Below are 57,671 nucleotides of genomic sequence, written 5' to 3' on the forward strand. Positions count from 1 at the left end.
GACACCGGCGGCGTCGGTGGTGGTGACGATGTTCAGCACACCCTCGGGCAGGCCGGCTTCCTTCAAGATCGCGGCGAGGGCGAGGCTGGTCAGGGGCGTCTGCGGGGCGGGTTTGAGGACGATGGTGCAGCCGGCGGCGATGGCGGGGCCGATTTTGCGGGTGCCCATGGCCAGGGGGAAGTTCCACGGGGTGATCAGCAGGCAGGGGCCGACCGGCTGACGGGTGACCAGGAGACGGTTCCTGCCGTCCGGCGCGGTCATCAGGCCGCCGTCGACACGGACGGCCTCCTCGGAGAACCAGCGGAAGAACTCCGCTCCGTAGGCGACCTCGGCACGCGCCTCGGCCAGGGGCTTGCCCATCTCCAGCGTCATCAGCAGCGCGAGGTCCTCGGTGCGCGCGATGATCAGGTCGTAGGCGCGGCGCAGGATCTCGCTGCGCGCCCGGGGCGCGGTGGCGGCCCAGGCCGGCTGGGCGGCGACCGCGGCCTCGACGGCGCGCTGTCCGTCGGCCGGTGAGGCGTCGGCGACCCGGCAGAGCTCTTCGCCGGTGGCCGGGTTGTCGACCGGCAGGGTCCGGCCGGACTCCGCGTCCTGCCAGCCACCACCGATGAACAGCTGCTTGGGAACATCACGGACGACAGTCATGGTCATGGCTGACTTCTCCTCGGAATCTGAGAACAGACGGGTCCTGCGGACGTATGACCGCTGGTGGGTGACGATTGCGGGGAAAGCGAGCGGGGAGGGGAGCACCATCGCGGCACTGCCAGGGGGAAGCACGGGGCCCTCGGGGGAGGGGGGCAGGGCCCCGTGCTTCACGGACGGAGGTGCATCACGTCCGGTTGGTGGGCACCACACCTGCGACCGGGCGGCAGCAGGTGTGGGCCGTTGTGAAGGTGGAGGCGGGATGCGTCCGTCGATGGGTCCTTGCATCCACCTTGTCCGGGGGGCGGGGTCGGGCACCGGGGGAGGGATGCCCGCCCCCCCGCCGGCTCAGCAGCCCAGCCACTTGGGCAGCCTGAGACGGGAAGGGCTTTGCCGGTCAGGTGAGGGGTTCGACGGGCAGTACGCCGCCCTGCTGGTTGCGGTGGCCGCCGAGTTTGCGGACGAGGGCGACCAGGGCGAGGGCGAGGATCGCCAGGGCGATGAGGACGGCGCTGACGGCGGTGACGGTCGGGTCGACGTCGAACTGGAGGGCGTTGAAGACCAGGACCGGCAGGGTGCGTGTGTCGGGGGTGGACAGGAACTGGGCGATGAAGAACTCGTCGAAGCTGGTGATGAAGGAGAACACCGCCGCGGCGATGAGGCCGGGGGTGGCCAGGGGGAAGGTGATGCGCCGGGCGATGGTCATACGGCCGGCGCCCATGCTGGCGGCGGCGTCTTCGAGGCGCTCGTCGATGCCTTTGAGGGTGGAGATCATGATGAGGATGGCGATGGGTGCGGCGAGCACGGTGTGCCCGAGGGCGATCGCCAGGGGGCTGCCGAGCATGCCGGCGGGTTCGAAGAACAGGAACAGGCCGAGCGCGATGACCACTTGGGGGATGAGCATGGGGGCCAGGACGAGGCCGTAGACGGCTGCGTGCAGGGGCAGGCGGCCGCGGGCCAGGGCCGTCGCAGCAGTCACTCCCAGGACCAGGGAGAACACCGTGGTCAGGGAGGCGACCAGGCTGGACAGGGCGATGGAGGTGGCCCAGTTGCCGCCGGGTGCGGCCATCTGCTCGTACCAGCGGGTGCTGTAGTGCTCGGGCGGGAAGGTGCCGATGCCGTCGGTGCCGAAGGAGGTGACCAGGATGATGACGATGGGCATCGCCAGGAAGAGCAGGATCGCGGTGGCGCTCAGGGCGCGGCCGACGTGTCCGGCCCGGGTGGCGGGCAGTTCCATCATGAGCTGCTCCTTCGTGCGGCTGTCTTCTTGCGGCGCAGCTTGGCCAGGCCGAGCACGCCCAGGCCGGCGAAGGTGAGCAGGAGGAGGATGACGCCGAAGGCGGCGGCGGAGTTCCACTGGTCCTGTTTCATGACCTGCTGGTCGATCAACGCTGCGACGACGGTCTGCTTGTCACCGCCCATGAGGGCCGGGGTGATGTAGTAGCCCAGGCACAGGATGAAGCTGAGCAGCCCGGCCGTGCCGATCCCGGGAGCTACGAGCGGCAGGTAGATCCGGGTGAAGATCGTGAAGCGGGAGGCGCCGAACCCGGCGGCCGCTGCCAGCAGCCGGCCGTCGACACCGCGCATCACCCCCTGCAGCACGAGGACGGTGTAGGGGAGCATCACCGAGGTGGTGCCGATGACGACGCCGGTCTCGTTGTAGAGCAGCGAGTACGGGGCGCCGGGCAGGTGCACGGACGTGGCCAGGCTGTTGATCAGGCCGTGTTCGCCGAGCATGATGATCCACCCGTAGGTGCGCACCAGGGCGCTGATGAAGTGCGGTACGACCACGATCAGCATCGCCAGCGCGGCGAACACCGGCCGCATCCGGGCGATGGCGTGCGCCAGCACGAAACCCACCAGCAGACTCAGCACCGCCGTCTCCGCCGAGATGCGCAGGGTGGAGACCAGGACGGAGAGGTTCGCGCCGCTGAGGGCGTCGGCGTACCAGTGGAGCGTGAAGGCGCCGTTGTCGCCCTTCAGGCTCAGGGAGAGCACCCCGATGATCGGGTAGACGAACAACACCAGCAGGAACACCGTGACGGGGACGGCGTTGACCAGGGCGATGCGGGAACGGTGCCCGCGCATCGCGGACGTTGTCTTCACACGCACCTTGCCGGGTGCGAGAGCGGTGCCTGCCACAGGCTCACCCCCCGTCCGACTCGTCGAAGACACTGACGTCCTCACGATCAGCCGTCACACACACCCGCTCGCCTATCCGGGGCGGGGCTGCGGCGGTTTCGATGCGCAACGGCGCCGTGCCGGGAGCCGCACCGTCCAGACGGACGGTGATCCGGGTCAGTGAGCCGACATAGACGGCCGTCTCGACGGTGCCGGAACAGCAGCTCTCCTCGGCACTGACCAGGCGCAGCTTGCCCGGGCGGACCGCCGCCCGCACCCGCTGACCCGGGGCGCACGGGTGCGCGCGGGCTTTCAGCACACCGCCCGTGTCCAGGCGGACCGGGGTGGATCCGTCTGCGGTGGACTCCTCGACCTTGCCGGTGAGGAAGTTCGCGGCGCCGAGGAAGTCGGCGACGAACGGGGTGCGGGGGTGTTCGAACAGGCCGCGGGGGGTGTCGAACTGCTCGATGCGGCCGTCCTTCATGATGGCGATGCGGTCCGACAGGACCAGGGCTTCCTCCTGGTCGTGCGTCACATAGATGACGGTCAGGCCCAGTTCCCGCTGGATGGACTTGATCTCGGTCTGCATCTGGTCGCGCAGCTTCTTGTCCAGCGCGCCCAGCGGCTCGTCCATCAGCACGATCGGCGGGCGGTAGACCAGCACGCGGCACAGGGCGACGCGCTGCTGCTGGCCGCCGGACAGTTCACGGGGCTTGCGGCCGGCGAACTTCGACAGTCCGGCCGCCTCCAGGGTCTCCCCGACCCGGCGACGGATCTCCGCCTTCGGCACACCGCGCAGAGTGAGCGGGAACGCGACGTTTTCCTCGACCGTCATGTGCGGGAAGAGCAGGTACTGCTGGAAGACGAAACCGAAGTCGCGCTTGCCGGGGTTGAGTTCGGTGATGTCCCGGCCGTCGACGGCGATGGTTCCGGAGTCGGGCTCGGTGAAACCGGCCAGCATCATCAGCGTGGTCGTCTTGCCGGAACCGGAGGAGCCGAGGAAGGTGACGAACTCACCCGCCGCGATGTCCATGTCCACGCCGTCGACCACCGTCGTCCCGCTGTAGGACTTCCGCAGCCCCCTCACCGACAACGACTTGCCCGTCGGCGCGTTGGACTGCGGCGCCAGGACGGCGGCGAGTTCGTCAGCAGACAGCCTGCCGGTGTTGATCGTGTGGGTCCGCTCAGGCATCCGCCCACTCCTGCCAGCGCTTGGTGACGGCGTCACGGTTCTTGTCCCACCAGGCCACATCGGCGTCGAACCCGATCTTGAGGTTCTGAGGCGAGGTCGGCAGGGCGGCCAGGACGTCTTCGGAGAGCAGCTTGATGGCGCCGGGGACGACCGGGCCGCCGGGGTAGAGCTTGGCGAAGGCGGCCTGCACCTCGGGGCGCAGCGAGAAGTCGATCAGCTTGTAGGCCGCGTCGGTGTTGTCCGCGCCCTTGGGGATGCCCCAGCCGTTGGTCAGGCGGCGCGCGCCGTTCCACTGGTAGGCGACCGGCATGCCCTGCTTGATCAGCTCGTCCGCGCGACCGCCGTACAGGCTGGTGGCGACGACCTCCTTGCGGCCGAGCAGGACGGCGGGCAGAGCACCGGTGTTCCAGAACTTCTTCACCCCGCCACGGATCCGCGACATCGACTTGAAGGCGCGGTCCACGTCCAGCGGGTACAGCTTGTCCAGCGGGACACCGTCGGCGAGCAGCGCGAACTCCAGCTCCGGGATGTCGACCTCGGCGCTTTGCAGGGAGCGCGGACCGGTGAAGGAGTGCGTGTTCCAGAAGTCCCCCCAGCTCTTCGGGGCGCGCTTCAGGCTGTCCGTGCGGTAGGCCATCAGACTGCACCACACGTTCTTGCCGACCGCGTGCTCCGGCAGCTGGTGCTCCGGGATGCCGGCGCCCTTGACGCTCTTGAGGCGGTCGTGGTCCATCGCCTCCAGACACTCCAGGCGGGCCATTTTCTGGAAGACGAGCAGCGAGTTGTCCATCAGGTCGACCTGCGGACGACCCTGCTTGACCTGGGCGATGACCTGAGCCGACTGGTAGTTGACCGTGGTGACCGTGATACCGGTCTCCTTGGTGAACGGCTCGTAGATCGCCTTGGCCAGCGCGTCGTTGTACGCGCCACCGCTGTTGCTGACGACCAGCCGCTTCTTGCCACCGCCCGAGCCGCGGCTTTCGCTGCTGCCCATGAGGGTGCCGCAGCCGGTCACCGCGGTGGCGGCTGCCAGAGCGCCTGCGGTGCGGAGGATGGTTCTGCGTCCTATCCGGTTGCCTTCCATGGCGGTGCCTCCTGGAGATCGCTGGGGAGAAGGGAATCGAGATGCGGGGACGTACTGGATGGGGGCGTACGGCTGCCGCTGAGGGGGGATTTGGGCGCCGACAATCGGCGGCGGGAAACGCCGGGCTCTGAGGCCTACCGAGCGAGACCCGGGGGGAAGAGAAGAAGGAGAAATGTGCGGTGTGATGCCGCACCGTAGCAATGCCGAGGCAATCATCGCGACGTTCGTCTCTATCGATCTGATTACCGTCGTGTCCGCGGTGCTTCAAAAGCGATGAGCGGGGCATGCTGGGCTTTCATCCCGCACGGCAGTCAGAATCGTGAGGCGACACCCAATGCGGTGGTGCCGTGCGGGGCTGAAGCGAGCTGTGTGTCAGATGCCGAGCATGGTGTTGAGCTCGTCGAGGGACTTCACGGTCACGTAGTCGTAACCGTGGGTCACCGGGTCGTAGCCGCGGTCCAGGAGGATCAGGTTGCGGAAGCCCATGTCGTGCATCGGCATCAGGTCGTAGCGGGTGTGCGAGGAGACGTGCACGAAGTCCTCGGGGGATGCGTCGAGCTGGTCGAGCATGTACTCGAAGGCGGCGTAGCGGGGCTTGTAGTAGCCGGCCTGCTCCGCGGTGTAGACCGCGTGGAAGTCGGCGCCGAGCTTGGGCACGCTCCCCTCGAGGAAGGAGTTGTCCGCGTTGGAGAGGATGACGAGCTTGTACTTCTCGCCCATCTTCTTCAGCGGCTCGGGAACGTCGGCGTGCGGGCCCCAGCTGCGGACGCCGTCGGCGAAGCGCTTGCCGGCGTCCGGGGCGACCTTCAGGCCCCAGCGCTTGCAGACCCGCTCGAAGGAGTCGTGCAGCACCTGCTCGTAGGAGTAGTACTCGCCGCGGATCTGGTCGTAGCGGTAGCCGCGGAACTCCTTGACGAACTGGTCCCACTGCTCGGCGGGGATCTGGTCGCCGACGAGCTCACGCGTGATCGGTGTGATCTGGTAATTGATCAGCGTGCCGTAACAGTCGAACGACACGTACTTCGGCCGGAACTGCAGCGAGGGAATTTTGTTGCTCACGAGGGAGCTCCGATCTTTCTCTTGCCGATTCGATAGGGTGTTTGGCTTTTCAGGAATGCCCGATGTGGGACTCCCTGAGGCGCGTGATGACGTCGTCCTTGCTTGCGCCCAAGGCGAGATCGATGTTGGTCCAGTCGTCCTTGGCGTGGGCGAGGAGATAGTCGCGCCGTTCGGGGGCGCGCTCCGCCCGCCAGTTGGTGAGGAGGGCGCGCAGGGTGAGTCGTGCCAGCGCGGCGACCGGGAGCAGAGCGAGTTCCGAGGCCTTGACCGGCCGCTGCCGCTGGTAGCCGGCGGCGAAGGCGCACGCGTCCCGCCAGGGGTCGACCGGCGTCCTGCCGAGCAGGTTCGCCATGGGCACGGCGGGATCGAAGATCACGGCGCTGCGCACGGTGTCGCCGAAGTCGATGACGCCGGTGACGAAGTGATCGTCGCTCTTCGGATCCACCACGACGTTGTAGGGGCTGAAGTCGCCGTGGATCACCTGGGTCTCGAGATCACCCAGCCTGGGGACGACAGCGTCGTCGAAGCGTCTGAAGACGGCTTCGGCCATCCGGCGGTGCTCGGGGGTCGGTGTGTACTCGACCAGGCCGGTCAGCCGGTGGAAGTGCCGGATGTCCCAGACCAGGCCACGTCGGTCAGCGGGGTGTGTGAACGCCTTCAGCGCCTCGTCGACCCGCCCCAGCATCTCGCCCGCCTTGGCCAGCTGCTCGACGTCCGGACTCGTCTGCGCCATGACCGGACCCGCGACGAACTCGAACACCCGCAGGATCCGGATTCTGCCGTCGTTGAGCCGGATGGCCACGCTGTCGTCGCCGTCCACGGTCGGCTTCACCCGCTGGACCGGCAGCTGTGGGGCGGAGCGCTCGAGGAAGCGCATCACGGCGGTCTGGAGATCGACGACCGCTTCCGCCTCGTCGGGCGGGGAGACCTTCACGAGGTGGTCGCTCGTGTCGGTCCGGAGCCTGAACGTGTCGTCCTTCTCGGTCGCCAGTCGCCCGAGACGTCCGTTGAGGCCGAAGTGCTTCTCGAGGAAGATGCTCACCAGCACCACGTCGATGGGCTCGTGGGACGACGTCAGGCCGCTCTCCTCGAAGAGGCGTCGAGCAAAATCGGCAGCCGGTGAGGTGTTCACGGGCAATCCCTTCAGACAGCCTGCTACAGACGGTTTTTCGCGACCTCGGCGAAGGTCTCCAGGAAGCGGGTCACGTCGGCGGAGTCGAAGGCCAGCGGAGGGCGGATCTTCAGAGTGTTCGCCGACTTGCCCGTGCCGTTGATGAGAATCCGGCGATCGCGCATGTCGTTGATGACGTCTTCGGTCAGCAGGCGGTCCGGCTCAAGGGTGTCCCGGTCCTTCACGATCTCCACGCCGACGTACAGACCGGCGCCGCGGATCTCGGCGACGAAGGGAGAATCCTCGGTGATCTCCCGCAGCCCCGCGCGCAGTGCGTTGCCGCTCTCCAGGACGCGCTGCTGCACGTTCTCCCGCTCCAGCACGTCCAGCACCGCGGCGCCGGCGGCCAGCGGGATGGAGCTGCCACCGAAGGTGTTGAAGTAGCGGACGTTGCGTCCGAACTCCTCGCTGACCTCGGGGCGGAAGACCACGCCCGAGATCGGCATTCCGTTGCCCATCGGCTTGCCCATGGTGACGATGTCCGGCAGCACGCCGTGGCGGGTGAAGCCCCACATCGACTCCCCGAGCCGGGCGAATCCGGACTGGACCTCGTCCGCGATGTAGACTCCGCCGGCCGCGTGCACCTCCTCGACCACGCCCTGCATGTAGTCGACGGGGTCCGTGAAGATGCCGTCGCTGGTGTAGGCGCAGTCGGTGATCAGGGCCGCGAGCCGGTAGCCGTGGCGCTCGAGGTCGTCGATCGCGGCGCGTACCTGCTGCCGCATGTGCTCGGCGAGCGTGGTCCCCGGGGCGGCGAGACGCGGGTCCGGCGGGTCGATGAGCCGAACGTTCGGGCCGAGCGGTGAGCCCGCGCCCAGGTGCGGCGAGAAGCTCGCCACCTCGCGGGTGATGCCGTGGTAGGCCCAGCGGGTGACGATGATGCCCTCGCCGCCCGTGTGGAAGCGCGCCACCCGTACCGCGAGGTCGTTCGCCTCCGACCCGCTGCACGCGATGCTCAGCTTCGACAGTTCCTCGGGGAAGGTCGCCAGGAGCCGCTCCGCGTAGTCGACCAGGGCTTCCTGGACGTAGCGGGTGTTGGTGTTGACCCTTGTCATCTGGCGGGCGACGGCCTCGGCCACGTGCGGGTGGGCGTGCCCGACGCACGGGACGTTGTTGTAGGCGTCGAGGTAGTCGTTGCCGTCCCGGTCGATCAGGTGGGCCCCGTGACCGGAGACGAACTCGACCGGCTCCTTGTAGATCAGTGTGTAGCCAGGACCCAGAACCTTCTCGCGGCGCTGAATGGTCTCCCGGAGGTGTTCGGGGAGTTCGCTCAGTACCCCCGGATCGAACCGGTTGGGGTAGTTGGCGATCGCCCGACTAAGCGTCGAAGTCATCTGCAGGCACACCTTCAGTCGTGTTCTTCGAGGTTTGCTCGCTGCTGTGGCTGAGACCATACCATCGTTCGTTCCAGTTCCAACCTGAAACTAGAAACTTTTTGGGCCGGAATCCGGAGGGGTTTTCAAGGGCCTGTGCAGCGGTCGGCGCGGGGGCTTGTCAAGCCCGGTCTCGGGCTGCCCGAAGAACGCTGAGCCCCTGGCCAAGGCCCTGATGGGCCGTTGCCTGCGCCCGGTCAGGGGGGAGGGGGGAGCCGGGCGCGGGACGGTCCGCGCGGTGCGCATCCTGGCGATCACCGCCCCGTCCACGGCCACGTCCCGTCGACGTCGTCGGCCTCGCCCTCAAGGCCCGCCGCATGGCTGACTCGGGCAGCCCGAAGATTTTCGACAGCTCTCCGACGGTGACCTACCGGTGTTCGGCCACAGCCTCCGGGACGCGCAGCGACCCGGTCACGGTGTTGGGTCCCATCCGGGCGCTCCTGGCTGTTCAGGAGCGGGGTCGAGGAGTTCGGCGAGGTGCAGTGCGCGGATGTCCTGGTCGCCGGCGAGGTGGTCGATCTGGGTGGCGCAGCTGAAGCCGTCGGCGACGACGGGTTGTCCGTCGAGTCGGTCGAGGCGGGGCTTGAGGGCGAGGTCGGCGACGGCGATGGAGGTGTCGTAGTGCTCGGCTTCGAAGCCGAAGTTGCCGGCGAGTCCGCAGCAGCCCTCGGCCTCGTCCACCGTGCGCACGCCCAGGCGGCGCAGGAGGTCGGCGGGGCGGCGGTCCTTGAAGGTGGCGTACTCGTGGCAGTGGGTCTGGAGCACGACGGTCTCGGGCAGGGGCGGCGGAGTCCAGGTGTCTTCGGCGAGGTCGGTCAGCGCACCGGTGAAGGTATGGACGCGGTCCGCCACCCGTCGGGCTGCACGAGTGCCCAGCAGTTCGGGCATGTCGCGTTTGAGGGCGGCGGCGCAGCTGGGTTCGGCCACGATGACGGGGCGGGTGTCGCCGTTGTCCAGGGCGGTCACCGTGCGGGCCATGATCTGGCGGGCGACGGAGAGTTGGCCGGTGCTGACCCAGGTCAGTCCACAGCACAGGTCGTCCTGCGGCGTGCAGGGGATGCCGGCGTCGGCGAGCACGCGGCCGGCCGCCCCGGCGATCTGGGGGCGGAAGGCGCGGGTGAAGCTGTCGACGAAGAGGATCGCCTTCGCGGGCCCTGAAGGCTTCGCCCTGCGGAGGATTCTGCGTAGAGCGCGCCGGGAGGCGAAAGCGGGGATCCTGCGCTGGGTGGTCACACCGCCCAGGCGGGCCAGAAGCGTGCCGAGCGGTCCGCGCAGCAGGGCGTTGACGGGGCGGGCGGCGTATCCGGCCAGGGCCGAGGTGAGCGGCAGCCAGCCCAGGGAGTAGTGGGAGCGGGGGCGCAGGCGGCCCTTGTAGTGCTGGTGGAGGAACTCGGCCTTGTAGGTGGCCATGTCGACCCCGACCGGGCAGTCACTGGAGCACGCCTTGCACGACAGACACAAGTCCAGCGCGTCGCGTACTTCGGTCGAGCGCCAGCCGTCCGTGACGGCCTCGCCGCGGACCATCTCCTGGAGCATGCGGGCCCGGCCTCGGGTGGAGGCGTTCTCCTCGCCGGTGGCCCGGTAGCTGGGGCACATCACCCCGCCCGTATCGCTGCGACAGCGGCCGACCCCTACGCAGCGGCGCACGGCACCGGCGAAGCCGTCCTCGTCATGGGGGAAGCCGAACGTCGTGTCCACCAGGGGCAGTTCACGCAGCGCCAGGTCGGCGTCCAACGGTGCAGGGTCGATGATGACGCCGGGGTTGAGCAGCCCGTCCGGGTCGAAGACCTGCTTGAAGGCGGCGAACGCGGCGATCATCCGGTGGCTGTACATCACCTCCAGCAGCTCACTGCGGGCGCGCCCGTCACCGTGCTCGCCAGAGATGGTGCCGCCGTGCTCGACGACCAGGGCGGCGGCCTCGGTCAGGAAGCGGCGCATGACCTCTCGGCCGGTGTCACTCGCCATGTCGAAGTCGATGCGTACGTGCACACACCCCGCGCCGAAGTGCCCGTACAGCACACCGGTCAGCTGGTGGGAGGCGAGCAGCTTGCGGAACCCGCGCAGGTAGGCGGCCAGGTCCTCCGGTGCGACGGCCGCGTCCTCCCAACCGGGCCAGGACTCCCCGCCATCCACCAACCGGGCCGCGAGCCCGGCCCCGTCCTCACGTACCCGCCACAGCGAGCGCCGCTCGGCCGGGCTCTCCACCACCCGGCCACCGGTCAACCGTCCACGGGTCTTGAGCGTACGCAGCAGCTCTTCAGCCCGGGCGTTCACCGATGCGATGTCGTCGCCTTCGAGCTCGACATACAGCCAGGCCCGTCCCTCGGGCAGGCCGGTGACGGAATCGGCTCCGCGGCGGGCCCGCATCGTGGCGACGATCGCCTCGTCCATGCCCTCCACCGCACTCGGCGAGAAGCGCAGGATCTCCGGCACGTCCTCGGCCGCGGCGACCACATCGTCGTAGCCCAGCGTGAGCAGGGTGGAGGCCTGTGCGGTCGCCGCCAGGCGGACCGTCGCGGCGGTGACGACCGCACAGGTGCCTTCAGAACCCACCAGAGCACGCGCCATGTCGAAGCCGTTCTCCGGCAGCAGATGATGGAGCTGGTAACCCGAGACCTGCCGCGGGATACGCCCCAACTCGGTCCGGATCGGCGCCAGATTCTCCTCGACCAGACGCCTCAGGTCCGCCTCCAGGCGCGCGACCGGTCCGGCATCCCCCGGATCCAGCGGATGCAGCCCGCGGTGATCGGCGACGGCCCGCACACCGTCCGCCGTCACGACCTCCAGCGCCACCACATGCCCGCTGGTCCGCCCGTCGCGCACCGACCGGTTCCCGCACGCGTCGTTGCCGATCATCCCGCCCAGCGTGCACCGGCTGTGCGAGGAGGGATCCGGGCCGAAATCCAGACCATGCAGGGCGGTCGCGCTCCGCAGCACATCCAGTACCACCCCCGTCTCGACCCGCGCGGTGCGCGCCACGGGATCGATGTCCAGGATCCGGTTCATGTACCGGGAGAAATCCAGCACCACACCCGGCCCGACGGCGTTGCCCGCCATGCTCGTGCCGCCGCCCCGGGCGGTGACCGGCACCCCCGCCTCACGGCAGGCCCGCAACACGCCGACCACATCCTCGGCGGACCGCGGGAAAGCCACTGCCTGTGGCGGCACACGGTAGTTGGAGGCGTCGTAGGCGTAGGGGCCGGTGGCCCCCGGGCCGGTCTCCACCCGCAGGCCGGGTGCGAACTCGGCGACACGGGCCACAAGACCCGCCAGGTCGCGGGAGGCAGGCGTACTCAGCATCTCGGTGGCCCCACGCCTACTTGATGACGTCCATGAACTTGTAGAACCCGCCGGCGAACGGCAGGAACCAGGGAGGACCGAAGTGTCCCGGGATCCGCTTGAAGGGCAGGTCGCTCCAAGGGTTGGCGTCCGTGGTCCCGTTCATGTACTCGGCCATCACCTTGCCCATGTGCGTCGCCATCTGGACGCCGTGGCCTGAGTAGCCGAGCGAGTAGAACAGTCCGTCCTGTTCGCCGGCGTGCACCATCCGGTCCATGCTCATGTCGACCAGGCCGCCCCAGCAGTAGTCGACGCGTGTCTGCGAGAGCTGCGGGAAGACCTCGGTCATCCCCTTGTGCAGGATGCGCCCGCTCTTCGCGTCCGACTGCTGGTTGGACCCGGCGAACCGGGCGCGGCCACCGAACAGCAGCCGGTGGTCCGGGGTGATCCGGAAGTAGTTGAGGAGGTTCAGGGACGTCGACGCCATCCGCCGGTTCGGCAGGAGCTGGTTGCAGACGTCCTCGCCCAGCGGTTCCGTCACGATGATGAAGCTGCCGACGGGCGCGATCCTGACCTGGTGCCAGCGGAAGGGCCTGCTGGTGTAGCCACTGGTCGCCACGAGCACCTGGTCGGCCTCGACGGTGCCGCGTGGAGTGACCAGCCGGTGCTTCGTGCCACTCAGCCTGTCGACCGTCTGGACCGGTGCCTTCTCGTGGATGGTGACGCCGAGCCGTGCGGCCGCCTCGGCGAGGCCCTTGGTGAACTTGCCGACGTGCAGTCCCGCGCTTCGCGCGTCGACCATGCCGCCGTGGTAACAGTCGGCGCCGATCTCGGTGTGGAGCTCGCCCTTGGATATCAGCCGGGTCTCGATGCCGAGCTTGCCGGACATGATCTCGTGGGTCTTGCGCAGGCCGTCGTAGTGGGCCGGCTTGGACGCCAGGTTGAGCTTGCCGGTGCGGGCGAAGTCGCAGTCGATGTTCTCTTCCTTGACGAGGGTCTCGATGGTGTCGACCGCGTCGTGGTAGGCCAGAAGGTACGCCTTCGCCGTGTCGAACCCGTAGCGCGAGACCGCGGAGCGGAAGCCGATCGACATGCCCAGGGTGGCCATGCCGCCGTTGCGACCCGAGGCTCCGAAACCGACCGTGTCCTTCTCGAAGACGTGGACGTTCGCGCCCTTGCGAGCCAGGTGCAGTGCCGCCGAGAGGCCGGTCAGGCCGGCCCCGATGATCGCCACGTCGACCCGGCCGCCGATCTGGGTCCGGGACCGGTCCGGCCCCTGGGGCGCGGTGTCGAGCCAGTAAGGGGTGAACTTCATGTCGCTGCTCTCTCTCCTGCCGGTGCCTTCAGCCGCTCTGAACGCACGTGAGCCAGGCCCATTCGAGGTCCGCCGTAAGAGGAATGCTCGCTGCTGCGCTCAGACCATACCACCTTTCGTTCCAGTTCCAGCCTGAAACGAGGAACTTCCTGGTGGGCGCTGGGGGAGGGTGTGGAGAGCAGGCCGCGGGCGGAAAAACCGCTGATCGTGAGTGGTACGCTCGCCGAATGCGGTCAAGTCGCCCTGGGAGCAGGGCGATCGGTCGGGAGTCGTCGAGGACGCTCCGGCCGCTGACCGCCGAGGGGTCCACCGTCTGATCGATGCTCGCTGCAATCAGTCAGTTGGTCGTCGACCCCCGGGTCCGGGTCCGGAGCGCCCTGCGGCGATTTCCGGACCGGAGCGGCTCCGGGGACCCTTCGGAGTGCATGACAGATGAACCCAGAACCGTCCGGCAACGCGGAAGACGTGGGCGGGAGCTGCCAGGAGCGTGACCGGGCGACAGAACCGGGCACACGGGAGCAGCCTCGCGTCTCCGCATCGAAGCCCACGATCATCACGCCCAGGCCGGTCCCGGCAGGATCGGCGTACCGGGCTCGCTATGGTCATCATGTGACTTCTCATCCCACCCCCCGCGACTACAACAAGGCGTCGGTCCTCGACGTCGTCCTCTCCCACGCGCCCCTCACCCGGAACCAGCTCATCGAGTTGACGGGCCTGAGCAAGGCCACGGTGTCCCGGGCGGTGGAGGAACTCCGGGCCGACGGCTTCGTCGTCGACGGCGGGATGGACGAGGTCACCGGCCGCGGCCGCCGCTCCACCTATCTCGACCTGCCCGGCACGACCGGGCACGTCGTCGGTATCAGCTTCGGTGCGCAGACCACCGGTGTGCTGGTGACGGACCTGAGGGGCCGGGAAGTCCAGCAGCTGACGGTCCCCACCGCCGATCACCAGGAGGTCGGGGACGCCGCGCGCTGGCTGGTCGACCTGATCGCTCGGGCCGCGGAATCCGCGCAGGGCCCGTTGCGCCAGATCGTCGCCGCGGTGCCCGGCCGGGTCCGCAACGGCACGGAGGTCTTCGGCCCCGCGGAGTCGATGAAGATCTTCGCGGGCTCCGACCTCCACTCGGCCATCGAGAACCTGGTCGACGCCCCCGTGCTCCTCGACAGCGACGCCAACGCGTCCCTGCTCGGGATCCTGACGAACGACGCCAGCATCAGGAACGCCGCGCTGTTCAGCGTCAGCACGATACTGAACTTCGCCAGTTGCACGGATCACGAGCTCGCCCGGGGGAGTACACCCACCTTCGGAGACATCGGCGTGCTCTCGTCCGGCGTAGGCGACGAGATTCTCGACGAGTTGCTGAGCACCAGGGGTCTTCTCCGGTTCGCGCGCAAACGAGGGCTCGATGTGGAGCGCATCGAGGACCTCTGGCTGGAGCCGCACCCCGGGGCTCCCCGCGCCCAGGTGCTCGAAGCGTTCACCACGGCGATCGTGACCGCGGTCAGTGTCGTCGCCGTGACACTGGACCCCGAGTCCGTCTATCTCGTGGGCCGCTTGCGTCCTCTCGTCGACGAGGTGCTTCCCGAGGTGCGGAACCGGCTGGAGCACAGCCTTCCGGCGGTCCCGGAGATCAGGACGGTGCCCCACATGATCGGTCAGTCGACGGCACAGGGAGCGGTGTACGCCTGCCTGACGATGGCTCAGGAGCGGCTGCGGGACGCGGTACTCGGGGCACGGCGCCAGAACCAGCCCGCCGAGCAGTCGGCGCCTGCCTTCTGAGCCGGGCCGAAGGCGAGGCACACCACCGCGCCCCCGACCGATCGTCGGCCTCTACCGAAGCAGCTGTACGGAGAGGTGCGAGGACAGCGCACCGAGGAAGTCGGCCGCGTCGAAGATCTCGCCTGCGGAGACGACACCGACCGTCCTGGTCTGACCGGTGAGGATGCGGTGCACCGCCTCCACGGCGAGCGGCGCCGTGATGGCGTAGATGTCCTGGCCCCGTGCCACGGCGCGCCGTTCGGCGCCGCCGGAGCGCACGACGACGTCGACGAGGAAGGTCTGCGCGGACCGGCCGTGCTCGTCGACCGCGGCCGGCGTCGGCGTGCCCGGGGCCACCACGTCCCGGGCCGCGTCGGCCGTCATGTGGGTGCGCACGTCGGGGATGGACAGGTGGCTGGGGATGGTGACGACGTCGGCCATCGTGAACTCCCCGATGACCGCCCGGGATCCCAGCGGCTCCGGGAAGGGCCACTGGAAGATCGTCGCCTCGTCGTGGCGGTAGTCCAGCCTCCCGTTCCGGTACACGACCCGCGCACCGCCCCGCCGCTGCCGGGAGACCGTACCCGCGGCCCGCGTCCCGTCCGTGGGCTGCCAGTCGCTCAGCGCGTAGGCGACGTGCGCCTCGTCGGCCGAGGTCCAGTCGCCCATCGCCGCGGTGGCCAGCAGGTCGCCGAGGCCGCCGAAGAAGGCCATCGCCGGGACGATGACCGCTCCCGCGGCGCGGGCGCGGTCCGCGAAGTGCGCGAACGTGTCCGCGTTCGCCTCGATCTCGGCCGCCACGTCGACGTACGGGACGCCGGCGCGCAGGGCCGCCTCGATCACGGGCGCCGCGGTCGTGGCGAACGGCCCCGCGGAGTTGACCACCGCCTCCGCACCGGCCAGCGCACGGTCGAGCGACTCCGGATCGTCGACCGACGCGGGCCGCACCTCGAGACCCGGGTGCGACGCCGCCAGCGCCTTCAGCTTGACCTCGTCGCGGCCGGAGAGAACCGGCACGAACCCCCGCCGGAGCAGTTCCGCCACCACGAACCGCCCCGTGTGCCCGTACGCACCGAACACCGTCACAACCCGACCCGCTCCCATGAGCTCTCCCCTGTGCTCGAACGATCAACTGAGACCATCCTGGCGGAGCTGAGCATCCGATCGTGAGTGTCTGGAACGACACGCCCCATACAATTACGGACATGACCACTGTCGCGCTCGCCGCCACCGACGGGATGCTGCACTTCGAACTGTCCCTGGCACACGAGGTGTTCGCCGCCGCTCCGGCCGGGGTGACGGCCCCCTGGTACGACCTCACCGTCTGCGGACCCACCGCCGTACAGGTCGGCCGGTTCAGGCTGGAGCCCGATGCCGGGCTCGACCGGCTTCGGCAGGCCGACACCGTGATCGTCCCCGGCTGGGCTGACCTCGACGAGGAACCACCGGCGCAACTGGTCGACGCGGTGCGCGACGCCCATGAGGCGGGCGCACGCGTGGCCTCCCTGTGCACCGGCGCGTTCGTACTGGCAGCGGCAGGGCTTCTCGACGGGCGGCGCGCCACCACGCACTGGGCGCACACTGAGGCCCTGGCCGCCCGTCACCCGCGGGTGGAGGTCGATCCGGACGTGCTCTACGTGGACAACGGCAGCGTGCTCACCTCCGCCGGCAAGGCCGCCGCCCTGGACTTGTGCCTGCACCTCGTCCGTCTCGACCTCGGCTCGTCGGTCGCCAACGCCGTCGCCCGCCGCCTGGTCGTGCCACCACACCGGGCGGGCGGCCAGGCCCAGTTCGTCACCGCCCCGGTGCCCGAGCAGGACGACCACCCGCTCGCCGCCCTGTTCCCCTGGATCATCGAACGGCTCGACCAGCCACTGACCGTGGAGGACCTGGCCCGCCGGGCGGGGATGAGCTCCCGTCACCTGGGCCGCCACTTCAGGGCGGTGACCGGCACGACCCCCCTTCAGTGGCTGCTGACCCAGCGGATCCGGCACGCCCAGGAACTGCTGGAGAAGACCGACGACGGAGTCGACACCATCGCGGCGGCCACCGGCATGGGGACCGCCACGACACTGCGCCGCCACTTCAACCGCACGGTCGGCGTGCCCCCGGACGCCTACCGCAGGACGTTCCGCTCACGGGCGTTCTGATCGCGGAGGAAGCTACGCCCGGCCGGCGCCGTACAGGACGGCGAACACCCCCGCGGTGCGGGTGCCCTCCGGCGTCTCCCAGGTGCCGCTGACGTGGCCCACGGCTCCCCGCGGAGGGAGGATCCGGCCGTCCGAAGCCGGCTGAAGGACGCGGTGCAGACGAAGGGTCGTGCCCTGCGGCGTGGTCAGCGCGGTGCCCTCCTCGTCGTCGGTCGCGGTGAAGTCCTTGGAGAAGTGCCCTTCACCGGTGCAGGAGGCGATGACCTCGTGCGCGGGGGTGTCGCTGACGTTCTGGTCCTGGGCCTGCGCCCGCCCCTCGATCAGGGCCGCCAACCGGTCGGCCAGCACCGGGTCATGGCAACCGTCGTAGGCCCAGCGCTGCCCCAGCACACCGTGCTCCATCGTGCCGACCAGAGTGTGCTCCGCCCCTTCGAGCGGCGCGCCGCGATAGGTGAGGGGCACCAGGTACGCCACCGGCTGAGGACCGGAGGCGTCGGTGACCACCATGAACTCCATCCCCACCTCGCCCTGCGGATCGTCGAGCCGGAAGCCGCCCGCCTTCGTCAACGCCGGTTCGCCGGCGCCACCCCGGTACCACGGACGGGACGGCAGCCAGGACGTGAGCAGTTCCAGCTTGGTCGGCTTCAGGGTGGTGCGGTGGATGACGGCCATGCCGAAGGGTCCCTTCCCACGAGTCATACGGGCGATCACACTTTCGCATCCGCGTGGCGTCGGCACAGCTATGGCAGACGGCAGTCCGTGCGCGTAGGTTCCGGAACCTGCCGCCGAGTTTCCGATACCGAACGCCACGCGGAGGAGAAGACCATGACCACGCCGACGAGCAGGGTGATCTGCGACATCACGATCTCGGCCGACGGGTACTCGGCAGGGCTCGACCAGACCGAGGAGCGTCCGTTCGGAGACGACGGCGGTGACGGCTCGGGCGCCGGGCTGCACGCCTGGATGTTCGACACACCCGACGAGAACCGGGTCGAGATCGACCGGCTGAACACGGCCGGGGCGTTCATCATGGGGCGCAACATGTTCGGCCCGGTACGGGGCGCTTGGGATCGCCGCTGGAACGGCTGGTGGGGTGGCGATCCGCCGTTCCATGCGCCGGTGTTCGTACTGACCCACCACGCGCGCGAGCCGCAGCCGATGGACGGCGGCACCACGTACCACTTCGTCACCGACGGCATCGTGTCCGCCCTGGACATGGCGCGCACGGCCGCCGGCGGTGTCGATGTCACCGTCCTCGGCGGCGCGACCACGATCAACCAGTACCTCGCCGCCGGCCTGATCGACGAGCTGCGGCTGCACATCGCGCCCCTCACCCTCGGCGCCGGCACGCGGCTGTTCGAGGGCGTCCCGCCGCTGGAACTGGAGCAGTTGACGGCACGGGCAGCGAGCCGGGTGACGCACGTGACCTACCGCGTGTCGACCTGAGCGCTCGGGAGGCCGGAGAAGATCACCCCCGGGTGGGACGGCGCCTCGTTCAGCACCCACAGCCCGATCAGTGTGGCCAGTGCGAACACGACGGTGATGAGCACGGCAAGGACCAGCCGGCGGCGGCGTACGCGGCGCAGCCACTCACCGCGTGCCGTGCGGTAGGCGTCCGGCGCGGCTTGCACCCCGCCGGCCGGCGCGGCCAGGGCCTCGGCCAGCTCCCGTTCCGTGCGGTCCGGGTCGGTGTGGTTCATCGCCCGGGTCAGCGCGGCGAGGCCGCGCGCGGTGTGCGTCTTCACCGAACCGGAGGAGATGCCCATCGCGGCGGCGACCTCGCCCTCGTTCAGCCCGAGCCAGTGCCGCAGCACCAGCGCCTCGCACTGCCGGGCCGGCAGGTGTTGCAGCGCGTCGATCAGGACGCGCTGGTCGTCACGGAGCAGCGCGGCGCCCTCGGTGGAGACGACCGTCTCCTCGGGCGGGTTCTTCACGTGCTTGCGGGGGACCTGGAGGTGCCGGATGCGCATCCGGGTCAGATTGCACACCGTGGAGCGCAGATACGCCTCCGCCGCCTCGGTGTCCCTCGGCCGACGCCACTTCCGGTAGATCTGGTAGTACGCCTCGGCCACCACGTTCTCCGGGTCGTCCGCGCCCAGCAGCACGGCCAGGCGCAGCATCGAGGCGTGGTGCAGCTCGAAGAGCCCCGCGAGTCCGGCCTCGCGCTCCAGCTCCGCCGGGTCGGCCGGCGCGGGCGTCAGCGCCTCGACGTCGGGTTCCGGCACGGGGATCGGGTGTCTGGGTCTCACTGCTGGTTCGCTCCCGTCTCCGGACGCCGCCCGACGGTCAGGCGCGACGGCAGGTCGGTCAGGTCGGCGCCGCGCGGGACGCCGACACGTTCGAGTACGGCGGTGCCGGCCATCGCGACGATCAGGTTGAGCACGAGCGCGGCGAGGCCGGCGTAGATCTCCAGCGGCCCGGAACCGAGGCCCACGATGGAGGAGAACCCCTCGCGCACGACCAGGAAGGTCCCCGGCCGAGCCCGGGCGACCGCACCCCGAGCCGTCCCGGACCACCGGGTGAGACCCGGCGCGGCTCAACTGCCCACGACGCTGCGGAAGTCGCGCAGCGCGAGGGACAACAGCGGCCGATGCCGGCCGAGGGCGGACAGGGGATCTTCGGCCCCCGTCATGACGCGGCCGCGGCCGAGGGCGGGCCGTCCGCTGATCCGCATGGGGACGCGGCACTCCTCACCGTCGGACAACTGCTGGAACAGGTGGGCACGGGCCGGCAGTCGGCAGGGCAGCCGCAGCACATCGCGGTACGTCAGGCGGACGGTCGGAGTCCCGGGAACGGTCAGCTCGCCCCGGGCGCTCCGGCCCTCCGCGTGGAGTGTGATCGCGCCCCGCTCTTTCGGGATGCCCCACAAGGCGCGTCCCCCGGCGAGGGACCGTTCGTCGTCGACCCAGGCGGCCACGGTGCTGGCGGCGAGGCGGCGTCCGTGGCGCACGACCAGGGCGATGAGGAACTCGCGGTAGGTGAGGACGCCCCCGGGCCGGTAGTCCACCCAGAAGGTGACCAGGGTGGCGCGGCGCCGCACGATCCATGGGCGGGCCCCGGACGGCAGGGACCAGGGCGGCAGCTCGCCCACGGGGACGCGCCACAGCGAGACGATCATGTCGCCGGTCAGGTGCCACGGCGAGGGGGGAAAGGGGACGGCTGGTCGTTCCACGGCGTGATGACCGACTTCCTCGCTTCGGACTCGTACGCCCGATTGTTCCACTCGACACGGCGGGGGCGGGCCCGCGGCGCGACGCCACGGGCCCGCCCCCGGTCGCTGTCAGCGGTCGTCGGCCAGCGCGACGAGTTCGGCGAACAGGCCGCCGGCGTGGACGAGCTCGTCGTACGTCCCCTGCTCGACGACCCGGCCCTTGTCCATGACGAGGACGCGGTCGGCGAGACGGGTGTTCGCCAGTTGGTGGGTGACGACGATCGTCATGCGTTCGGCGGCGATCCTCTTGATCTCCAGGAAGATCGCGTGTTCGCCGCGGGCGTCCATCTGGGATGTCGGCTCGTCCAGGATCAGCAGCGGCGTCCGGCGGTACAGGGCGCGTGCGCACACCAGCCGCTGCCACTGCCCGCCGGAGAGTTCGGCGCCGCCCCACAGCTCCTTGGCGAGCAGTGTGTCGAGTTGCCGGGGCAGCTTCTCGATGGCCTCACGCATGCCCACGGCGTCGACGACATCCCACACGGGAGTGTCGTCGAAGCTCTTCGGCTGCCCGAGGGTGATGTTCTCGCGGGCGCGCAGCGGCCAGCAGGCGAAGTTCTGCGGTACGAGCGCGGTCCGTTTCCACACCGCGTCGGGATCGGCGTGCGCCAGGTCGACGCCGTCCCACAGCACGCGTCCCTTGTCGGCGAGGAGGATACCGGTGATGAGCTTGGCGAGGGTGGACTTGCCCGAGCCGTTCTCGCCGACGATCGCCAGGATCTCGCCCCGGCGCAGGGCGAGCGACACCCCCGCCACGGCAGGCTCCTCCTTGCCCGGGTATCGGTACACGACCTCGTCGAGACGGATCTCCTCGACGCGCTCCGGGATGGTCAGCTCACCGCGCCGCGGGGCGCGTTCGGCGGCCATGTCGAGGAAGGCCCGCATGTCGGCCAGGTAGAGCGAGGTGTGGAACATCGCGGCGCCGTGGATGACGAACTGGCCGAGCGCGGCGAGCGTGGTCTGCACGGCGACGACGGCCGTGGCGGCGACGGGCAGGGCGACCCGGCCGTCGGCGGCCAGCCATGCGAGGGTGGCCCAGGTGCACAGCAGGAACACTCCCCCGAGGGCGCTGGTGGTCAGCACGATGCGCAGCAGGCGCGGGGCGGCGGTGAGAGTGCGCTGGTCGATGCGGTCGGACAGGGACCGGTACCAGAAGACGAGATAGCCGGTCATGCCGTTGGCGCGGACCTCGTCGCCGAATCGGGAGTACGTGGCCCACCAGCGCATCATGGAGCGCACGTTGCGGTCGCCGACGTTGAGGTAGTGGGTCTCGTAGTCGACGCGGGCGGACAGGACGGCCCCGGCGCCGGCCGGGAGGACGGCCAGGAGCAGCAGGGGCAGCATCAGCGGGTGCAGTGCGGTGATGACTCCGCTCGCGGCGATCATGCGGATCAGCGCCGACAGGAACCGCTGGGCGTCCTGGACCATCATCCGGGTGCGGGTGACCCCGACTTCGGCGGCTTCCTGCCGGTCGGCGAAGCCGTCCTCGCCGTACGCGGCGGTCTCCACCCGGCACACGGCGGCGACCAGGGCGATGTCGGCCTCGGTCGTCAGCAGCGGAGTGATCCGGCCGTCGGCGTAGGAGGAGAGGGCACTGGTGATCCGGCCGGCGGCCGCGGCCGCCGTCACCACGATCAGGGCCGGCAGCGCGCCGTGCAGGCGTTCGGGAACGGTGCCGCTGCCGAGGACGTGCGTCATGGCCTGCGCGGTGAACGCGAGGACGACGGCCGCCGCGATGCCGGTGAGGAGCTGGCATGCGAGGAGCAACACGACGCCGGTCCTGTCGACGGCCCACGCCATCCGCGCGGTGTGTGCGAGTACGGACGGCAGGCGGCGGCACATGGCTCCGAAACCGGCGTCTGCCAGCGGGTTCTTGCCGTACTTCCCGCCGAACTCGAGGGTCGCGGGCGGGGGAGGAGGCGGGGTGTTCTCGTCAGCGGTCGAGGCATGGGTCACTGTCACCTGGGGCCCTCCTGGAGGTCCGTGCCGCGCCCGGACGGCTCGGCGGTGCACGGCCTAACGACATGACCCCTGATTCGAACGCGCTCGATTCCGGACGCGCCGAGTCCCTTGCCGCACAAGGGGTCGACGGGAGCGGCTCGTTGTTGGGGCCGCTCCCGTCGGCCCGGGGTTGGCCGAATCGCGGAGGCTTGAAACGCATGAGGCGCATGGGTTTCGGAGCCGCGGGACGGACCGCTCGGCCTACTTCGCTCCGGTCGGTCCCGTGCCGGATCTCACCGCCGGGGCCAGCGCCAGCACGCTCAGGCCGAACATCAGCACGCCCAGGGGGAGATGGACCGACGGGACGTGCGCGATGCCGAGCACGACCTGGAGCGAGGCGAGCGCGAGGAAACCCGAGGCGTACCAGATCGGGCGGGGCGAGCCGCCGCCCGGCTTCCACGCCAGCACCGCCGCGAGCACGTACACCATCGACGCCCCGTACATCACACGCGCCCCGACGCTGTGCAGCATCTCCCCGTAGGACGAGGTCAGCAGCAATCCGGCGGACACCGCCTGGAGGAAGATCGTCAGGGTCTGCAGGGCGATCGCGATCTGCAGGAACGCGGTGCCACGCCGTGCCGCCGCTGTCACTTGAGTGGCCATGTCACAGTCCTCTCTTCCGCCCTCGGGCAGGAGATCGATAAGGTCTCGACAGCCCGACGACGCGGGAGCGCGAAAGGTAAGGCGAGGGGGACGCCGACTTATGGCAAGGGCCGGGGCCGGCACGGACGAGATAGCCGGCGAGCAACGCCAACTGATCAATGTCGCCTACCGGTTGCTCGGCTCGGTCACCGAGGCCGAGGACGCCGTGCAGGACGCCTACGCACGCTGGTACGCGCTGCCGCGAAGCCGACGGGAGGAGATCATCTCCCCCGGCGCCTGGCTGACGACGGTGACCAGCCGCATCTGCCTGGACGTGCTCGGCTCCGCGCGGGCCCGCCGTGAACGCTATGTCGGCGCGTGGCTGCCCGAGCCGCTGCCGGACCGCACCGAGTGGGGCCCCGCGGACGGCTCCGGCCCCACCGGCGCCGCGGATCCCGCGGACCAGATCGTCCTGGACGAGTCGGTGACCGTGGCCTTCCTCGTCGTCCTGGAGTCGATGACGCCCGCCGAGCGGGTGGCGTTCGTCCTGCACGACGTCTTCCGCTACCCGTTCGCCGAGATCGCCGACGTTCTCGGCCGCACTCCCGCGGCATGCAAGCAACTTGCCGCCTCCGCCCGGCGGCGGGTGAGCGCCGCCCGTTCCCAGGAGAGGGCGACCGGCCAGGCCGACGTGGTGCGGCACGTCAAGGAAGCATGGGAGAGCAAGGACATCGCCGCCCTGGTCCGTATCCTCGACCCGGCCGCCGTGATGACCGCCGACGGCGGCGGCATGGCCGGCGCCGCGCGGCGCCCGGTCGAGGGCGGCACGCGCATCGCGCAGTACATGGTCGCCATCGCCGACAAGGCGCCCGGACTCGAACTCCTGGAGCGGTCGGTCAACGGCAGGCCGGGTTTGGTGGCCCAGCGGGCCGGCGTCGTCATGACCGTGGCCTCGTTCGACGTCTCCGCAGGGCGCGTCACCGGAATCTGGGCCGTCCGCAACCCTGAGAAGCTACGGCCTTGGCGGCGGGGCGGCCAGATCCAAGAGGGTGGAACATCGGTGACGCCGGACCTGAGCTGAGACGCCGGCGGTCGGGCAGCCCGCCGCGCCGTGCGCCCGGTGATGGTCTGCGCCGAATGCTCCGGCCCCCGATCGTTGTCGAGCGCTCGATCGTGCTGCTGAGCTCGCGAGCCCGGCGTCCCTGAGCCTCAAGCCGGTCGCCTGAGCCCGCCGACCTGCCAGGACGCCTCCCTCTGCCCTCGCCGGGCACCCGGCCGTCCCGGTCCGGACCGGCGGGCGAAGTGCCCGAGAGCCCAAGCCCGGAAGAGGCCGACTTCGCGCGAAGTCTTGACGCGGCGCGCGCGACTGCGTAGATATGTCTGCGCAGTCATGACAGCGCAGTCGCCCGGCGGCACCGGCGGGCGACCGAGGCCGTCCACACGATCCGATCCACCGCACACCGGGAGACGCCATGACGCGAGCAAGAGGGCGGGACGGCGGTCCCGCCGCGCCGCGAGGCGTCGACGTGGCCCGAGCCGCGGGTGTTTCCCAGAAGACGGTGTCACGGGTCCTCAACGGCGAGCGATACGTCTCGGTGGACGTGCGCCGCCGCGTCCTGGAGGCGGCCGACCGGCTCGGCTACCGGCTGAACACCGCGGCACGGGCCCTCGCCTCGGGGCGCTCCCGGACCATCGGCGTGGTGGCGCTGGGGACCGCCCTGTACGGCCCTGCCTCGCTGCTCCTCGGTGTAGAGCGGGCGGCGCGGGACGCCGGATACGCGTTGAGCGTGGTCAACACCCTCGAAGGCGACCAGGGCGGTGTCGGTGGCGCCGTGCAGTCACTCCTGGAGCGGGGCGTGGACGGCATCGTCGTGTCGGAGCCCATCGACGAGGACGCCGATCCGCTCGCGTCGGAGGTTCCGGTGCTCGTCCTCGGGGCGCCGGCCGGCACCCGCACGGGGGAGCGGACCATCGCCGCGGGGGTCGACTCCGAGGCGCTGGCCAGGGCCGCCACCGAACACCTGCTGGACCTGGGACACCCGACGGTCCATCATCTCGCGGGCCCCGAGCGGTGGTTCGCCGCCCGGGACCGGCTGGCGGGCTGGCGGCAGGCGCTCGCGGCGCGTGGCCGTGAGCAGCCCCCGGTCGCCGAGGGCGACTGGTCCGCCGCGTCCGGGTACGCGGCAGGACGCCGGCTGGCCGCCAGGAACGACCTCACGGCGGTGTTCGCCGCCAATGACGACATGGCCGTCGGCCTGATCAGCGCCCTGACCGACGCCGGGCTGCGGGTGCCCCAGGACGTCAGCGTGGTCGGCTTCGACGACATCCCGCTCGCCGCCTACGTCCGCCCGCCGCTGACGACGGTGCGCCAGCCGTTCGACGCGGTGGCCGACGAGGGGCTGCGGCTGCTCGTCCACGCCATCGAGAACCCGCAGGCGGAGCTGCCGACGGCGCAGGGGCAACCCGTCGAGCTCGTCGTCCGTTCCTCCACCGCGCCGCCACCGGCCCGGGCGGACTCGGGTCCGCTACGACATACCGTGCGGCCCCTGGCCGGCGAGGTCCACGCCCCTCCGGCCGCCTGACGGGACGTCACGCCCCCGTCCTCGCACGCGGGGAGCACGAGGGCACCACGACGTGACCGGACATCCGCCAGCACCGTCCCGGTCCCGCACTTTTCACCCGTACCAGCCCCACCACCGGCGGTCGTCCGACCGGTCCAGGGCCCGGCCCACTCCGGGCCACCCACCTCGCCCCACCTCGCAGGACCCGTTTCCCGGCTCGGCCACCCCGACGTCCGCGGTCACCGGTTCACACGCTTCGTACACCTCGCTTTCCCCGGGCATGCCGCTGCCGGCCTCTGCCTTCCCTCTTCCTTCGCCTCGGCGGGAGTCCAGCATGTCCAGAACCTCCATCCCCTCGCCCGCACTGAGCCGCCGGGTCTTCCTCACCGCCACCGGAGCGGTGTCTCTCGGCGCGGCCCTGTCCGCCTGCGGCAGCGGTGACAACTCGGGCGGCTCGTCCGCCGCGGCCAAGCCGGTCAGTCAGTCCGACATCGACAAGGCCATGCGGACGCCGACCGAGCTGACGTTCTGGAGCTGGGTCCCGAACCTTCAGAAGGAGGTCGCCCTCTTCGAGGCGAAGTACCCCGCGATCAAGGTCAAGGTGGTCAACGCCGGTCAGGGGATCAGGCACTACACCAAGCTGCGCACCGCGCTCAAGGCCGGCAGCGGAGCCCCGGACCTGGCGCAGATCGAGTACCAGGCGATCCCGACGTTCACGATCACCGACAGCCTGCTGGACCTGGGCCCGCACGGCGCCTCGGCCCTCAAGGGGAAGTTCGTCGACTGGACGTGGGGGCAGGTCAGCGGCCCGAAGGGGGAGGTCTGGGCGATACCGCAGGACACCGGCCCGATGGGCATGCTGTACCGCAAGGACATCTTCGACCGGCACGGCATCCAGGTTCCCAAGACCTGGGACGACTTCGCCGCCGCGGCCCGCAAGCTGCACAAGGCCGACCCGGACGTCTACCTGACCAACTTCGCGGCCAACGAACCCGCCGCCTGGCACGGCCTGTTGTGGCAGGCGGGTGCCGGCCCCTACGGCGTCTCCGGCAAGAGCGACCTCTCCATCAGCGTCGACGACGCGGTCTCCAAGAAGCTCGGCACGTACTGGGGCGGGCTCGCCAAGGATGGCGTCATCAGCACCGACCCCGACTTCACCGACGGCTGGTACGCGGGATTCAACAAGGGCAAGTACGCCACCTGGCTCACCGCGGCCTGGGGGCCGGCCTTCCTGTCCGGCTCGGCCAAGTCCACCGCCGGCAAGTGGCGCGCGGCCCCACTGCCCCAGTGGGACGCGTCCAAGCCGGCCTCCGGCAACTGGGGCGGCTCGACCACGGCCGTCCTGCGATCCACCAAGAACGCCATCGCCGCCGCGCAGTTCGCCCAGTTCCTCAACAGCGACCCCGCCAGCGCGAAGCTCTTCGCCACCCAGCAGTCCTTCTTCCCGGCCACCAAGGCCCTGCTCACCGACCCCTCCTTCACCGGCGACGCCGCCCCCTTCTACGGCGGTCAGAAGGTCAACGAGCTCTTCGCCGCCATCGGCGACACGGTCGACCCCGCCTTCCAGTGGCCGCCCTTCTACGACCAGGCGGCGACCGACTGGATCGAGACCGTCGGCAAGTCCCTCGCCGACAAGACCGACACGGGCGCCGCGCTCGGCGCGTGGCAGACGCGCCTGACCACATATGCCAAGAAGCAGGGCTTCACCGTCAAGGGAACGTGACATGACCGCCGCCACCGCACCCCCCGCCCCCGGCCGGAAGGGAGCCGGCCCGCGTCGCCGCAGCGTCGCCGGCCCCCTGTTCGTCGCCCCGTTCCTCATCCTCTTCCTGCTGCTCTTCCTCACCCCGCTCGGCTACGCCGCCTACCTGAGCCTCTTCCAGGAACGCCTCGTCGGCGGAACGGTGTTCGTCGGTCTGGACAACTACGTCACCGCCCTGACCGACCCCCTGCTCCTGAGCGGTGTCGGCCGCGTGGCCCTGTTCTTCCTCATCCAGGTCCCGCTGATGCTGGCGCTCGCGCTGGGGTTCGCCCTCGCCCTGGACAGCGGACTGCTGCGGCTGGCGCGAGTGATCCGGCTGGGCATCTTCGTGCCGTACGCCGTCCCGAGCGTCGTCGCGGCCCTCATGTGGGGCTATCTGTACGGGCCGGACTTCGGCCCGTTCGCCCAGCTGAGCCGCGAAATCGGCATCCCGGCACCGAACTTCCTCAGCGACGGATGGATGCTCAGCAGCCTCGCCAACGTCGTCACCTGGGAGTTCGTCGGCTACAACATGATCATCCTGTATGCCGCCCTGCGTACCATCCCGCACGAGCTGTACGAGGCGGCCGCGATGGACGGCGCCGGCCCCTGGCGCATCGCGAGGTCGATCAAGCTCCCCGCACTGAAACCCGCCCTGTTGCTGACCCTGCTGTTCTCCGTGATCGGCAGCTTCCAGCTCTTCAACGAGCCGAACCTGCTGATGAAGATCGCGCCCGACGTCATCAGCAGCTCCTACACCGCCAATCTCTACGCCTACTCCCTCGCCTTCACCGGCCAGCAGGTCAACTACGCGGCCACGGTCTCCTTCCTCCTCGGCCTGGTCATCGTCATCGCCTCCTACGGCGTCCTGCTCACGGCGAACCGCAGGAGGACCCCGTGACCATGACCACTCCCGCGGACACCACCGCCGCTCGCCGAACCGAGCGGAAGCACACTCCGGCGCCGCCACCGCGTCGCCGGTCCAGGTCCCGCCGCAGCACCCCGCTGACGATCGCCATGCTGGCGGCGCTCGCCTACTTCCTGCTGCCGCTGCTGTGGCTGCTCGTCGCCTCCACCAAGAACACCCAGGACCTGTTCGACAGCTTCGGCCTGTGGTTCTCGCACGCACCACAGCTGCTGACCAACGTCCGGGCCACCTTCGCCCAGGACGGCGGCGTCTTCGCGCACTGGCTGCTCAACACCGCCCTCTACGCGGGGGTCAGCGCGGTCGGCGCGGCCCTGCTGGCGGCCGCCGCCGGGTACGGATTCGCCAAGTTCCGCTTCCGTGGGGACCGTCTGGCCTTCAACCTGGTCCTCGGCGCCATCATGGTCCCGGCCACCGCCCTGGCGATCCCGACCTACCTGCTCTTCGCCAACGTCGGCCTGGTCAACACCCCGTGGGCCGTCATCCTCCCCTCCCTCGTCAACCCCTTCGGCCTGTATCTGATGCGCGTCTACGCCGCCGACGCCGTCCCGGACAGCCTCCTGGAAGCGGCCCGCATCGACGGGGCCGGCGAGGCGCGGATCTTCTTCGGGATCGTGCTGCGCCTGCTGGCCCCCGGCCTGGTGACCGTCCTGCTCTTCACCCTCGTGGCGACCTGGAACAACTACTTCCTGCCGCTGATCATGCTCAACAACCCGAACCTGTACCCCATCACGGTCGGGCTGTCCTCCTGGGCGGAGCAGGCACAGAACGGTGGCGCGGGCGCCAGCAGCGACATGCTCCCCCTCGTCGTGACCGGTTCCCTGATCTCGATCGTGCCGCTCGTCGCGGCCTTCCTGCTGCTCCAGCGCTACTGGCAGAGCGGCCTGGCCGCAGGCAGCGTCAAGCAGTAGGGCGCGCGCAGTCCCCATACCCCCTTCTTGTTCACGGAGGTTCCTCCCATGGCGGATCTGCCCGCCCGCGTTCTGTTCGGTGCCGCGTACTACCACGAGTACACGCCCTCCTACGACCCCGTCCTGCGGCCCGAGGAACGGCTGAAGACCGATCTCGACCTGATGGCCGAGGCGCACTTCAGCGTCATCCGGGTGGGGGAGTCGGTCTGGTCGACCTGGGAACCGGAGAACGGCCGCTTCGACCTCGACTGGCTGCAGCCGGTTCTCGACGGCGCCCACGAACGCGGCATCTCCGTCATCCTCGGCACACCCACCTACGCGGTGCCGCCGTGGCTGGCCCGGCAGTACCCCGAGATCACGGGGGAGCGGCGCACCGGTGAGCGCATCGGCTGGGGCGCTCGCCAGGAGGCCGACTTCACCCACCCGGCCTTCCGCTTCTTCGCCGAGCGCGTCATCCGCAAGATCGTCGCCCGGTACGCGGACCACCCGGCCGTCATCGGCTGGCAGGTGGACAACGAGCCGGGTCTGCACCTCTTCCACAACCACGGCGTCTTCCAGCGCTTCACCGACCATCTGCGGGAGAAGTACGGGGACGTCGAGACCCTCAACCGGGAGTGGGGCCTGGTCTACTGGTCCCACCGCCTGTCCACCTGGGCCGACCTGTGGACCCCGGACGGCAACGAACAGCCCCAGTACGACGTCGCCTGGCGGGAGTTCCAGGCCCGCCAGGTCACCGAGTTCATCGGCTGGCAGGCGGACATCGTGCGTGAGTACGCCCTCGCCGGCCAGTTCGTCACCACCTGCATCTCCTACACCCGGCAGGGCGTCGCGGACGACGAGCTGTCCGCACGGCTCGACGTCGCCTCCGGCAACCCGTACTACGACATGCAGGACGGTCTGCTGCTGCCCGACCCCACGCCCGACGAGCACGAGCAGATCTGGAAGACCACCGGCGTCTGGTCGATGTACCAGACCGCGGACTGGATGTTCTCCTCCCGACAGGAGCCCTTCCTGGTCACCGAGACCAACGCCAACTCCATCGGCTTCTGCTGGGACAACCGGCCCGGCTATGACGGGCAGTGGCGCCAGGCCGCCTGGGCGCACGTGGCGCGCGGCGCGCGGATGATCGAGTACTGGCAGTGGCAGACGCTGCGCTTCGGCGCCGAGACGTACTGGGGCGGAGTCCTGCCGCACACCGGGCAGCCCGGCCGGACGTACGCCGAGATCGCCCGGCTGGGCGCCGAGTTCGACCGGGCCGGCTCGCTCGTCGTGGACCTCGAACCGGACGCCGACATCACCGTCGTCTACTCCACGCCCAGTAAGTGGCTGATGCAGAAGTACCCGCCGCTGGCGAACGCCGCCGGCGAACCGGACCCGGCCGCCTATCACCGCATCCTCGACCCCTTCTACCGCGGTGCCTTCGAGGCCGACCGCCAGGTCCGCATCGTGCACGCCCGCCAGCTGCACGACCCTCGCGGCGAGAACGCGGGCCCGACCGCCGAGGAGGCCGTGCTCCGCCACCCGGTCCTGGTCGTCCCGGCGCTCTACATCGCCCCCGACGAGCTGCTCGACTGGCTCGCCGCCTACGCCCACGCGGGCGGCCACCTGGTCCTCGGCCCCCGCACGGGCTACGCCGATCACGAGGCCCGGGCCCGGCACGAGGCGGCACCCGGACGTCTCACCGAGGCCGCGGGGGTGGCGTACGACGAGTTCAGCAACCTCACGCGTGCCGTCCCGGTGCGGGCGGCGGCCGGTAGCCCCCTGGAGGTGCCGGAGGAGGCCACGGCGACCCACTGGGTGGACGGCCTGACCGTCACCGACGCCGACGTCCTCGGCGAGTACGACCACCCGCACTTCGGACGCTGGCCCGCGCTCACCACCCGCCGCCACGGAGCCGGCCGCGTCACCCACGTCGGCACGGTCCCGGGCCGTGGTCTCGCCCGGGCGCTCGCCACCTGGCTCGCGCCGCAGCCGCGCAGCGGCTGGCGCGACCTCCCCGCGTCCGTCACCGTCACCACCGGCACGGCCGCCGACGGCCGCCGCGTCCACGTCGTCCACAACTGGAGCTTCGAGCCGGCCCGGGTGGGAGCACCGGTGGAGTTGACCGACGTGCTGGACGGCGGGGCGCTCCCGGCCGGCACGTCCGTCTCACTCGGCGCGTGGGACGTGCGCGTCTTCGTCGCAGCAACCGATGAGAAGGAGGCACACCACCGATGAATCGAGCCGCACCGTGGTCGTCCCCGAGAGGGACCACCAGAACGACCAGGACGGTCAGAGCCCTGGGGACCTTCGCCGCGGCCTCCGCGCTGCTGGCGATACCCGCCGGGAGCGCGCAGGCGTACAACCCGACGGGCGGGGTCCTGTATCAGCTCGGCAGCGAGCCGTGCCTGAAGGGTCGGGGCAACTGCGCGGTCTACCCGAAGACGGCCCAGCTGCCCGGCGGGCGCCTGGTCGCCTCGTTCGAGAAGTCCACCGTGGTGCCCACGTCGGGAAGCGCTGACGGCCAGACCCTGCCCGTCTACAAGAGCGACGACCACGGCACGAGCTGGCAGCCGCTGTCCGAGGTCAAGGCACCCGCCTACCTCTCGAAGGACCCCAAGTACGCCAAGTACACGAGCAACTGGACGAACCCCTACCTCTACGTGCTTCCGCAGAACGTCGGAAAGCTGAAGTCGGGCACCCTGCTCCTGGCGAGCGTCGTGTCGGGTGACGACGCCTACTACACGGAGCGCAAGGCCGCCGATCCGAGCTGGACGCCGAGTAACGACGGCGACCGCAGTGACCTGGCGATCGCCCTGTACTCCAGCACCGACCAGGGCAAGACCTGGAAGGTCCTCAACATCGTCGCGACGGGCGGCCGGCAGGGCGGCAGCGCGGGTGCCATCGGCCGGAACGTCGCCGACGCGAACAAGACCAAGCAGGTCGATCCCCTCTGGGAGCCGTACCTGATGGTCTACAAGGGCAAGCTGGTCTGCTACTACTCCGACGAGAACGACTACCTCGGCTTCGACCCGAAGACCGGCGCTCCGAAGCCGGACCCGGCGAACGGCACCGCCACGGACTCGCACGGGCAGATCCTCGCGCACCGCACGTGGGACGGCAGCGCCACGAAGTGGGGCGACGCCGTCGTCGACCTCGCCGGATCGGTCCAGGACATGGGAGGCGGCAAGACGGAGATCGGCGGCGGCCGGCCGGGCATGACCAACGTCGTCCGCACGACCGACGGCACATGGATGCTCACGTTCGAGTACTGGGGCGGCGGGGCCAACACCAGGTACGTGATCGCCGACGACCCGCTGACGTTCTTCCGCGGTTCCCGGACCGGCATGTCCGTCGCCTCACTGCCCGTCACCGCCGGTTCCCGTCCGCTCGCGAGCGGCGGCAGCCCGGTCATCGTCCGGCTCCCGGACGGGCGCCTGGTCTACAACGCGGCGAACAGCGGCAACGTCTGGGTCAACGACAGCGGACGCAGCGACGGCGTGTGGACGGAGTACCAGACGACCTCGCAGCCCGGCTACAGCCGCAACCTCCAGTACGTCGACGGCACCGGCCGCGTCGCGATCCTCAACAACCAGGGGACGTCCACGATCGCCTACGCCGAGGTCGACCTCGGCGACTCGGACGGTGCCTACTACCGGCTGGTGAACCGCAGGACCGGCCAGGTGATCGGCACCGGCAACAGGACCAACGACGCGAACATCGGCAACGGGAACGTCCCCGACGTGGTCCTGGAGGACGCCGGCGCGGCGGCGGACCAGGACACCCAGTACTGGCACGTGGTGACCGAGCCGAAGGGCGGTACGACGCTGCTCAACAAGTCGGGCGGACGCGCGGCGGCCATCTGGACGGGCAGCGCCACGGCCGGCCAGCGAATCGGCCAGTGGGTCGACGACAGCCCCACGGGCAGCTGGAACCTCGTCAAGAACGCCGACGGTTCCTACAAGCTCCAGTCGGTCGAGAACACCGGTCTGTACCTCACCGGCGCGACCGCGGGCGGGCCGCTGACCCTCCAGAGCGCGGCCGACGACGGTTCGCAGGACTGGCGGCTCGTCCGGGACACCCGGCGCAGCGGCTCGTGATGCCTGCCCACGCGGGTCGTTGACACGCTCGGACGCGGCGCCTCCGTCTCCAAGGAGGCGCCGCGTCCCTGCTGTCGTTCCGTGCGGTGGCCGGTCACTGGGCCGGCGCGATGGCCGCCTGTCTCAGGGAGTGCCGCCCATCGCGGTCAGCGCGGCCCGGTACGCGGCCTTCTTGTTGCCGTTGTTGTCGAACAGCAGGGGGTTCTGGCCGACCCGCCAGGAGTCGCTGTCCCGGATGCCCCACACGGTGATGCCGGTGCAGCGTGCGACGTTCATGCACGCCCGCACACTGTTGGTGTAGGCCGCGGCGGGTGCCTGGGCGATGTCCAGTTCGGTGATCTGGACGTCGACGCCGAGCGCGGCGAAGTTGGCCAGTGTCGTCTGGAAGCTTCCCGGAGGGCCCCCGGTGCCGAAGTGGGCCTGGAAGCCGACGCAGTCGATGGGGACACCGCGGGCCTTGAAGTCGCGCACCAGGCGGTAGACGCCCTGGGTCTTGGCGTCGCTCCAGTTCTCGATGCTGTAGTCGTTGTAGCAGAGCTTGGCCGACGGATCCGCGGAGCGCGCGGCACGGAACGCCTCCTCGACGAAGCCGGTGCCCAGGACGTTGCGGAACACCGAGCTGCGCAACTGGCCGCTGCCGCCGTCGGCGAACGCCTCGTTGACCACGTCCCAGGAGTGGATCTTTCCCCGGTAGCGGGACATGAGCGTGGTGATGTGGTTCCTCATCACGCTGCGCAGCGTTCCGGCGTCGCCGATGCCGCTCACCCAGCCGGGCAGCTGGGAGTGCCACACCAGGGTGTGACCGCGTACGCGCTGGCCGCGGCCGAGGGCCCGGTTGACGATCTGGTCGGCCGGGCCGAAGGTGAACGAGCCGCGGGAGCGCTCCGTGGCATCCCACTTCATCTCGTTCTCCGCCGTGACCGAGTTGAACTCGCGGTCGAGGATCCCCGCGTACACACCGTTGCTCAGCTTCCCTGCCGCCACCGCTGTCCCGAAGTACCGTCCGGACTGCGCGGCCTGGGCACCGAGGGTGCTCGCCTTCGGGGCGGCGGGCGTGATGGCCGGAGCGGCGGAGGCGGCCCCGGTGGTGGCGGTCGCTCCGCCGGCCAGCAGAGTGGCGGCGACCAGCACACCTGAGAGCGGCCTTCGGTTTCGTCCGGTTCGCCTGAAGTGGGGGTTCATGCTTCTCCTCGTGGGTTGCCTTCGGGTGAAACGAGCGGTGGAACGGCAGGGACGCATCGGGGCGTTCAGGGGGTGGACAGTTCGAACCGCGTCACGCGGATCGAGCCGCCCAGCGCCCGCGTGGCGTGGTTGAAGAGGGCGAACCGGTAGCCCATGAAGAACCGCCAGTCGTTGCCCATGGCGAATGCGGGACCCAGGCGGGTGAAGGTGACGCCGTCGGTGCTGTAGGAGAAGGTGCCGGGGCGGGACGCTCCGGGACGTATGTCTGCGTTCGCCCGGAGCCAGAGGCGACCGCCCGGCACGCTCGCACTCGCCCGCTCGATCCCGGTGCCGGTGGTGTTCCAATTGCCGTCCATGGTCAGTCCGTCCACCATGACCACCCGCGTCGCACCGCCGTCCCGCTTCAGGCCGATCCAGGCGGAGGAGTTGCGCAGCAGCGCGAGCCCCGCCCGGTCGCCGTCCCGCATCGCGGAGTGGTCGAGCTGGACCGTCGCCGTGGACGTGGGTCCCTGGATGCGGTGGGTGAGGGTGTTGCGCGCCCAGTACAGGTCGTCGGTGACCGTGGCGGTGCGCAGGGTCAGGCCGTTGTTCACCGTCCACTTGCCGTTGTCCGGGTTGTGGTTCCACTCCCACCTGGGCTTGAGGACCGTTCCGTCGAAGGTGTCGGCGCCGGTCAGGGGAGTGACCTGCCGGGGTGGCGGCGGTACGACCGGGCCGGGGTACGACCTGCCCCACGCGCCGTTCACGAGCTGGACGACCGGCCAGCCGTCCGAGGTCCAGGTGACGGGCGCCAGGGCGGGCATGCGGCCGCCGGGGTAGGCGTCGATGAAGGCCATGTAGTACCAGGCACCGCTCTGGGTCCGCACCAGCCCGCCCTGGTGCGGAACGCCGCCGCCGGAGATCGGCCCGGGCAGGTCGAGCAGGATCTGTCGCAGGGTGTAGGGGCCGAAGGGGCCGCTGGTGGACCGCAGGATGTACTGGCCGTTGGCCGGGCGGGTCAGGAAGATGTAGTAACTCCCGTTGATCTTGTAGAAGCGGGAGCCCTCCAGAGTGCCGATGCTCGACGGGGTGCTGAAGACCTGCTGGGCCCGCACCTGGCTGCGGCCGTCCGCGGACAGCTGGGCCACGCTGATCGTTCCGTTGCCGTACGCCACGTACAGGGTGTTGTCGTCTTCCACCAGCATGCCGGCGTCGTAATACACCTGCGGGAGCGTCGCGTGCCTGCTCCAGGGGCCCTCGACGGATCTGGCCGTGTAGAGATGGGTTCGGGCGAAATCGATCTGGCCGAGCCAGTAGAACGTCCCCTCGGCGGGACGGTACGCCAGGGACGAGGCCCAGATTCCCCTGACGTAGCCGCGTCCGCCGCTCAGGTCGTACTTGGCGCCGAAGTCGAGGACGGGCACCGCGTGGCCGGCGATCTCCCAGTTCACCAGGTCGTACGAGCGCAGGACGGGGGCGCCCGGCGAGTAGTGCATCGTCGAGGCGGAGCAGTAGTAGGTGTTCTCGACGCGGATGATGTCGATGTCCGCGAAGTCCTGCCAGATCACGGGGTTCGTGTAGGTCGCGGCCGCTCCGGCCGCGGCGGCTCCCGCCGTGCCGGGGGGCAGCAGCGCGCCGACAGCCAGGCCGCTGGTCGTGGCCAGGGCCGCACGGCGGCTGAAGTTGTGACCTGTCCATGTCATTCGAATCCGCCTTGGGGGTGGGGTGCTGCCATGAAGGGCGGGAGGATCTGCGTTCCGTATGTCGAACGCCTGCTGTCCTATCGAACGTCTTGGATGATATGAGCAGCACCTGACGGGTCGTCAATACTTCTCGCAGCATTCGGCCTTGAGGTCGAAAGATTTCGCTCACTCCCGGGTGCGGTCACGACGGCCCGGGTGCCGTCATCCAGCGCCACTGCGTGAACGCTTCCAGGCTGGCGGTGCCGCCGATGCGGGAGGTGTTGCCCGAGATCCCCATGCCCCCGAAGGGCGCGTTCGCGGCGTCCTTGGCGGACACGTCGTTGATGTGGATCATGCCCGTGCGCAACCGCTGCGCGAGGGTGGTCGCCCGGGGCACGGACCGGGAGTGGACGGCGGCGGTCAGGCCGTACGCCGTGTCGTTGGCGATCTCCACTGCCTCGTCCTCGGAGCGGAACGGGACGACGGGGGCGACCGGTCCGAAGATCTCCTCGTGGAAGGCGGGCATGGACCGGTCGACTCGGTCCAGCACGGTGGGCGGATAGAAGCGCCCCGCGCGGGTGCCTCCGGTCAGCACGCGTGCTCCGGCGTCCACGCTCTCGTCCACGATCCGTGCGATCCGGGCCGCCTGCCGTTCGCTGATGACCGGACCCAGCGCCACGCCCTCGTCACGCGGATCGCCCACCGGCAGCGCCTTCGCCAGCCGGACCAGCGCCTCGGTGTACTCCTCGACGACATCGGCGTGGACGACATGACGTCCGGCCGCGACACAGGCCTGGCCCTGGTAGCCGAACGAACTCACGGCCCCGGCCGCGGCGGCCGCCTCCACGTCCGCGTCCTCCAGTACGACGATCGAGTTCTTGCCGCCCAGCTCCAGGGACACGCGCTTGAGTCCCTCCCCGGCGATCCGGGCCACCTCCCGCCCCGCGCCGGTGGAGCCGGTGAACGAGATCATCGCGACATGGCGGTCGGCGGCGACCGCCCGCCCGGTCGCCGCATCGCCCGGCAGGACGTGCAGCACGCCCCCGGGCAGCCCGGCCTCCGCGAACAGCTGCGCGACCAGGACGCCGCCGGAGACCGGGGTGAGAGGATCGGGCTTGAGCAGCGCGGTGTTGCCCAGGGCCAGCGCCGGTGCCAGCGCCCGCATCGCGAACAGCAGCGGCGCGTTCCACGGGGTGATGACCCCCACGACCCCCACCGGCACCCGCCACGCCAGACTCGTCCCACCGGGAACCTGCGGTACGAGGACCTCACCCGGGGGCTGGGACGCGATCCCGATCGCGTGCCGCAACTGAGCGAGACCCGCCGCGATCTCGTAGTCGCCCTTGGCCGGAACACCCCCCGTCTCCCGGACGATCCATTCACGGACCGATCCGCTGCGCTCACGCAGGGCACGCTCCGCACGGATCAGTACATCGACGCGGTCGGAGGCGGTGGCCGCCGCCCACTCCGACGCGGCCCGGGCGGCCCGCGCCGCCGCCCTTTCGACATCGGACGGGGCGGCCAGACCCACCTCCGCCAGTGGCTCCCCGGTGGCCGGTTCGACGACCCGGCGGGTGCCGCCCTCAGCGGTCCGCCAGCCCTCGCTGTAGATCTTTCCGGTCCACTCGGCCGCGTCCGGCCAGGTCCGCCCGCCGTCGACAGACATGGTCACGACCTCCGTCCCTGGTCGGTGGTGATGCGCAGCTGCTTACCAGCCTCCCCGGCCATTCAACCTGGTGCAGGAGATATCTGTCATTCTTGGGGCATACCAGAACGAAGTAGTTAAAGGTGCCTAGTGGGTGAGGCGGGTTGAGGGGCCAATGGCGAGATCTGCGTCCGTCCCGGGCGAGGGCAGCGGGGCACCGCCCGAGGGCCCTGCCGACGACACCCTCACCGCGAAGGCCCTCGTGGACGAGCGCGGCGTCGTCACGGGATGGAACGAAGGAGCACGCAGGCTGCTCGGCTACCGGGCCTCGGAAGTGGTCGGCCGGCCCGGGTCCGCTCTGCTCGCCGACGAGCCCCCGCCCGGTCTCCTGAGTTCCCTGCTCACCCTCCCCAGGTGGAACGGCGCGGCGGCGCTCCTGCACCGCCAGGGGCACCCCCTGACCGTGAACCTCCTGGCCCACCTCCGGCGCAACGACGGCGGCCACAGGGAATGGCTGCTGCTCACGGCGGTCAGCCGCCTCGCAGTGAGCCCCGACGACGACGCGTTCCTCAGGAACAGCTTCACCCAGTCCACCTGCACGACGGCGCTGTACGACACCGGCTTGCGGCTGGTCAGGGCCAACGCCGACATGGAACGGGTGATCGGCCTGCCCGAGGAGGCGATGCGCGGACTGCGTGTCTCGGAGATCGTGCACCACCCGCAGGCCGACCTCACGGAGCAGGCCATGCGGCGAGCGCTGGACACCGGTGAGCGGCAGGACCTCCAGCTCTCGCTGCAGCTCGCGGGCCATGAACGCCCGAGCGTGTGGACCGTCTCCCTCGCCCCCGTCCGGGCGGGTGACGGCCGGGCACAGGGGGTGCTGCTCTCGGCGCACGACATGACCGAGCAGCACCAGGCCCGGCAGCGGCTGGCCCTGCTGAACGAGGCGAGCGTGCGCATCGGAAGCACGCTCGACCTGGTCCGCACCGCACAGGAACTCGCCGACGTGGCCGTACCGCGGCTCGCCGACTTCGTCACCGTCGACCTGCTGCCGTCCATCGACGACGGCGACGACCCGCCCACGGGACCCCCTCACGGCGCCGTGCGGCTGCGCCGCGTCGCCCACCAGTCGGTTCTCGAAGGCTGTCCCGAGGCCGTGGTCCCGAACGGGACCGTGGCCGTCTATCCGGACAGGTCGACGGCGGCCGAGTGCCTGGCCGCCGGCCGACCACTGATCCAGCAGGTCACCCCCGAGGCCATGGAGCACGTGCTGCGCCAGACCCCCGAGCGCGGAGAACGGATGCGCCGGTTCGGTTTCCACTCCGTGCTGGCCGTGCCCATGCGCGCCCGCGGCCTCACCCTGGGCGTGGCCACCTTCTCCCGTCACCGCAACCCCGAAGCCTTCGAAGAGGACGACCTGCTGCTCGGCCAGGAGATCACCGACAGAGCCGGCCTCTGCATCGACAACGCCCGCCGGTTCACGCGAGAGCGCGCCACCTCGCTGACTCTGCAGAGCAGCCTCCTGCCACAACGGCTGCCCGAGCAGTCCGCCCTCGACGTAGCCTCGCGGTACCTGCCCGCCAGCGCCCAGGCCGGGGTGGGCGGGGACTGGTTCGACGTCATCCCGCTGTCCGGCGCCCGCGTGGCACTCGTCGTCGGCGACGTCGTCGGGCACGGCATCCAGGCCTCGGCCACCATGGGGCGGCTGCGGACCGCCGTCAGAACCCTGGCCGACGTCGACCTGCCTCCCGACGAGCTGCTCACCCACCTCGACGACCTGGTCAGCCACCTGGCCGCGGACGCCGACGGCACCGGCGACATCGGGGCCACCTGCCTGTACGCGGTGTACGACCCGGTCTCCCGCCGGTGCTGCCTGGCGCGAGCGGGGCATCCGGTCCCGGCCCTGCTCACGCCAGGCGGACGGGCGGAGTTCCTCGACGTACCCGCGGGGCTCCCCCTGGGGCTCGGCGGTCTGCCCTTCGAGGCCGTCGAGAGGGAACTGCCCGAGGGCAGCGTGCTCGCCCTGTACACCGACGGTCTCGTCGAGGCGGGGTCCCGTGACATCGACGACGGCATGGACACCCTGCTGCGCACGCTGCAGACCGCCGACGCCTCACTCGAGGGCACCTGTGACGCGGTGCTGCGGACCATGCTTCCGGAACGGCCGGCCGACGACGTGGCCCTGCTCATGGCCCGCACCCGTGCCCTCGACACCTTCCACGTGGCCGTCTGGGACGTACCACCCGACCATGCCGCGGTCGCCGTGGCCCGCAAGAACGCGTCCCGGCAACTGGCCGAATGGGGCCTCGACGCCTGCGCGTTCGTCACCGAACTGGTGGTCAGCGAGCTCGTCACCAACGCCATCCGGCACGCCGAACCCCCCATCGAGCTGAGGCTGATCTACGACCGGTCCCTCATCTGCGAGGTGTCGGACGGCAGCACCACCGCCCCGCACATGCGGCGGGCCCGCACCTACGACGAGGGCGGCCGCGGTCTGCTCCTCGTGGCCCAGACCTGCCAGGGATGGGGCGCCCGGCACACGGCCGACGGCAAGGTCATCTGGGCGGAGCAGGCACTTCCCTGAGCCAACCTCAGGTTGTCCCTGCGCCACCGTCGCCGGCTCAGGCGCCGATCGCCGCTCGGATCCGCTCGGCCTTCTCCTCCGAGAAGACGCCGCTGTCCAACAGGGTGAGGATGGACAGCACACCCCCGCGCGAGCCCCAGCTGCCTTCCTCGATCACCCGGAAGGTGACCCACCAGGCCGGTGACGGCTCCGCCAGTCCGCAGGCTTCGGCCATGGCGGCCAGGATCCGCTCGATCACCTCGGCCCGGACCTCGCGACGCCAGTCCCCGTCCATGACCGCCACATCGATCACCATGACGTCGGGCGCCTGTTCCGCGTCCGGCACCAGCCGGCCGCCGATGGCCATCATGTCCGGCTCCCGTTCGGTGAAGTGCACCTGGAACCCGGCCCGCGCGGGCGGCGCGACCCGGCCGACCTCTGGCACGAGCACCGCGTCCGTGAGTGTTCCCGGCCAGCGTGCGGCGCTGTTCCGGGGTCAGGCGCCCCTGTGGCGTGTGCACGGTGATGATGGTCATCGGCCACCTCCTATGACAGTCGTTATAGGCCGACCTTTCACCGGCTCTATAACGGTCGTCATACTCCGCGGGGAGGGCCCGTCACACATCGAGCAGGTCCCGGGTGCGCACCGGGCTCCCCGACTCGAAGGACCGGTTCGCCGCGAGGCCCGTGACCAGCGAACGTGCCCCGTCGACCGCGTCCGCCGCCCGGCCCAGCGGGTCGGCCGCGGGTTCGCCGAAGAGGTCCTCGAGCATGCGCACGTCCCCGCCACCGTGGCCGCCCTCCTCCGTCCGGACCTTCAGTTCGCGCGGCGGTTCCCAGAACCGGCGCAGCATCAGCTCCGTGCGTCCCGCCGTGTCGCCCACCGCCTCCCCGTGCAACACGGCACTCCCGCCCTGGACCCGTACCCGGGGCCGGGTCCAGGTGGACTCCTCCACCAGCAGCTCGAGGCGGCCTTCGCTGCCGCTGAAGGCGATCCGGTACCCCTCCCACGGGGCATAGGCGGTGAGGTGGTAGGTCAGGGTGGAGCCGGTCGCGTAGCGGACCAGCACCGCCATGTCGTCCTCGATCGTCACCCCGGGCCCGAAGACGTTCTGATCCCGGTGGTAGCCGTCCTCGGCCTCCGCGTCCAGGTACAGCGCGGAGAGCAGCGGCGAGTCGGCCATCCGTACGGCGAACGGGTCGTCCGCAGCGGCCGGTGAGCCGTGCGCCCTCGCGTAGTCACGGGCCAGGCCGCGCCGTGTGCCCGCCTCGTCGCCGTAGAAGAACAGCCCGCCCTGCGCGTACACCGTCTCGGGCTCGGTGCCCAGCCACCAGTTGACCAGGTCGAAGTGGTGGGTGGCCTTGTGCACCATCAGACCACCGGAGTTGGCCTTCTCGCGGTGCCACCGCCGGAAGTAGTCGGCGCCGTGCCTCAGGTCCAGCAGCCATTCGAAGTGCACGGAGCCGACCTCGCCGATCTCCCCGGCCGCGAGGGTCTCCCGGACGGCGGCGTGCACCGGGTTGTAGCGGTAGTTGAAGGCGACCCGCACCTGACGGCCGGTGCGCCGCTGTGCGTCGAGGATGCGGCGGGCGCGGTCCGCGTCCGTCGTCATCGGCTTCTCGGTGACCACGTCGCAGCCGGCCTCCAGAGCCTCGACGATGTAGTGGTCGTGGGTCCGGTCCACCGTGCAGACGACGACGAGATCGACGCGCTCGCGGCGCAGCATCGAAGTGAAGTCCTCGGCGGGGTACGCGGGTACCGAGGCGCCGATCCACTCGTTGTGCACGGCCATGCGGTGTGCATTGACATCGCAGAAACCCACCAGGTCGATCCGGTCCGCGTAGGGACCGGCGAGCGCCGCGGTGAACATCCGGGCGCGGGCGCCCAGTCCCACCACGGCGCAGCGGCGGCGTGCGGTGTCGGAAGGCATGCGGTCTCCGTTTCGGTTCAGTTGGAGGACAACTCGGCGGGCGGGGGAGGAGAGACGGAAAGGGGAGAGGGCGTCGAGCGGGACGACGTGGGGTCCGGCCCGCCGGCTGACAGCGCCATTGGCCGCCAGGCGTCGACGGCCGTGGCGGCGAGGGCGAGCGGCCCGAGGACGACGAGCAGCACAACCACGGACATGGCCGGCAGCACCGCGGCAGCGACGGCCGCCCCCGCCAGAAGCAGCGGCACGAGCGGCCGCTGGGGCATCGAGCGGAACGCCGCCCCGGCGACCACCCGCCAGGAGACGCCCTCCCGCCAGCCGGCCGCGCACCGCAGCCCCGTCGCCGCCACGACGGCGCCCGCCACGGCCACCGGTACGGCCATGCCCGGCACGTACGCGTCCAGGACCACGGCGTCCAGCCACAGCAGAGCCAGCACACCGGCCGGGACCAGGCAGAGGGCGACGGGAGCGGAACGCAGAGCCCGGCGAAGGGCTGCCAGCAGGGTCGCCGGGGTCACACCCGGCCCGCCCCGCGCCTGCTCGCGCAGCACCGAACAGCCGGCGACGAACGAGGGGAAGGCGGTGCCCACGGGAAGCGAACGGACCAGCAACAGCACACCGAGGAGCAGACAGTCCGCGAAGAGGTGGAACCAGGAACGCCGCATGCCGTACCCCTACCCCTTCAGCCCGGACATCTGGACGTACTCGACCAGCAGCCGCTGGAAGGCGAAAAAGAACAGCACCACCGGGATCAGCGTCAGGACCGACATCGCGAACATCGGCCCGAAGGCGGCGCTGCCGGCCTGGTCGACGAACATCCGCAGGCCCAGCTGGAGCGTGTAGGTGTCCGGGCCGGCCAGATACATGAGCTGGGGCAGGAAGTCGTTCCAGCTCCAGATGAACGAGCCGAGCCGTTCACCAGGTGGGGCGTGTTCGACCTCAGCAGCTGATACCCGGCACTGAGGAGTGGGCGGGAGGATTCGTAGTCGCCGGCCAGGCGGCGGTGAAGCATCGGCCACCCGTAGGTTCGCTCCACCGTCCAGGAGTTCGGCAGCGGCGTGAGGCCCACTGGTCATGGCATTGCGCGGACGAGGTCCATGTGCATGCCCAGGGCGGCGGCCACCGTGGCGAGCAACCGGGTGCCGGCGACGGGTCTTCCTGCGGACTCGTGGCCGTACCGTCCGGCCCGTCACCCAGACGCCTCCTGCGCTCCCAGAGTCAGCCCAGTTCCTGGAAGCCTCGGGTCCACCGCGACGACCGGCTCGGGCCCGGATCGGGTGTGGTTGTGGGGCGGGGTCCCACGAGGACGGTGACAGCCCGCTTGGAGGCCCAGTGCATGAGGCGCTCGAGCGGGCCGCGGCCGAGGTAGCGGCGCCACAGGCCGCAGAACACGACGGCACCGAGGATGAAGCCGAGCAGCGGCAGCCAGGGGTGCGCGGCCAGTGCCTCCTGGGACGGCAGGGACCTCAGCGCCACGATATGGGCCGCGTACGCGGTCGGGGACAGCGCTCCGACAGCCGTGAGCGGTGCGAGCGGCGTGCGGAAGCGGTCGCCGAGGAACAGGCAGAGCGCGAGAACCGCCAGTGCACAGCCGACCGAGCCGACGATCTCGAAGGGGGTCCCGCTGTGCGGGCCGTCGAGCAGCAGGTTCGCGAGGGTGTCGGTGGGGACGGTTCCGAGGTTCGATGCCTGCATCAGTTCCAGCGGGTCCTTGCCGAGTGCGGCTGCCACCGGGCGCACGAAGTCCAGCTTCGGCTGAAGGGCCCTGAGTCCCCCGAAGACGTGCAGCGCCAGCCAGGAGCCGCCGCTTCCCGCGACGGCGAGAGCGACACCTGTGGCGAACAAGCGAAGTCGGATCGCGCTCGAGTGGAGGTCGAGACGTCCCACAGCGAGCCCGGCAAGCACGAACGGCATCCACGTCATCACCGGATAAGTGCCTTCCAGCAGGAGACGGAGAAGTCCCGCTCCGGCGCCGGGCAGCGAGGTGAGGTCAGCGAACATCAGTGCGCCCCCGCCGGTGCTCTCGTTCCCTTCCACCTTGCGCCGCATAAAGAAGGACACCACTGGTCCGACTACCGCCCAGGCAGAGGCGAGTAGCGCGAGAATGCGGGGCGGCACTCGAAGGAGCGGCAGCGCCAGCAGGAAATAGAGGGCGTAGTACGACAGGATGACGATCACCACGCTGCTGATCTGAGCCAGCGCCATCCCGAGGACGAAAAGGATCGCAGCGCGTACGGCGATCCGTGCGACGTCCTGCCGCAGTGCCACACCGTGCTGCGGTCGGCTGCCTCCGGTCAGGAGGGCCAGTGACACCCCGGCGAGCGTGGCGAACAGGATCGACGCGTGCCCGTCAGTGAGAGCACCCAGGAATTCGGCAGGGGCGCCTGCTTTCCGTCCGACGCCGGACAGGATCAGGGCCGGCCCGATGTGCGATACGAACATTCCCAGGACAGCCAGTGCCCGTGCCAGATCCACTCCGTCGAGACGACCGTTGTTCCGTGAGATCGACGGCCGACCCGAGGGCCGAAGTGTTGTTTCGGCATGGATCGATGAGGTCATGCGAGAAAGCTACGGTGCGGGAAATCCTCGGATGCCCCTCATACGAATGCGGCACGGTAAACAATTCAGCCAAGGAAAAACCGGCACGCGGAGGGGCGACCTCATACTCCAGCCGTAGTTCGTGATCTCGATGGTGAGGGGTGCCGAGGAGACAGGTGGCCAGCGTCGATCATCTGGACGAGACCGCCCACGCCATCGGGTGGGTCGGTTCCTTCTCCGCCTACCCGAGGCCGCCGAGACGGAGGGCGTCCCTTATCTCGCCGAGCTTCGCGGTTGTCGCCGGAGTCCATTCCTTCGCCTGTCCGCCGAGACGGAGGGCATCCTCGATCTCGCTGAGCTTCGCGGAGGACAGGACGCCCGCCCGCTCGATCAGGTCGTCCCGGGACACGGTGGTCAGCCACGTGCAAGGGGTAAAGCCTGGACGCGGGATCGCGAACCGCAGCACGCCTTCGAAGGGCAGTCCTTCCATGGCGCCAACTCGCACGTCGACACCCAGACCGCTGATGTCGACGCCCGCCGGAGCGACGACCTGCATCGCCCGGATCCCGGACGCGTCGTCTACCGACAGCAGTACCACCAGCCGCCGCTCGTCGAACTCGACCCACCAGACTTCGCCACGTTGCACATGTCCTCCTGATACAGGACGGCAGGCGAACGCTGCGCGACCCTGACGCGCTGTGGAGACGGGTGCAGCCACCGTTGATCATCGGTGTATGAAGACAAACGATCACGCAGTGGCCGCAGTTCACAGCGTAGACCCTGCCCGCTGGCAGGAGGCTTCGAGAGCCTGAGGAGACGGATCGCAGGCCGGTTCGCGTGGGTCGAACCCCGGCGTCGGGTCCGGCAGTTGGTACTCGGCCTGCTGTCGGACCTGCCGCGCAAGAACTGCTGGACCATCGCCGAGTGGGCCGAGAACCCCAGACGGCATGCAGCACCTGCTCGGGGCGCGCCAAGTGGGACGCCGACCAGGTCCGCGACGACGTGCGTGACTCCGGCCAGTCATCCGCTCGACGTCGGTGTTGAACTGCTCCAGACCGCCGATGAAGCGGTCCAGGCGCTCCGGCGTCCAGCCGCTGAAGGTCTCGGCGAGACCGGAGGCCGTGCGCTCCCGCTCCGCTGCCAGGCGGCCGAGTCCTTCCTCGGTGATGCGGAACGGCGATGCTGCCGCTCGGGTCCACCGTGCGCTCGACCAGGCCGTTCTTCAGGAGAGCGGTCGTCTGGCGGTTGAGCGTGGAGGACGCGAGTCCGAACGCCTCGACGAGGTCGGGAATCGACACGGCCTTGGCGGCCACCACGACCTCGACGGCTCCGACGCTGCGATGCTGTCCCCGGCGGGTGGGCATTTCCTGAACCTGCCATGCGCGGTCGTCTACGGGGCCGGCACGCCGAGTACCGGCCTTCGCCGCCGGCCCCCATGCTCACGATCCGTCAGCTGTCGCCGCCTGTTGCCCGGTGGTGCTGGCTCGAGGAATCAGCCGGTGCGGCGCCCGGATCTCCATGCCCGGGACCGGGGTCGAGCTGCCGATCCGCTTGAGCAGTCGTTCCACCGCCGTCTCCGCGATCACCTTCTTGTCCGGGGAGACCGTGGTGACGGACGGATTGGAGTAGCGGCCGTCCTCGATGTCGTCGTAGCCGACGACGGCGACATCCTCGGGGACGCGCAGTCCGCGGGAGGCCAGAGTGTGCAGGGCGCCCAGGGCGACCAGGTCGCTGTAGCAGAACACCGCGTCGGGCGGTTCCTCCAGGTCGAGCAAGTGGGCCATGGCCGTCGCGCCGTCGGAGCGGTTGAAGCGCGGGGTGGAGACGACGAGTTCCTCACGGACGGGCAGGCCGGCCCGCTCATGGGCCAGCCGGTAACCCCGGGTGCGCAGTTGGGCCGCTTCGCCGGTGCGGTAGGGCTGGTCGCCGATCGCGGCGACGCGGCGCCGACCGAGGCCGAGCAGATGCTCGGTCGCCTCCAGGGAGGCGGCCACGTCGTCGATGCCGACGTGGTCGAAACCGCCGTCGCTCACCCGCTCGCCGAGCACGACGAGCGGCAGGCTCGGATCCCGTTCGGACAGGTCGGACTGGGCCAAGCCCAACGGGCTGAAGATGACACCGTCGAACAGCAGATGCTGGGAGCCCCGGCTGAGGAACAGCTTCTCGTGCTCGGCGTCACCGTCCGTCTGGTCGATCAGGACGTTGTAGCCCTGGACGCGGGCCGCGCGGATGATGCCCTGCAGCAGTTCGGCGAAGTACGGCGTGTCCAGGTACGGCACCACCACGGCGATCTGGCCCGAGCGCCCGGCGGCCAGGTTGCGGGCCAGCACATTGGGCCGGTAGCCGAGCTTGTCCACGGCCTGCTGAACCCGGGCCCGGGTGGCCTCGGAGACGGGCGCGTAGCCGTTGACCACGTTGGACACAGTCCGGCTGGAGACGCCGGCGAGCTCCGCGACGTCGCGGAGTGTGACGCCCTTTGCCATATGTCACCTTCATCCCGGATGTCGGTTTCAGTGCTGAAATTTTCCCGAAGAGGTCTCCTGCGCCTCTTGCAGCGCGGCAACTTCTCGGTTAACACTTTTGCAGCGCTGCAGAGCGTAGCAGAAGGACTTGATCCACAGCGGATCGAGTACTTAGGGACCGTGGCGTCTTCGCGCCGCGGACCGGATCCCCGAGAGCGATCACGGGGATGACCAGTAGGAGCCGCAGTGGGACCAGCAACCTCTGACGGGACGGGGGCCGCACCCACCCTGACAGGGCATCACTCTTTACTCGCCGCGGTCTGAGCCGTCGTCCGGCGCGCCCGCCGCGCTGATCATCAATGTGTCGCACCCCCTCACCGACGTCACGCACGCCCACCCTCCCGCGTCGACCGATGCCCGTCCGCCAGAATCCCTCGGCGGACGGCTCCACCCCCGAGCGGGACGAGGCCCGTCGACGGCCCCCGGCCGATCCGGCGTGCTCCGAGTGCCCTCAGGCTTTCCGTGGTCCTTCCACAGTCCTTGGTCCTTCGACGCGGGGCGTCCTCGTGCCCGGCGTGCTCGGCACACCCGCACGTGCCTCCCCGCACATCTCCGTACCTCCGTCCTCCTGCCCTCTAGGGCACTCTCACCGTGGAGATCGCTCATGTCGTCCAGCAGAAAGCCCACGTCCCGTTCCCTTCGGCGCACCGCGGTCGCGGCCACCTCCGCCGCCCTCGCCGGCGTTCTCCTCGCGGCCTGCGGCTCCGGCGGCACCAGCGGCTCCGGCAGCACGCAGAGCGGTCCCGTGCACATCAAGGTGTGGGCCTGGTACCCGCAGTTCAAGCAGGTCGTGGCGGAGTTCAACAAGACCCACAAGGACGTCCAGGTCGACTGGGTGCAGGCCGGTGTGGGCCAGGACGAGTACACCAAGCTGAAGACCGCGCTGAAGGCGGGCCAGGGCGCCCCGGACGTCGTCATGCTGGAGTTCCAGGAGCTGCCGACCATCCAGCTCAGCAAGGGCCTGCTCGACATGGGCAAGTACGGTGCGAACGCCGACAAGGGCAACTACGTGGACTGGGCCTGGAAGCAGGCCTCCGACGGCGACCACGTGTACGCCATTCCGGTCGACGGCGGCCCGATGGCGATGATGTACCGGACCGACCTCTTCAAGAAGTACCACCTGAAGGTCCCCACGACCTGGGCGGAGTACAAGGAGGAGGCGGCCAAGCTGCACAAGGCCGACCCGAAGGCGTACATGACCGACTTCGGCAGCGACGAGACGGCCGCCGGCTGGCGCCAGGGCCTGATGTGGCAGGCCGGCTCCCGCCCCTACACCTACTCGGCGAGCAAGCTGCCGGACATCGGCGTGAAGCTGAACGACGCAGGCGCCAAGAAGGTGTACGACTACTGGGGCGACCTGGTCAAGAACAAGCTGGTCGACACCCAGTCGTACGCCACCACGGACTTCTACAACGGCCTCAGCACCGGCAAGTACGCCACCTACATCGCGGCCGGCTGGGGGCCGGGCTACCTCTCCAGCGTCGCCGCGAAGACCTCCGGCAAGTGGGCCGTCGCCCCGCTGCCGCAGTGGTACGCGGGTGACAACGCCCAGGGTGACTGGGGCGGGTCGAGCTTCTCGGTGACTTCGCAGACCAAGCACCCCAAGGAGGCCACCGAGGTCGCCCGGGAGCTCTTCGGCACGTCCCAGGCGGCCTGGAAGATCGGCATCGACCAGGCGTACCTCTTCCCGCTGGTCAAGCCGGTCCTCAACGGGGCGTACTTCCAGGACAAGAAGTACGACTTCTTCGGCGGCCAGCAGATCAACAAGGTGTTCGTGCCCGCCGCGAACGGCATCGGGACCTTCGACTGGAGCCCGTTCCAGGACTACGCCTACAACACCGACACCAGTGAGGTGGGCAAGGCCCTCCAGGGCAAGAGCGACTGGTCCGCCGTGAACGACAACGTCCAGAGCCAGGTGACCTCCTACGCGGCCAAGCAGGGATTCAAGGTCAGCAAGTAACCAGCCCGAATCCCCCCAGTCACCACCGCCCCCGCCGGCGCGCCCGCGCCCGACAGCTCCGCCACCGGCGGGGGCCCGCACGACGCGCAAGGAGAAGTGATGAGCCTGCTCCGACAGCAGGGATCCACCGCGATGGCACCGCCAAGTGTCACTCCCGCAAAGGGACTTCGCACTCCCATGGCGGGCCGGCGCCCCGGCGGCCTGTCCGCCAGCACCCGGCACAAGGGCATGGGCCTGCTGCTGGTCAGCCCGTTCCTCCTGCTCTTCCTGGCCTTCCTGGTGGCCCCGCTGGCTTACGCCTTCTGGCTGAGCCTGAGGACCTCCACCCTGGTCGGCGGCGACCACTTCAGCTGGTTCGCCAACTACCAGCAGACCTTCACCGACCCGCAGTTCCTGTCCGGCGTGCGCAGGGTGGCCGTCTTCGGTGTGGTGCAGATCCCGCTGATGCTCGGCCTCGCCCTGCTCGGCGCGCTGATCATCGACGAGGTGTCGAGCAAGCTCGCCAAGGTCTTCCGGATGACCCTGTTCATGCCGTACGCCGTGCCCGCGGTGATCGGCGCCCTGATGTGGGGCTTCCTGTACAGCCCGACCTTCGGCCCGGTGAACTCGATCAGCAACTCGCTGGGGCTGGGCAAGGTCGACCTGCTGGGCCACGGTCTGATGCTGACCTCGCTGGGCAACATCGTGACCTGGCAGTGGACCGGCTACAACATGATCGTCCTGTACGCCGCCCTCCAGGGCCTGCCTCGCGAGGTCTACGAGGCGGCGAAGCTCGACGGCGCCGGCCAGCTCCAGACGGCCCTGCGCATCAAGATCCCGATGATCTCCTCGGCGCTGGTGCTCACCCTGATGTTCACCCTCATCGGCACCCTGCAGTTCTTCACCGAGCCGAGGGTCCTGGAGAAGACCGCCTCCTCGGTGATCACCCCGGACTACACGCCGAACCTGTACGCCTACAACCTGGCGTTCCAGTACTCGGAGTTCAACTACTCCGCCGCCATCTCCTTCTCCCTCGGAGCGGTGGTCTTCATCGGCTCCTACTTCTTCCTGTTCGCCACACGCAAGAGGAGCGGACTGAAGTGACCACCGTCGCCGCACCCGCCGTAACCGCCGCTCCGGCCACCGGCCGCCGCCCGTCCGCCGCGCGCTCACGCGTCACCGTCAACGTGGTGATGGTGGCGATGATCCTTTACTTCCTGCTGCCGTTCTGGTGGCTGGTCGTCGCCGCCACCAAGGACAACGACGCGCTGTTCTCCACCGCCGCCCTCTGGTTCCACTCGCCGGGCGCCTTCCTCATCAACCTCCAGGAGCTGTTCACCTACAACGACGGCGAGTACCTGCGCTGGATGGGCAACACCGCCGTCTACGCGGGCGTGAGCGGGGTGGGTGCCACCGCCGTGGCGACCCTCGCGGGCTACGCCTTCGCCAAGTACCGCTTCCCCGGGCGGAACCTGCTCTTCTCCAGCCTCCTCGGCGCCATCATGGTGCCCGCCACCGCACTGGCCATCCCCACCTACCTGCTGCTGAGCAAGGTGGCGCTGACCAACACCATGTGGGCGGTCATCCTGCCCCAGCTGCTCAACCCCTTCGGCGTCTACCTGGTGCGGGTCTACGTGCAGGAGTCCCTGCCGGACGAGCTGCTGGAGGCGGCCCGTATGGACGGAGCCGGCGAGCTGCGGGTGCTGTGGTCGGTGGCGCTGCCGACCCTGAAGCCGGCGCTCGTCACCGTGCTGCTGTTCTCCATGGTCGGCACCTGGAACAACTTCTTCCTGCCGCTGGTGATGCTCAACAACGACAAGCTCTACCCGCTCACCGTCGGCCTGCAGTCCTGGTACGAGGGAGCGATGATCCAGTCCGGCGCCAACGCGCTGTTCACCCTCGTCATCGCGGGTTCCCTGGTGGCGATCCTGCCGCTGATCGTCACCTTCCTCCTCCTCCAGCGGTACTGGCGCGGCGGTCTGACCGTCGGAAGCCTCAAGTGAGCCCAGCCCTCCCTCTCTTTCTCGCGCACCTCCCGGAGCGACCTTCATGCTGCACGCCTCCCTGACCGTCGACCCCGCCTTCCGCGTCGCCGACGTGAGTCCCCGTACCTTCGGCTCGTTCGTCGAGCACATGGGCCGCTGCGTCTACACCGGCATCTACGAGCCCGAGCATCCGCAGGCGGACGAGGACGGGCTGCGCCGCGACGTCCTGGACCTGGTGCGCGAGCTGGGCGTGACCGCCGTGCGCTATCCCGGCGGCAACTTCGTCTCCGGCTTCCGCTGGGAGGACAGCGTCGGCCCGGCGGCCGAGCGCCCCACCCGCCTCGACCTCGCCTGGCACAGCACCGAGACCAACGCCTTCGGCCTGCACGAGTTCCACCGCTGGGCCCAGAAGGCCGGCGTCGAACCCATGATGGCCGTCAACCTCGGCACCCGGGGCGTGGCGGAGGCTCTGGACCTGCTGGAGTACTGCAACCACCCGGGCGGCACCGCCTGGTCCGACCAGCGGATCAAGAACGGCGCCCCCGACCCCTTCGGCATCCGCATGTGGTGCCTGGGCAACGAGATGGACGGCCCCTGGCAGACCGGTCACAAGACCGCCCAGGAGTACGGCCGTATCGCCGCCGAGACCGCCCGGGCCATGCGCATGATCGACCCCAAGCTCGAACTGGTCGCCTGCGGAAGCTCCAGCTCCTCGATGCCGACCTTCGGCGCCTGGGAGGCCACCGTCCTGGAGGAGGCCTACGACCAGGTCGACTACATCTCCTGCCACGCCTACTACGAGGAACTCGACGGCGACCTCGGCAGCTTCCTGGCCTCCGGGGTCGACATGGACCACTTCGTCGAGTCGGTGGTGGCCACCGCCGACCACATCCGGGCCAAGCTGCGCAGGAAGAAGCGGATCAACCTCTCCTTCGACGAGTGGAACGTCTGGTACAACACCCGTTTCGAGGCGCAGGAGAAGCCCACCGAGTGGGCCGTGGCCCCGCGGGTGATCGAGGACGAGTACAACGTCGCCGACGCCGTGGTGGTCGGCGGGCTGCTGATCAGCCTGCTGCGGCACAGCGACCGTGTCACCGCAGCCTGCCTCGCCCAGCTCGTCAACGTCATCGCCCCCATCCGCAGCGAGGCGGGCGGCCCGAGCTGGCGGCAGACCACCTTCCACCCCTTCGCCCAGGCGGCCCGGCACGCGCGCGGGACCGTCCTGCGGGTGGAGCCGGTCGCGCCGACGTATGAGACGAAACGTTTCGGCGAGGTCTCCGTCGTCGACGCCGTGGCCACGCACCTCGCGGAGGCGGACGGCGCCGACGAACTCGCCGTCTTCGCCGTCAACCGGCACCAGAGCGAGAACGTCGAACTCGCCCTCGACCTGCGGGCGTTCCCCGGCTACACGCCGGTGGAGCACTCGGTGCTGAGCGACCCCGACATCCGCGCCGCCAACACCCAGGCCGACCCCGACCGGGTCCGCCCGTACACCGCCGACACCGGTTCCGTCACCGACGGCCGCCTCACCGCGAACCTGCCGCCCGTCTCCTGGAACGTCATCCGGCTGCGCCGCGCCGGCTGACCCACCCCCTCGGACACCCGCCGTTCCACCCTGTTCCTCCTTCGCGGGGGAGCGGCGGGCCCCGCACCACCCCCTCTTCCCGGACGTTCTTTGGGAGCCGCCCATGTCCACCACCAGGGAAGGCGCCAGACTCCGCGCCGTACCCCGCACCCAAGCGCTCACGATGCTGCTGGCCCTGCTCGCAGCCGCCGTCGCGCTCGTCCTGCCGGCCTCCGGCCAGGCGCACGCGATCTCGCGCGCCTCGCAGACCATGTACACCCCGCCGTCGAACGCCCCGGCGCCCGGCTCGCTTTACCCGCGCGCCATCCGCCTGCAGAACAGCGGATCATCCAACGGCACCCTGCTCGCCACGTTCGAGCAGTACAGCTCGGGCACCCCCGTCTTCCCGATCTACCGCAGCACCGACAACGGCAACAGCTGGACGCAGATATCCAGCATCAGCGACACCCACAACGGCTTCGGCAACCGCTACCAGCCGTTCCTGTACGAACTGCCCACCCAGATCGGCAACTTCCCGGCCGGCACGATCCTCGCGGCCGGCAACTCCATCCCGAACGACCTGTCGTCCACCGAGCTGGACCTGTACGCGAGCACCGACCACGGCGTCAGCTGGACGTACGTCAGCTCCATCGCCAAGGGCGGCGAGGCCGACCCCACCAACGGCAAGACCCCGGTGTGGGAGCCGTTCCTGATGGTGTCCGGCTCGAAGCTGATCGTGTACTACTCCGACCAGCGTGACCCGAACAACGGCCAGAAGATCGTCCACCAGGTCTCCACGGACGGCGTGAACTGGGGCTCCGTGGTGAACGACGTCGCCACCTCGACGTACGGCGACCGTCCGGGCATGCCCGTGATCGCCAAGCTGCCCAACGGCAGCTACGTGATGACGTACGAGTTCTGGGGCGCCCCCGAGGGCGGCTTCGCCGTCTACTACAAGATCTCCTCCAACCCGGAGGCGTTCGGCTCCGCCACCGGCATCGCCCTCAAGGCGACCGACGGCACCCAGCCCAAGAGCGCCCCGTACATCACCTGGCTGCCCACCGGCGGCGCCAACGGCACCCTGGTGGTCAGCGCCAACAGCAGTGACGACCTGTTCCTGAACACGCAGAACGGTGCCGCGAACACCTGGACGCGCATCCCCTCCACCGTCCCCAGCGGCTACAGCCGCGGCCTGCTCCCGCTGGCCGACGGCCACAGCCTGCTCATCCTCAGCGGCGGCCACGTCGGCAGCGGCCTGAACCCGGTCACGTACGGCACGATCGACCTGGGCGGCGGCGTCTCCGACGGTGCCACCTACACCATGTCCAATGCCAACAGCCATCTGATGCTGACCATCGCGGGCGGCTCGACCACCAGCGGCGTCAACGCCACCCAGCAGAACGCCGACAACGCGAGCGACCAGAAGTGGAAGTTCGTCCAGCAGACGTCCGGCTACTTCAAGATCTTCAACGTGGCGAGCGGCAAGGTGCTGGGCGTGCAGAACCAGTCCACCGCCAACGGCGCCAAGGTCGTGCAGTGGGACGACAACGGCACCCTCGACCACGAGTGGGCCGTCGCCCCGAACCCGGCGGGCGGATTCACCGCCACCAACCGGATCAGCGGCAAGTACATGGAGATCCCCAGCGCGTCCACCACCGTCGGCACCGCCGCCGGTCAGTGGTCCGACACCGGCTGCGCCTGCCAGCGCTGGAACCTCACCCAGACCGCCCTGCCCACCCTGTCCACGGGCCAGTACCGGCTGGTCAACAAGAACAGCGGCAAGTTCCTGGAGATCCCCGGCGCCTCCACCACCGCGGGCAAGCAGGCGGGCCAGTGGGTGAACACCGCGAACAACTGCCAGCTGTGGACCTTCCAGTCGGTCAGCGGCGGGGCGTGGACCGTGAAGAACGTCAACAGCGGTCTGTACCTCGACAACAGCGGCTCGACGTCGTCAGGAGCGGCCGTCGTCCAGAGCGCGTCGTCGGGCGCGAGCTCCCAGAAGTGGACGCTCACCGATGCGGGAGGCGGCTACTACAAGCTCGTCAACTCCGCCAGCGGCCTGGTGGCGGACGTCGCATCCGCCTCCACCGCCAACGGCGCGCTGATCGTCCAGTCGGCGGACAACGGCGCCGATGACGAACTGTGGCAGGTCGTGCGGGTCAACTGACCCGCCAGGGGGCCCGGTCGCGGCCGGGCCCCCAATCTCTGCCCGGTATTCCGAACAGTGACTGACATATCGAACAAGAAGGATGAGGTCGCCCGTGTCTGAAGAACCCTGTGTCGTGGGCGTCGACTTCGGAACCCTGTCCGGCCGTGCCGTGGTGGTCCGAGTACGGGACGGCGCGGAACTGGCCTCGGCGGAGCACGTCTACCCACACGCCGTCCTGGACCGGCACCTGCCCGACGGCACCCGACTGCCCCCGGACTGGGCCCTGCAGGTGCCCTCGGACTACATCGACGTGCTGCGCAGCGCCGTACCGGAGGCGATGGCGCGGGCAGGTGTCCGGCCGGAGCAGGTCATCGGCATCGGCACCGACTTCACCGCCCCTCGGGGGATCCAAGAGGCGGGCTCGTAATTCGGCGGTGGGTCGGCGGGCAGCGTACGCGCCGCCCATGCCGCGGCCACCACGGCCGCCCATGCCGCGGCCACCACGGCCGTTCCCGCGGCCGCCCACACCGCGCCCCGCCAGCCGACGACCCCGGCCGGCGCGGCCAGTGGCAGCCCGGCGGCGAACGCGCCCAGCTGTACGCCCGACTGTTTCATTCCGGTCACCGAGCCGCGACGCTCGGCGGGAACCGCTGCCAGGATGGTCTTGTTCGTGGCGGGATTGGCCAGCGCCTGCGGCAGTCCGCCCAGGGCCACCGCGGCCAGGAGGAACCCCGCGCCGGGCGCGGAGCCGATCAGTGCCAGGGCCGCCGCCGACACCAGGAGCAGCGCGACGAGGCAGCGGCGCGGCCCCATCCGGTCCACCACGCGCCCGCCGACCGGTGAGAGCACGGCGGCCGCCCCGAGGCCGACCGTCGTGGTCAGACCCAGCACGGTGGGCGACACATTCAGGTCGTCCCCGAGCTGTGGCCCGAGGGCGCCGAGCAGGAACAGTTGCATCATCGAGAAGGCCATGGCGCACGTCAGCAGGGCCGTCATGGCCGTGGTCGCCCGCGCCGGGTGAACGTCGGCCGCGGTCCGGATCTCGTTCTGCTCCGCCGACACCGGCGCCCCTCCTCAATCCCCGGCGACTTCCCGGGTTCTCGACAGGAGTCGGCAGTAAGTTCCTGCGAGTTCCCGCCCGTTGTTGTGGCGTGGATCACAGGGATGGGATTGAGCCGGATGCCTGGGTCATGTCCGTACCCTCCCGTGACGCGTGAGACCCGAACTGCGAGGATGAGGCGCCATGACCGTTGGGTGGTGTTCTCGCACGCTCAGGGCCGCTGTGTTCGCGGCCGTCTGTGTGCTGCTCGCCTCCCTGGGGCACGTCATGATGTCGGGGACCGCGGTGCCCTGGTGGGCCATGGTCGCGGCGGCGGTGGCGACCGGCGGCACAGCCTGGTGGCTGGCCGGCAGGGAGCGCGAGCCTCTCCTGGTGGGCTCCGTCGTGGTCGCAACCCAGGCCGTACTCCACTCGTCGTTCGCGCTCGCCCAGGCTGCGGTACATCCGCAGACGTCCGACTTCAGGTCGCTCGTCCAGCAGTGGCTGGGCTACCTGCTGTGCGCTTCGCCGTCGGGTCCGGGCGCGGAGCACGCCGCCATGTCGACGTCCATGAGCTCGATGGGCTCCATGGACCATGCGATGGGCGCCATGCACTCCATGGGGTCGATGTTCCACATGGGGACCGCGCACTCCCTGGACCACGGCATGGGTGGCATGTCCTCGACCGGCATGCTCGCTGCCCACCTCCTCGCCGCGTTGTTGTGCGGCCTGTGGCTGGCCCACGGCGAGCGCGCCGCGTTCCGTATCCTGCGGGCTTTCGCCGGATGGCTCGTCGCTCCGTTGCGTCTGATCTTCCGGCTGCCCACGCCGCCGCACAGGCCACGTGTCCGCGCCCGCAGGGGCCGTTCGGATCGCGGGCCGCGGCGACTTCTCCTCGCCCACGCGATCACTTCTCGGGGTCCACCCGCGGGGATTGCTGTCGCCTGACGACAGCTGGTTTCCCGAGGCCGCACATGGGGGCGACGATCCGTCGGCTCCCCCGCCTCGGGCACCGGTCGCGCGTACACGCACGCCCGACCGCTCCCCTTTCACCGGTTCCGCCGTCCCGCTCGCTGCTTTGCGCGCGTCGACCCGGATACCGCTCCCCTGGATTCCCGAGAAGGAGAGACACCAGGTGCTCACTCCTGTCCTGTCCTCAGCGCGCGAAGCCTCGAAAGAAGAGTCGAGAGACGCGTCGATCACGGCCTGGGCACTCGCCGCCCGCAGCGGCGACCCCGACGCCGTCGACCTCTTCGTTCGCGCCCTGCACCGAGACGTCCGCCGGTACGTGACTTTCCTCGGTGCCGACCCGCAGAGCGCCGACGACCTGACCCAGGACACGTTCCTGCGGGCCCTGGGCAGTCTGCACCGGTTCGAAGGCCGCTCCTCGGCCCGTACCTGGCTGCTGTCCATAGCCCGCCGCGCGGTGGTCGACAGCATCCGCTACAGCTCGTCGCGCCCCCGTCTGTCGGACACCGACGACTGGCAGTCGGCCGCCGAGCGCGCCCAGCCGCGCGACCTGCCCGGTTTCGACGACGGCGTCGCCCTCGCCGAGCTGCTGAACGCGCTGCCGGACGACCGCCGCGAGGCTTTCGTCCTCACCCAGCTCGTCGGGCTTCCGTACGCGGAGGCGGCCAGTGTCAGCGCCTGCCCGGTCGGCACCGTGCGCTCCCGGGTCGCCCGCGCCCGCATCTCGCTGATCGAGTGGCTGGACGAGGCCGAGCGCCCCACGCCGGTGACCTCCGCGGCCTGACAGGCCGCGTACGTATGCCGCCGCCCGGTTCGTCCTCCGGGCGGCGGCAAC

At 70.0% G+C, this 57,671-nt stretch carries 43 protein-coding genes and 6 pseudogenes; 20 read left to right on the top strand and 29 right to left on the bottom strand.

Features of this window, described 5'->3' with window-relative positions; genetic code table 11:
- From FDO69_RS26290 to FDO69_RS26335, 10 genes are all read right to left on the bottom strand, one after another.
- On the bottom strand, positions 1–645 hold a 645-nt coding region (locus FDO69_RS26290; protein ID WP_138430193.1), incomplete at its 3' end, for an aldehyde dehydrogenase family protein.
- 394 nt (positions 646–1,039) lie between these two features.
- A complete protein-coding gene (locus tag FDO69_RS26295) occupies positions 1,040–1,882 on the bottom strand; it encodes an ABC transporter permease (RefSeq protein WP_234388109.1) in 843 nt (280 codons plus the stop codon).
- Positions 1,879–2,748, bottom strand: coding sequence for an ABC transporter permease (locus FDO69_RS26300; protein ID WP_234388110.1), 870 nt, complete (start codon positions 2,746–2,748; stop codon positions 1,879–1,881). The genes FDO69_RS26295 and FDO69_RS26300 overlap by 4 nt, the downstream gene beginning before the upstream one ends.
- Before the next feature lie 40 nt (positions 2,749–2,788).
- Positions 2,789–3,955 (bottom strand): ABC transporter ATP-binding protein, encoded by a 1,167-nt coding sequence (locus tag FDO69_RS26305; protein WP_234388111.1) that lies wholly within the window; start codon positions 3,953–3,955, stop codon positions 2,789–2,791.
- Entirely contained in the window at positions 3,948–5,039 is a 1,092-nt protein-coding gene (locus FDO69_RS26310) for an ABC transporter substrate-binding protein (protein ID WP_167526688.1), read from the bottom strand. The genes FDO69_RS26305 and FDO69_RS26310 overlap by 8 nt, the downstream gene beginning before the upstream one ends.
- A 372-nt stretch (positions 5,040–5,411) precedes the next feature.
- Complete coding sequence (locus FDO69_RS26315) at positions 5,412–6,098, bottom strand: haloacid dehalogenase type II (protein ID WP_234388112.1); 687 nt, start codon at positions 6,096–6,098, stop codon at positions 5,412–5,414.
- 49 nt (positions 6,099–6,147) lie between these two features.
- Positions 6,148–7,230 carry a phosphotransferase gene (locus tag FDO69_RS26320; protein ID WP_199838319.1) on the bottom strand — a complete coding sequence of 361 codons (1,083 nt, stop codon included), beginning with the start codon at positions 7,228–7,230 and terminating at the stop codon, positions 6,148–6,150.
- Positions 7,231–7,253: 23 nt separating this feature from the next.
- Positions 7,254–8,603, bottom strand: coding sequence for an aspartate aminotransferase family protein (locus tag FDO69_RS26325; protein ID WP_104782344.1), 1,350 nt, complete (start codon positions 8,601–8,603; stop codon positions 7,254–7,256).
- 450 nt (positions 8,604–9,053) lie between these two features.
- Positions 9,054–11,942: an FAD-binding and (Fe-S)-binding domain-containing protein gene (locus FDO69_RS26330; RefSeq protein WP_104782345.1), complete on the bottom strand. Its 2,889-nt coding sequence runs from the start codon at positions 11,940–11,942 to the stop codon at positions 9,054–9,056.
- Positions 11,943–11,958: 16 nt separating this feature from the next.
- Positions 11,959–13,236 carry an NAD(P)/FAD-dependent oxidoreductase gene (locus FDO69_RS26335; RefSeq protein WP_104782346.1) on the bottom strand — a complete coding sequence of 426 codons (1,278 nt, stop codon included), beginning with the start codon at positions 13,234–13,236 and terminating at the stop codon, positions 11,959–11,961.
- A 609-nt stretch (positions 13,237–13,845) separates the two neighbouring features.
- Between FDO69_RS26335 and FDO69_RS26340 the strand changes: the two genes are divergently transcribed.
- Positions 13,846–15,015 (top strand): ROK family transcriptional regulator, encoded by a 1,170-nt coding sequence (locus FDO69_RS26340; protein WP_104782347.1) that lies wholly within the window; start codon positions 13,846–13,848, stop codon positions 15,013–15,015.
- A 51-nt stretch (positions 15,016–15,066) separates the two neighbouring features.
- On the opposite strand, the gene FDO69_RS26345 is transcribed toward FDO69_RS26340, so the two are convergent.
- Positions 15,067–16,098: a saccharopine dehydrogenase family protein gene (locus FDO69_RS26345; protein WP_104782348.1), complete on the bottom strand. Its 1,032-nt coding sequence runs from the start codon at positions 16,096–16,098 to the stop codon at positions 15,067–15,069.
- 101 nt (positions 16,099–16,199) lie between these two features.
- Here FDO69_RS26345 and FDO69_RS26350 point away from each other — a divergent pair, with 101 nt between their 5' ends.
- On the top strand, positions 16,200–17,144 hold the full coding sequence (locus FDO69_RS26350; protein ID WP_104782349.1) for a helix-turn-helix domain-containing protein: 945 nt from the start codon (positions 16,200–16,202) through the stop codon (positions 17,142–17,144).
- Between the two features lie 12 nt (positions 17,145–17,156).
- Here FDO69_RS26350 and FDO69_RS26355 read toward each other — a convergent pair whose 3' ends face one another.
- Positions 17,157–17,816, bottom strand: a complete 660-nt coding sequence (locus tag FDO69_RS26355; protein WP_104782350.1) for a maltokinase N-terminal cap-like domain-containing protein — start codon at positions 17,814–17,816, stop codon at positions 17,157–17,159.
- A 153-nt stretch (positions 17,817–17,969) separates the two neighbouring features.
- On the opposite strand from FDO69_RS26355, the gene FDO69_RS26360 reads away from it, so the two are divergent.
- Positions 17,970–18,590: a dihydrofolate reductase family protein gene (locus tag FDO69_RS26360; RefSeq protein WP_104782351.1), complete on the top strand. Its 621-nt coding sequence runs from the start codon at positions 17,970–17,972 to the stop codon at positions 18,588–18,590.
- On the opposite strand, the gene FDO69_RS41630 is transcribed toward FDO69_RS26360, so the two are convergent.
- The 6 genes and pseudogenes from FDO69_RS41630 to FDO69_RS26385 all read right to left on the bottom strand — a co-directional run bounded on the left by FDO69_RS41630 (position 18,572) and on the right by FDO69_RS26385 (position 22,956).
- The gene (locus FDO69_RS41630) at positions 18,572–18,844 is read right to left on the bottom strand and encodes a hypothetical protein (protein ID WP_199838328.1); all 273 of its coding nucleotides are present in this window, start codon (positions 18,842–18,844) and stop codon (positions 18,572–18,574) included. The two genes, FDO69_RS26360 and FDO69_RS41630, sit on opposite strands and share 19 nt — an antisense overlap.
- Positions 18,842–19,375 (bottom strand): annotated as a pseudogene (locus tag FDO69_RS26365) (sigma-70 family RNA polymerase sigma factor); the annotation flags it as partial. The gene FDO69_RS41630 and the pseudogene FDO69_RS26365, both read right to left, overlap by 3 nt.
- 14 nt (positions 19,376–19,389) lie before the next feature.
- A pseudogene (locus FDO69_RS26370) lies at positions 19,390–19,617 on the bottom strand (sodium:solute symporter); the annotation flags it as partial.
- 63 nt (positions 19,618–19,680) lie between these two features.
- Positions 19,681–20,316, bottom strand: a complete 636-nt coding sequence (locus tag FDO69_RS26375; protein WP_138430182.1) for an acetoacetate decarboxylase family protein — start codon at positions 20,314–20,316, stop codon at positions 19,681–19,683.
- Positions 20,317–20,424: 108 nt separating this feature from the next.
- Complete coding sequence (locus FDO69_RS26380) at positions 20,425–22,308, bottom strand: ATP-binding cassette domain-containing protein (protein ID WP_104782353.1); 1,884 nt, start codon at positions 22,306–22,308, stop codon at positions 20,425–20,427.
- A 246-nt stretch (positions 22,309–22,554) separates the two neighbouring features.
- A complete protein-coding gene (locus FDO69_RS26385) occupies positions 22,555–22,956 on the bottom strand; it encodes a hypothetical protein (protein WP_104782354.1) in 402 nt (133 codons plus the stop codon).
- Positions 22,957–23,056: 100 nt separating this feature from the next.
- On the opposite strand from FDO69_RS26385, the gene sigJ reads away from it, so the two are divergent.
- The 7 genes from sigJ to FDO69_RS26420 all read left to right on the top strand — a co-directional run bounded on the left by sigJ (position 23,057) and on the right by FDO69_RS26420 (position 33,152).
- Positions 23,057–24,016, top strand: a complete 960-nt coding sequence (sigJ, locus tag FDO69_RS26390; RefSeq protein ID WP_104782355.1) for an RNA polymerase sigma factor SigJ — start codon at positions 23,057–23,059, stop codon at positions 24,014–24,016.
- Positions 24,017–24,407: 391 nt separating this feature from the next.
- On the top strand, positions 24,408–25,517 hold the full coding sequence (locus tag FDO69_RS26395; RefSeq protein WP_104782356.1) for a LacI family DNA-binding transcriptional regulator: 1,110 nt from the start codon (positions 24,408–24,410) through the stop codon (positions 25,515–25,517).
- 313 nt (positions 25,518–25,830) lie between these two features.
- On the top strand, positions 25,831–27,219 hold the full coding sequence (locus FDO69_RS26400) for an ABC transporter substrate-binding protein (RefSeq protein ID WP_104782357.1): 1,389 nt from the start codon (positions 25,831–25,833) through the stop codon (positions 27,217–27,219).
- A 1-nt stretch (position 27,220) separates the two neighbouring features.
- Positions 27,221–28,138 carry a carbohydrate ABC transporter permease gene (locus FDO69_RS26405; protein WP_104782358.1) on the top strand — a complete coding sequence of 306 codons (918 nt, stop codon included), beginning with the start codon at positions 27,221–27,223 and terminating at the stop codon, positions 28,136–28,138.
- A gap of 2 nt (positions 28,139–28,140) precedes the next feature.
- Complete coding sequence (locus tag FDO69_RS26410) at positions 28,141–29,073, top strand: carbohydrate ABC transporter permease (protein ID WP_420878547.1); 933 nt, start codon at positions 28,141–28,143, stop codon at positions 29,071–29,073.
- A 48-nt stretch (positions 29,074–29,121) separates the two neighbouring features.
- Positions 29,122–31,290 carry a beta-galactosidase gene (locus FDO69_RS26415; protein ID WP_104782360.1) on the top strand — a complete coding sequence of 723 codons (2,169 nt, stop codon included), beginning with the start codon at positions 29,122–29,124 and terminating at the stop codon, positions 31,288–31,290.
- A complete protein-coding gene (locus FDO69_RS26420) occupies positions 31,287–33,152 on the top strand; it encodes an RICIN domain-containing protein (RefSeq protein ID WP_104782361.1) in 1,866 nt (621 codons plus the stop codon). Before FDO69_RS26415 ends, FDO69_RS26420 begins: the two co-directional genes overlap by 4 nt.
- 126 nt (positions 33,153–33,278) lie before the next feature.
- On the opposite strand, the pseudogene FDO69_RS26425 reads toward FDO69_RS26420, so the two are convergent.
- The 3 genes and pseudogenes from FDO69_RS26425 to FDO69_RS26435 all read right to left on the bottom strand — a co-directional run.
- Positions 33,279–34,334, bottom strand: a pseudogene (locus tag FDO69_RS26425) (glycoside hydrolase family 10 protein); the annotation flags it as partial.
- A gap of 65 nt (positions 34,335–34,399) precedes the next feature.
- The gene (locus tag FDO69_RS26430) at positions 34,400–36,016 is read right to left on the bottom strand and encodes a glycoside hydrolase family 43 protein (RefSeq protein ID WP_170320944.1); all 1,617 of its coding nucleotides are present in this window, start codon (positions 36,014–36,016) and stop codon (positions 34,400–34,402) included.
- Positions 36,017–36,197: 181 nt separating this feature from the next.
- Positions 36,198–37,661 carry an aldehyde dehydrogenase family protein gene (locus FDO69_RS26435; RefSeq protein ID WP_104782364.1) on the bottom strand — a complete coding sequence of 488 codons (1,464 nt, stop codon included), beginning with the start codon at positions 37,659–37,661 and terminating at the stop codon, positions 36,198–36,200.
- 154 nt (positions 37,662–37,815) lie between these two features.
- On the opposite strand from FDO69_RS26435, the gene FDO69_RS26440 reads away from it, so the two are divergent.
- On the top strand, positions 37,816–40,224 hold the full coding sequence (locus FDO69_RS26440) for a SpoIIE family protein phosphatase (RefSeq protein WP_104782365.1): 2,409 nt from the start codon (positions 37,816–37,818) through the stop codon (positions 40,222–40,224).
- 37 nt (positions 40,225–40,261) lie between these two features.
- Here the strand turns inward: FDO69_RS26440 and FDO69_RS41635 are convergent, their stop codons facing one another.
- The 6 genes and pseudogenes from FDO69_RS41635 to FDO69_RS26475 form a co-directional block, all read right to left on the bottom strand.
- Entirely contained in the window at positions 40,262–40,654 is a 393-nt protein-coding gene (locus tag FDO69_RS41635; protein ID WP_240806342.1) for a tautomerase enzyme, read from the bottom strand.
- 166 nt (positions 40,655–40,820) lie between these two features.
- Entirely contained in the window at positions 40,821–42,134 is a 1,314-nt protein-coding gene (locus tag FDO69_RS26450; RefSeq protein WP_104782366.1) for a Gfo/Idh/MocA family protein, read from the bottom strand.
- A 17-nt stretch (positions 42,135–42,151) separates the two neighbouring features.
- On the bottom strand, positions 42,152–42,796 hold the full coding sequence (locus FDO69_RS26455; protein ID WP_104782367.1) for a hypothetical protein: 645 nt from the start codon (positions 42,794–42,796) through the stop codon (positions 42,152–42,154).
- Positions 42,797–42,805: 9 nt separating this feature from the next.
- Positions 42,806–43,036, bottom strand: a pseudogene (locus FDO69_RS26460) (carbohydrate ABC transporter permease); the annotation flags it as partial.
- Positions 43,037–43,349: 313 nt separating this feature from the next.
- Positions 43,350–44,573 carry a heparan-alpha-glucosaminide N-acetyltransferase domain-containing protein gene (locus FDO69_RS26470; protein ID WP_234388114.1) on the bottom strand — a complete coding sequence of 408 codons (1,224 nt, stop codon included), beginning with the start codon at positions 44,571–44,573 and terminating at the stop codon, positions 43,350–43,352.
- Between the two features lie 337 nt (positions 44,574–44,910).
- Positions 44,911–45,315, bottom strand: coding sequence for a type II toxin-antitoxin system PemK/MazF family toxin (locus tag FDO69_RS26475; protein ID WP_104782369.1), 405 nt, complete (start codon positions 45,313–45,315; stop codon positions 44,911–44,913).
- A gap of 109 nt (positions 45,316–45,424) precedes the next feature.
- Here FDO69_RS26475 and FDO69_RS26480 point away from each other — a divergent pair.
- Positions 45,425–45,680, top strand: a pseudogene (locus FDO69_RS26480) (transposase); the annotation flags it as partial.
- A 428-nt stretch (positions 45,681–46,108) separates the two neighbouring features.
- On the opposite strand, the gene FDO69_RS26490 reads toward FDO69_RS26480, so the two are convergent.
- On the bottom strand, positions 46,109–47,152 hold the full coding sequence (locus FDO69_RS26490) for a LacI family DNA-binding transcriptional regulator (protein WP_104782370.1): 1,044 nt from the start codon (positions 47,150–47,152) through the stop codon (positions 46,109–46,111).
- A gap of 643 nt (positions 47,153–47,795) precedes the next feature.
- On the opposite strand from FDO69_RS26490, the gene FDO69_RS26495 reads away from it, so the two are divergent.
- From FDO69_RS26495 to FDO69_RS42275, 6 genes and pseudogenes are all read left to right on the top strand, one after another.
- Complete coding sequence (locus tag FDO69_RS26495; protein WP_104782371.1) at positions 47,796–49,151, top strand: ABC transporter substrate-binding protein; 1,356 nt, start codon at positions 47,796–47,798, stop codon at positions 49,149–49,151.
- Between the two features lie 177 nt (positions 49,152–49,328).
- On the top strand, positions 49,329–50,234 hold the full coding sequence (locus FDO69_RS26500) for a carbohydrate ABC transporter permease (RefSeq protein WP_199838321.1): 906 nt from the start codon (positions 49,329–49,331) through the stop codon (positions 50,232–50,234).
- Positions 50,231–51,133, top strand: a complete 903-nt coding sequence (locus tag FDO69_RS26505) for a carbohydrate ABC transporter permease (RefSeq protein WP_199838322.1) — start codon at positions 50,231–50,233, stop codon at positions 51,131–51,133. The genes FDO69_RS26500 and FDO69_RS26505 overlap by 4 nt, the downstream gene beginning before the upstream one ends.
- Before the next feature lie 46 nt (positions 51,134–51,179).
- Positions 51,180–52,700 carry an arabinosylfuranosidase ArfA gene (gene arfA / locus FDO69_RS26510; RefSeq protein ID WP_104782373.1) on the top strand — a complete coding sequence of 507 codons (1,521 nt, stop codon included), beginning with the start codon at positions 51,180–51,182 and terminating at the stop codon, positions 52,698–52,700.
- Positions 52,701–52,803: 103 nt separating this feature from the next.
- Entirely contained in the window at positions 52,804–54,846 is a 2,043-nt protein-coding gene (locus tag FDO69_RS26515) for an RICIN domain-containing protein (RefSeq protein WP_104782374.1), read from the top strand.
- An 82-nt stretch (positions 54,847–54,928) separates the two neighbouring features.
- Positions 54,929–55,225 (top strand): annotated as a pseudogene (locus FDO69_RS42275) (ribulokinase); the annotation flags it as partial.
- Here FDO69_RS42275 and FDO69_RS26525 read toward each other — a convergent pair.
- Positions 55,129–55,824, bottom strand: coding sequence for an MFS transporter (locus FDO69_RS26525; RefSeq protein ID WP_324827523.1), 696 nt, complete (start codon positions 55,822–55,824; stop codon positions 55,129–55,131). The pseudogene FDO69_RS42275 and the gene FDO69_RS26525 overlap by 97 nt on opposite strands.
- Positions 55,825–56,071: 247 nt before the next feature.
- Between FDO69_RS26525 and FDO69_RS26530 the strand changes: the two genes are divergently transcribed.
- Both FDO69_RS26530 and FDO69_RS26535 read left to right on the top strand, forming a co-directional pair.
- Positions 56,072–56,815: a hypothetical protein gene (locus FDO69_RS26530; protein ID WP_104782375.1), complete on the top strand. Its 744-nt coding sequence runs from the start codon at positions 56,072–56,074 to the stop codon at positions 56,813–56,815.
- A gap of 187 nt (positions 56,816–57,002) precedes the next feature.
- The gene (locus FDO69_RS26535; RefSeq protein ID WP_167526690.1) at positions 57,003–57,620 is read left to right on the top strand and encodes a sigma-70 family RNA polymerase sigma factor; all 618 of its coding nucleotides are present in this window, start codon (positions 57,003–57,005) and stop codon (positions 57,618–57,620) included.
- Positions 57,621–57,671 lie beyond the last annotated feature (51 nt).

Source organism: Streptomyces tibetensis, from assembly GCF_007655005.1.
GTDB classification, from domain to species: domain Bacteria; phylum Actinomycetota; class Actinomycetes; order Streptomycetales; family Streptomycetaceae; genus Streptomyces; species Streptomyces tibetensis.

Bases quoted from the DNA above. Each gene is read 5' to 3' on its own strand.
- FDO69_RS26525 (WP_324827523.1), bottom strand. From the start codon at position 55,824: ATGACGGCCCTGCTGACGTGCGCCATGGCCTTCTCGATGATGCAACTG.
- FDO69_RS26405 (WP_104782358.1), top strand. From the start codon at position 27,221: ATGACCGCCGCCACCGCACCCCCCGCCCCCGGCCGGAAGGGAGCCGGC.
- FDO69_RS26385 (WP_104782354.1), bottom strand. From the start codon at position 22,956: ATGGCCACTCAAGTGACAGCGGCGGCACGGCGTGGCACCGCGTTCCTG.
- FDO69_RS26350 (WP_104782349.1), top strand. From the start codon at position 16,200: ATGACCACTGTCGCGCTCGCCGCCACCGACGGGATGCTGCACTTCGAA.
- FDO69_RS26500 (WP_199838321.1), top strand. From the start codon at position 49,329: ATGGCGGGCCGGCGCCCCGGCGGCCTGTCCGCCAGCACCCGGCACAAG.
- FDO69_RS26530 (WP_104782375.1), top strand. From the start codon at position 56,072: ATGACCGTTGGGTGGTGTTCTCGCACGCTCAGGGCCGCTGTGTTCGCG.
- arfA (WP_104782373.1), top strand. From the start codon at position 51,180: ATGCTGCACGCCTCCCTGACCGTCGACCCCGCCTTCCGCGTCGCCGAC.
- FDO69_RS26420 (WP_104782361.1), top strand. From the start codon at position 31,287: ATGAATCGAGCCGCACCGTGGTCGTCCCCGAGAGGGACCACCAGAACG.
- FDO69_RS26360 (WP_104782351.1), top strand. From the start codon at position 17,970: ATGACCACGCCGACGAGCAGGGTGATCTGCGACATCACGATCTCGGCC.
- FDO69_RS26450 (WP_104782366.1), bottom strand. From the start codon at position 42,134: ATGCCTTCCGACACCGCACGCCGCCGCTGCGCCGTGGTGGGACTGGGC.
- FDO69_RS26435 (WP_104782364.1), bottom strand. From the start codon at position 37,661: ATGTCTGTCGACGGCGGGCGGACCTGGCCGGACGCGGCCGAGTGGACC.
- FDO69_RS26355 (WP_104782350.1), bottom strand. From the start codon at position 17,816: ATGGCCGTCATCCACCGCACCACCCTGAAGCCGACCAAGCTGGAACTG.
- FDO69_RS26305 (WP_234388111.1), bottom strand. From the start codon at position 3,955: ATGCCTGAGCGGACCCACACGATCAACACCGGCAGGCTGTCTGCTGAC.
- sigJ (WP_104782355.1), top strand. From the start codon at position 23,057: ATGGCAAGGGCCGGGGCCGGCACGGACGAGATAGCCGGCGAGCAACGC.
- FDO69_RS26310 (WP_167526688.1), bottom strand. From the start codon at position 5,039: ATGGAAGGCAACCGGATAGGACGCAGAACCATCCTCCGCACCGCAGGC.
- FDO69_RS26410 (WP_420878547.1), top strand. From the start codon at position 28,141: ATGACCACTCCCGCGGACACCACCGCCGCTCGCCGAACCGAGCGGAAG.
- FDO69_RS26515 (WP_104782374.1), top strand. From the start codon at position 52,804: ATGTCCACCACCAGGGAAGGCGCCAGACTCCGCGCCGTACCCCGCACC.
- FDO69_RS26295 (WP_234388109.1), bottom strand. From the start codon at position 1,882: ATGATGGAACTGCCCGCCACCCGGGCCGGACACGTCGGCCGCGCCCTG.
- FDO69_RS26415 (WP_104782360.1), top strand. From the start codon at position 29,122: ATGGCGGATCTGCCCGCCCGCGTTCTGTTCGGTGCCGCGTACTACCAC.
- FDO69_RS26455 (WP_104782367.1), bottom strand. From the start codon at position 42,796: ATGCGGCGTTCCTGGTTCCACCTCTTCGCGGACTGTCTGCTCCTCGGT.
- FDO69_RS26335 (WP_104782346.1), bottom strand. From the start codon at position 13,236: ATGAAGTTCACCCCTTACTGGCTCGACACCGCGCCCCAGGGGCCGGAC.
- FDO69_RS26490 (WP_104782370.1), bottom strand. From the start codon at position 47,152: ATGGCAAAGGGCGTCACACTCCGCGACGTCGCGGAGCTCGCCGGCGTC.
- FDO69_RS26330 (WP_104782345.1), bottom strand. From the start codon at position 11,942: ATGCTGAGTACGCCTGCCTCCCGCGACCTGGCGGGTCTTGTGGCCCGT.
- FDO69_RS26430 (WP_170320944.1), bottom strand. From the start codon at position 36,016: ATGACATGGACAGGTCACAACTTCAGCCGCCGTGCGGCCCTGGCCACG.
- FDO69_RS26325 (WP_104782344.1), bottom strand. From the start codon at position 8,603: ATGACTTCGACGCTTAGTCGGGCGATCGCCAACTACCCCAACCGGTTC.
- FDO69_RS26440 (WP_104782365.1), top strand. From the start codon at position 37,816: ATGGCGAGATCTGCGTCCGTCCCGGGCGAGGGCAGCGGGGCACCGCCC.
- FDO69_RS26495 (WP_104782371.1), top strand. From the start codon at position 47,796: ATGTCGTCCAGCAGAAAGCCCACGTCCCGTTCCCTTCGGCGCACCGCG.
- FDO69_RS26395 (WP_104782356.1), top strand. From the start codon at position 24,408: ATGACGCGAGCAAGAGGGCGGGACGGCGGTCCCGCCGCGCCGCGAGGC.
- FDO69_RS41630 (WP_199838328.1), bottom strand. From the start codon at position 18,844: ATGAACCACACCGACCCGGACCGCACGGAACGGGAGCTGGCCGAGGCC.
- FDO69_RS26400 (WP_104782357.1), top strand. From the start codon at position 25,831: ATGTCCAGAACCTCCATCCCCTCGCCCGCACTGAGCCGCCGGGTCTTC.
- FDO69_RS26345 (WP_104782348.1), bottom strand. From the start codon at position 16,098: ATGGGAGCGGGTCGGGTTGTGACGGTGTTCGGTGCGTACGGGCACACG.
- FDO69_RS26470 (WP_234388114.1), bottom strand. From the start codon at position 44,573: ATGTTCGTATCGCACATCGGGCCGGCCCTGATCCTGTCCGGCGTCGGA.